The following is a 56,927-nucleotide window of genomic DNA, read 5'->3' as shown; positions in this document are numbered from 1 at the left end:
CGACGGCGTCTTCGAGACCATGAAGTCCGTCGACGGCCGGGCCTTCGCGGTCACCCGCCACCTCGACCGGCTCACCCGCTCGGCCCGTGGCCTCGGCCTGCCCGACCCCGACCACGCCGTGGTCCGCGAGGCCTGCGCACAGGTCCTCGCCGCCAACCCGGCCCCGCTCGGCCGCCTGCGCGTCACCTACACCGGCGGCGACGCCCCGCTCAGCTCGGAGCGCGGCACCACCGGCCCCACCCTGGTGGTCGCCTTCAACGCCATCGGCCCCCGCCCGGACGAGACCGCCGTCGCCGTCGTCCCCTGGCGCCGCAACGAGCACAGCGCCGTCGCCGGCCTCAAGACCACCTCGTACGCCGAGAACGTGGTCGCCCTGGCCGCCGCCCACCGCACCGGCGCCTCCGAGGCCCTGTTCGCCAACACCGCGGGCCGGCTCTGCGAGGGCACCGGCTCCAACGTCTTCGTGGTCCTCGGCGGCCGCCTGCTCACCCCGCCCCTCGCCTCCGGCTGCCTGGCCGGGATCACCCGGCAGCTGGTCATCGACTGGTGCGGCGCCGAGGAGGCCGACCTCCCGCTCGGTGCCCTCGAGGAGGCCGAGGAGATCTTCCTGACCTCCACCACCCGCGACGTCCAGGCCGTCACCCGCGTCGACGACCGCCGACTGCCCGGCACCGGCCCGGTCACCGCCAAGGCCATGGCCGTCTTCGCCGAGCGCAGCGGCGACGACCTCGACCCCTGATCCCGGGCCGGGGCGATGCCCCCGGGCAGCGCGGATAACCTCCCCGGCGAGGGGAAGGGACCACCACATGACCACCACGCTGCGCCCCGAGGGCCCGGAGACACCCACCACCGCCGGCGGCCGCACCAGACGCTGGCGGATCCTCGCGAACGGCCACCAGGTCGGCGCCCTGCGCACCACCTCCGCCCGCCACGACAGCGAACTCTGGGGCGAGATAGCGGAGTTGGAGATTACGGAGGGCCGCGGCCGGGGCCGCGGCACCTTCGGCGCGCTGGCCGCGGAGGAGGTGCTGCGCGCCTGGGGCTGCACCCGGGTCGACGTCGTCGTCCCCGAGTCGGCCCCGATCGCCCGGGGGCTCGTCGCCGCCCTCGGCTACACCGAGCGGATGCGGAACCTGGGCAAGAGCCTGACCACCGCCCCGCCCCTGCCCCCCGGTGTCACCGCCCGCCCGATCGACGCCGCCGAGTTCCCGGCCTGGATCGACCGGGCCGCGCGGGAGTACGTCCAATCCCTGCGGGACTCCGGCCTCACCGAGGCACAGGCCCGGGCCAAATCACGCCTGGACCACCGCAACGTCCTCCCGCAGGGGGCCGAGACCCCAGGCGTCGCGCTGCGCCGACTCCACGGCCCGGGCGGCGCCGGGCCGCTCGGCTCGCTCTGGGTGAACCTCCACCTGCGCGACCTGCCGGACGGCACCCCGCTCGCCTGGGTCATGGTGGTCGAGGTGGACCGGGCCCACCGCGGCCGGGGCCACGGCCGCACCCTGATGCTGCTCGCCGAGCGGGAGTGCCTGGCCGCCGGAGCGCGCGAACTCGGCCTGAACGTCTTCTCCGGCAACGCGGCCGCCCTCCGGCTCTACGCCTCGCTCGGCTACCGGGTCGTCAACCGCTGTTACGGCAAGCCACTGTGAGCAGTTGACGCAGCATCAGGTCGACTGGGCGTCAGGTCGACGGGGCGCCGGGTGCGTCAGGAGGCCTTCGCCGCCTCGATGGCGGCGACGATCCGCTCGCGCAGCCCGTCCTGGCTCTTCCCACCGTCCAGCCGCTCGCGGCCGATCACGTACGTCGGCGTCCCGGTGACCCCGATCGCCTTGCCCTCGGCCTGGTCGGAGTCCACGATCAGCATGTGCCGGCCGTCGACCAGCGCGGTGTCGACCTCCTCGGCGTCCACCCCGACCTCCCGGGCCACCTCCAGCAGCACCTGCTGCCCCCGGGCGTCCAGCTCCTCGACCCGGGCCAGCAGCGCCTCCACGAACGGCCACCCCAGCCCCTGGGCGAACGCCTCCTCGGCCGCCTCCGCCGCGGCGTAGGCGTGCTTGTGCTTCTCCAGCGGGAAGTGCCGCAGCTCGACGGGCAGGGCGTCGCCGTACTGCGCGCGCAGCGCCCGTACGTCGTCCAGGGCGGTGCGGCAGTCCGGGCACTGGAGGTCGCACCAGAACTCGAGGCGGGGGAGGGAACCATCGATCATTCCCCCAGTGTTCCACTAGTGGGTGCCCGCCCCCGCCCGGCGGTGCGCCCGAGGGCGGACCGAGAGGGAGGCACCGATGTCAAGGACCACCGGAAGCGAAGGGGCGCGCCCGTGCTGACCGCGACGATCAGCTTCCTCCTCACGGCCGGCGGCGTGGCCGTCGCGGGCCTGCGCGCCCGGCGGCGGCGCCTCCGCTCGGCGACCCGCTGGTTCGCGGTCGCCCTGCTGCCCGCCGGGCTCTACCTGACCGGGCTGTTCCCGCTGGCGAGCACGATCGGCCGGGAGTTCGCCGACTGGGCGGCCAAGCTGGTCTTTGACCCCCGGGTGTGGACGGGCCTGGTGCTGCTCGGCGTCTCCGCCGCGCTGCTGTTCGCCAGCCGCTGGCCGGGCCGGCGCGCTGAGGTGGAGTCCTCCGCGGAGCGTCCGGCCGCGGCCGGAGCGGCCCCGGAGCGCCCGGCGGTGGCCCAGGCTCCCCAGGCGTCGAAGGCTCCGAAGGCGTCCGGCAAGCAGCAGGCGGGCAAGCGGGACGACGGCCTCGGCGACTTCGCCGACATCGAGGAGATCCTCCGCAAGCGCGGCATCTGAACCGGGCGGGAGGTGCGGCGCCGGTCAGGCGGGGGCGACGGCCTCCGCCGACCGCTGCCGCGCCCGGTAGGCGGCGACGTGCAGCCGGTTCCCGCAGGTGCGGCTGTCGCAGTAGCGCCGGGAGCGGTTCCGGGAGAGGTCCACGAAGACCCGCGCGCAGTCCGGCGCCTCGCACCGGCGCAGCCGCTCCCGCTCGCCCGCCATCAGGATGAAGGCCAGCGCCATGCCCAGTTCCGCCGCGAGGTGGGGCCCGAGCGCGGCGTGCGGGGCGAAGTAGTGGATGTGCCAGTCGTGGTGGTCGTGGTTGACCAGCCGGGGCGTCGTCCCGGCGGCCGCGACGATCGCGTTGACCAGCTCGGCGGCCGCCTCGGTGGACTCCGTCCAGAACACCTCGCGCAGCCGGGTGCGCAGCTCCTGCACCTGGCGCAGGTCCTCCTCGGTCAGCGAGTCGATCTCGCTGATCTCCTGGCGGCCCACGAAGGCGTCCAGCGCGGCGACGTCCGGCAGTCGCTCGTCGCCGCACACCTCGGGTGCGGTGTTGAGCAGGTCCACGAGGATGCTCAGCGCGCACTCGGTGTCATGGGTGATCAGCACGTTGGGACTCCTCGCGCAGGGGGACTCCGATACCCCGCGTCCACGGTTACCCCAGACCATACCGGCCCTTGCGGCATAAGGGCGGCGCGTTCGTTCGAAGGCCTGTACGGATTCCGGTGGAGTGTCCCGGTCTGGGTACGGCCCGGAAACGACGGTGGCGCCCGGCAGCAGGAGCCGGCCACCCGTACGGATGGCCGGCTCCGGTGCCGGGCGCCTGCGGTGCTGTGGCCCCGCTCCGGTGGGAGCGGGCCGTTCACCGGCCCCGAGACCGCGTGGTGCGCGGCTGAGTCCGCAGCCGTGCCCCCGAGTAGGACGGCTGCGATGACGGCAGGAAGTACGGCCCCGCCGACAGCGGGGCTGGACCACCTCCGGTCGGGGTCAGCTTTCGGCGAGGATGTGGGACAGCTCCCGGTCGAGGTCGAAGTGACGGTGTTCGGTGCCGGGGGGCACCGCGGCGTCCGTCCGCTTGAGGAACGACTCAAGCGCCCGGGCCGGGGCCTCCAGCAGGGCTTCTCCTTCCGGAGAACTCAGGGCGATGCAGACCACCCCTTGCCCGTGGCTGCGCGACGGCCACACCCGGACGTCGCCGGTACCGGTGGGTCGGTGCAGCCCCTCCGCGAGGAGATCTCGGGCGAACACCCACTCCACGGTCTCGTCGGCGCCCGTGTGGAACGTGGCGTGCACGGCGTAGGGGTCGGCGGTGTCGTAGCGCAGGCCCGCGGGGACGGGCAGTGATGACTCGCTGGACACGATGAGGCGCAGGTGCAGCTCGCAGCTGACCGTGGTGTTCATAAGCGCCATGGCCTTTCGCTCAGTGTGCGCTCGGGGAATCGCACGTCGGCGAACGGACCATCCCACCCCCAAGACCGATGTAAACCCCTCTGTCCCGATTCGGGCGCGAGTCGTACCCCTTACGGCGCATTGCGGAATCGCCCCGGAGTACCCGCCCGGGGCATTACCGGTGGTTCTTCTCGGGGGGATTCCGGATCGGCGTGCACGCGGCCCGTCGGAGTGGTGGGCGGGCCGGGAACAGGGGAGCGGGTGGTGCGGCCGGGTCCGACGACTCGTGCGCGCGGGCGGGAGGGGACGGGACGGGACGGGGAGGGGCGGGACGGGCGGCGGGGAGGCCCCGGCCCCTGGGGCCGGGGCGAGGGCGCCCACGGGCAGGGTGTTCGGAGCACCCTCCGGGATGCGGTAATGTTTTCCCTGCACCCGGGCGATTAGCTCAGCGGGAGAGCACTTCGTTCACACCGAAGGGGTCACTGGTTCGATCCCAGTATCGCCCACCGGAATGCATTGTGATATGTGAGGCCCAGTCGATTATCGGCTGGGCCTCACATGTATTTCCGGAATCCATCCGAAGAACCGGTGCCGAATCCGGCTGAGGGCCAGTCATCTTCCGTGCGGAGCGCGAGTTCTGTGGATGCGTCGGCCGTACCCCGGAAGAGCGAGTTGTACGACCGCCCCCGAATGGTGCTACAGTTCTTCTCGTTGCCCGGGCGATTAGCTCAGCGGGAGAGCACTTCGTTCACACCGAAGGGGTCACTGGTTCGATCCCAGTATCGCCCACCGGACAGCACGCAGGCCCTGACCAGGAAACCGGTCGGGGCCTGCGGCGCGTTCCGGACCGGTCACGCCGCCGCCCGGCACCCGTGCTCCGGCTCCAGCCGACGACCGCAGCCGCACCGGGCCGGTCGCAGCGGCCAGGACAGGTCCACCCGCTCCGGCGTTCCCGAGCGGTCGAACCAGGCCTGCAGCCCCCGGGCCTGCGCCGCGTGCCAGACCGCCTGCCGCAGGTGCAGCTCCGCCGCCGTCAGTCCGCCGAGCGCCGCCGGATAGCGGGCGCCTATTCGCCGGATCAACGACAGGGCCGCCGTCGCGTCCGCCGCCGCGTCGTGCGCCCCGGCGAGGTCCACCCCGTAGTGGGCACACAGGTCGGTCAGCGTCCGCCGGCCCTTGCGGTAGCGGTCCACGTGCTTGTCCAGCACCCGCGGATCCAGCACCACCAGCCCCGCTCCGTCCAGCCCGGTGCTCAGCGGCAGGCCGTGGTGGCGCCGCAACTCCCGGTCCAGCAGGGTCAGGTCGTAGGGGGCGTTCATCACCACCACCGGGCGGCCGGCCCGCGCCTGGGCCGCCAGCGCGCGGGTGACCTCGGCCACCACCGTGCGGGCCGGGCGGCCGTACGTCCGGACCTGCTCGTCGGTGATGCCGTGCACCGCCCGGGCCCCGTCCGGGATCGGCACGCCCGGGTCGGCGAGCCAGGTGGTGGTCTGCGCCGGTGCGCCCGGGGTGAGTTGGACGACCAGGGCGGCGGAGACGATGCGGTCGGACTCCACGTCCACGCCGGTCGTCTCGGTGTCGAAGGAAGCGAGTGGGCCGGTGTACCAGTGCTGCTGCATGACTGCCCCTCAGGCGTGCGTTCCGCGCCCTGGTGATACCCGGTTCTGACGGTCGCTCAACCCGTTTGGCCCAGCTACGACCGGGGATCCTGCCACTGGGCCGCTCGGCCCGGACGGGCCCGGAGCCGGGGAGGCCACGGGGCGATGGCACTGACACAGCCGCAGCCCGACGGAGCGGCGACCACACTCAGGGGGAACCTCGCGGTCACCGCCTGCATGGAGACGCTGCAGGTCGGCTACCTGCACGCGGTCGCCGCGGCGGCCGGCTGCTCGCTCTCCCAGCCGTTCCCGGACAACGGCATCGACTGGCAGGTCAGCCACGGCTCCCGGGAGCACGACGTGGACGACGAGGTCACCATCAAGATCCAGCTCAAGGCGACCCAGCAGATCGCGCCCGGTCCGGCCGGGCCGTTCTTCAGCTTCACCCTCGACAACGACCACCTGCGCAAGCTCGCCCGGGCCCGGGTCGCCGTCCCGCGGATCCTGGTCGTGATGCTGCTGCCGCGCCGGGTCGACCACTGGCTCCGGGCCCGCCCGGACGCCCTCGAACTGCGGCACTGCTGTTACTGGGTCAACCTGGCCGGCCACCCCGTCACCGGGAAGCGGCGCACCAACGTCCGGGTGCCCACCGACAAGGTCTTCGACGACCGCGCGCTCTGCGACATCATGGCCCGGGTCGGCGCGGGCGGCAGCCCGTGACGGCCCGGCCCCGGCAGCGAGGAAGCACGCCCATGACCCTGCCGCACGGACCGGAGGACCGAGCCCGGGCCCTGCCCGACCCGGCCACCGTCGACCCCGCGGTGCTCGCCACCCTGCTCGCCCGGCACGGCTGGGTACGGCGCGGCGGCCCCGCCGCCCGGTACGGCCGCTGGACCCCGCCGGACGGCGAACCCGGCACCAGCCTCCTCGTCCCCACCGCCGACGGCTTCGACGACGCCGTCGAACTCCTCACCGACGCCGTCACCGCGCTCTCCCGCTCCCGCACCCCCTCCGCCCGCTCGATCCTCCTCGCCCTCGTCGTCCCCGGCGACGAACTCAACTGGCGCCGTGAACTGCCCGGCCCGGCCGACGCCACCCCCTGGGACGACGCCGAACGGCTCCAGCGGGCCGCGCGCTCGATGCTCGCCGCCGGGGCCAAGGCCGGCCGGACCACCGCCGGCTACTTCGGCGCCCGGCTGGACGGCCTTGCCGGGGAGTTCCTGGACCGCGTCCTCCTGGTCGAACAGGGCGCCGTCGACCAGGGCGCCGCCCTCACCGCGTACACCCCCGCCCCCGAGGGCCGCACCGCCGTGACCACCCTGGTCCGCGCCCTGGAGGCGCTGCGCGACGCGGTCGACTACCGCCGGGTCAGCGGCGGGCCCGAGGCCTTCGAGAACGCCGTCGGCTCCGGGGTCAGCCGGGAACTCGTCCGGTCCGTCGAGGACCTGGTCCGCGGCGCCACCGCCGCCCGGCTCACCGTCGCCTGGTCGCCCGCCGCCGGCACCCCGGGCGGCTTCGGCGACCGCCGGATCGAGCTCGACTTCTCCCCCGGGGACCTGCCCGCCCTCGCCGAGGCCGCCGAACTGCTGGAGCGGATCGAGCCCGCCGTCGACGTCACCGTGGTCGGCGTGGTCGTCCGGCTCAAGCGCGCCGACCCGGCCGGACCGGGCTCGGTCCGGCTCCGGGTGCTCGGCGGCGCCGAGGTCCGCGAACTCAAGGTCAGGCTGCCCGACCCCGACTACCGGCTCGCCGCCGAGGCCCACCTCACCGGCGTCCCGGTCCGGGTCTCCGGCCGCCTGGAGCGGCGCGACGGCTTCCGCCGACTGACCCGGCCGCACGGCCTGGAGCTGTGCGATTGGGGGGAGGGCGACCGCGACCGGCTGCTCAAGGGGCTCCAGGACGGGGGAGAGCGGTCCTGAGTGCGCGGTGCGGGTGACGCTCTCGGTACCATCGTCACGCGCAGCGCAGTGTTGCGTCCTCTGAATCCAGCACGTCAGGAGAGACCGGTGACGGACGTCCGGGTAATCATCAACCGCGAACCCGATCGGGAAGAGCGCGTGGTGACCACGGGCACTACGGCCGCCGAGCTCTTCGCCGACGACCGCTCGATCATCGCCGCCCGCGTCGGCGGCCAGCTCAAGGACCTCGCGTACGCCGTCCAGGACGGCGACGAGGTCGAGCCGGTCGCGATCGGCAGCAAGGACGGCCTCGACATCCTGCGGCACTCCACCGCGCACGTCATGGCCCAGGCCGTGCAGCAGCTCTACCCCGAGGCCAAGCTCGGCATCGGCCCGCCGGTCAAGGACGGCTTCTACTACGACTTCGACGTCGAGAAGCCCTTCCACCCCGATGACCTCAAGGCCATCGAGAAGAAGATGCAGGAGATCATCAAGCGCGGGCAGAAGTTCTCCCGCCGCGTGGTCACCGACGAGGCCGCCGCCGAGGAGCTGGCCGCCGAGCCGTACAAGCTGGAGCTGATCGGCCTCAAGGGCTCCGCCGCCACCGCCGGCGAGGGCGCCGACGTCGAGGTCGGCACCGGCGAGCTCACCATCTACGACAACCTGGACGCCAAGACCGGCGAGCAGTGCTGGGGCGACCTCTGCCGCGGCCCGCACCTGCCCAGCACCCGGCACATTCCGGCGTTCAAGCTGATGCGCAACGCGTCGGCCTACTGGCGCGGCAGCGAGAAGAACCCGCAGTTGCAGCGCATCTACGGGACCGCCTGGCCGACCAAGGACGAGCTCAAGGCCCACCTGGACTTCCTGGTCGAGGCCGAGAAGCGCGACCACCGCAAGCTGGGCAACGAGCTCGACCTCTTCTCCATCCCCGAGGAGATCGGCTCCGGCCTCGCCGTCTTCCACCCCAAGGGCGGCATCATCCGCCGCGCGATGGAGGACTACTCGCGCAAGCGGCACGAGGAAGAGGGCTACGAGTTCGTCTACACCCCGCACGCCACCAAGGGGAAGCTCTTCGAGAAGAGCGGCCACCTGGACTGGTACGCGGACGGTATGTACCCGCCCATGCAGCTCGACGAGGGCGTGGACTACTACCTCAAGCCGATGAACTGCCCGATGCACAACCTGATCTTCGACGCGCGCGGCCGCTCGTACCGTGAACTGCCGCTGCGCCTCTTCGAGTTCGGGACGGTGTACCGGTACGAGAAGTCCGGCGTGGTGCACGGCCTGACCCGGGCCCGCGGCTTCACCCAGGACGACGCCCACATCTACTGCACCCGCGAGCAGATGGCGGAGGAGCTCGACTCCACGCTGACCTTCGTGCTCAACCTCCTTCGTGACTACGGTCTGACCGACTTCTACCTGGAGCTGTCGACCAAGGACGAGGAGAAGTTCGTCGGCAGCGACGAGACCTGGGAGGAGGCCACCCGCGTCCTGGCGAGCGTGGCCGAGAAGCAGGGCCTGCCGCTGGTCCCGGACCCGGGCGGCGCGGCCTTCTACGGCCCGAAGATCTCGGTGCAGGCGAAGGACGCCATCGGCCGTACCTGGCAGATGTCGACCATCCAGCTCGACTTCAACCTGCCGGAGCGCTTCGACCTGGAGTACACCGCTGCGGACGGCTCGCGTCAGCGGCCGGTCATGATCCACCGCGCGCTGTTCGGTTCGATCGAGCGGTTCTTCGCGGTGCTGCTGGAGCACTACGCCGGCGCCATGCCGCCGTGGCTGGCCCCGGTCACCGTGACCGGCATCCCGATCACCGACGAGCACGTGCCGTACCTGCTGGAGGTCGCGGCCGAGCTCAAGAAGCACGGGATCCGGGTCGAGGTGGACACCTCGGACGACCGCATGCAGAAGAAGATCCGCAACGCCCAGCGCTCCAAGGTCCCGTTCATGCTGATCGCCGGCAACGACGACGTCGAGGCGGGCGCGGTGTCCTTCCGCTACCGCAACGGCGAGCAGAAGAACGGAGTGCCGGTCGCGGACGCCGTGGCCGAGATCGTGGACGCGGTGAAGAACCGCATCCAGGTGTGACGCCGTAGTCGGACCGTTGACGCGCGGGGCAGGCTCTTCAAGAGTCTGCCCCGCGCGGCTTTGCAAGCACCTTCGGGCGAATATGCTGATCAGCATGACGACTGAGCCGGAACTGCAGCGGGGTGTCGGTGAGCCGGACGGCTTCCGCCGCCTGTGGACCCCCCATCGGATGGCGTACATCCAGGGTGAGAACAAGCCCACCGGCCCGGCTCCGGACGACGGTTGTCCGTTCTGCTCGATCCCGTCGCTGAGCGACGAGGAGGGGCTGGTCATCGCCCGGGGGAGCGCCGTGTTCGCGGTGCTGAACCTCTACCCGTACAACGGCGGGCACCTGATGGTGGTCCCGTACCGGCACGTGGCCGACTACACCGACCTCGACGAGGCGGAGACGGCCGAGCTGGCGGACTTCACCAAGAAGGCGATGACCGCGCTGCGCGCCGCCTCGGGGGCGCACGGGTTCAACATCGGGATGAACCAGGGTGCGGCGGCCGGGGCCGGGATCGCGGCGCACCTGCACCAGCACGTGGTGCCGCGCTGGGGCGGGGACACCAACTTCATGCCGGTGGTCGGCCACACCAAGGTGCTGCCGCAGCTGCTGGCGGACACCCGCAAGATGCTGGCCGAGGCCTGGCCGCAGGGCTGAGCCGGCCGGACGTGCGAAGAGGGGCCCGTCACCGGGGAGTTCCGGTGGCGGGCCCCTCTTCGCACGTCGTTCTCGTTCCCGGTCAGTCGGCGCTGAACTCGTCGACCTTGTACGGGCGGGTGCCCTGCGCCTCGGACTTGATGATCGAGGTGCGGTTCTTGAAGAACCGGTCGGCGTCCAGGTCGTGCTCCTGGAGGAACTCCAGGGTGGCGGTGTGCACCGCGTTCAGCACCGGGACGGAGGCGTTGAGGGCGTTGTCGACCATCGAGCGGTTGTTCCAGGCGGTGCCGACCCAGGAGTGCCGGAGTCCGAACGGCTCGGGCAGGACGAGGCCGCCGCCGAGCCAGCCGAGCAGGCCGGGCATCTTGTGGAAGGGGGCGCGGACGGCCTGGCGGACCACCTCGTCGTTGTCGATCAGGGGGAGCTTGACGGTGCGCTCCTCCCAGAACTTCACCGTCTTGGCGACCGACTTCTCCTTGTCCTTGGGCTTGTCGAAGAAGACGCCCTTGACCGGGCCGAGCGCGTAGCCGGCCACCGAGATGGTGAGCACGTTGGCGAGCAGGGTCACCGTGACGGTGAAGGTGATGATCAGCTTGCCGTCGTGGGTGATGAACTGGGTGGCCAGGTAGTGCCGGGGGCCGCCGGGGAAGGTCTGCTTGTCGGCGAGGCTCTGGACGGCGAAGTCGCGCATCCGCTCGCCGTCCATGTCGGCGCCGCCGGGGCGGCTGATCTCGTCGGCACCCTCGCTGATGTCGAAGACCGCCCACTGCTTGACGGCGACGTTGGGGATGCCGCTGTTGGCGACGTGGCTGATCCCGAGACCCTTGAGGTGGGCGGAGATCCGGCGGATCAGGTCCCACGGGTGGAAGGCCCGGAAGTCGGCGTGGCCCTCGGCGGGGTGCAGGGTGTCGGCCAGGCGCCACTCGCCCCAGCGGCGGCCGGCACCGAGGATGCCCTTGGGGCCGGCGTAGTGGTGGACGTTGGTCTCCTGCTCGGTGTCCAGCCGGCCGAGCTTGTCGCGCAGCTCGTTCGCCTTCTTGTCCAGGTCGTCCCGGGGGACGGCCTTGGCGACGGTGGCGGCGACGGCGCTGCCCTCGACCAGGGCCTGCCAGCGGCCGCGGAGGTCGGTGGCGGAGCGTTCGACGATCCGGCGGGCGAGGTACCAGCCGAGCACCGGGGCGAGCATGGTGATCCGCAGGTAGATGCCGAGGAAGCCGGCCGCCGGGGGCCGGAGCAGCAGGAACCCGGCCAGGACGGCGGCCGCGATCAGGGCGAGGGCACCGTAGGTGTCGGCTCCCCGGGCGTTGTCCCGCTTGAGCCAGGCACGCAGCTGGAAGGCGCCGAGCCAGATCAGGGTGCCGGGGAGGAAGAGCAGGCCGGTGACGACGGTGACGGTGCTGAGCTGCCGGTCGCGGGCGTGCCGGAGTTCCTCGGCGGCCAGGCAGTGCTCGACGACCTGGCGGGTGTCGACGCCGAAGGAGGGGACGAGGGGCTTGCGGTCGCCGCCGAGGGCGCGGGAGATCAGGGCCTTGCTGTAGGCCTCGCCGAGGTTGGGGCGGAAGAGCGCGAAGCGGCCCTTCTTCTGCTTGGCCTCGGGGACGTCGGTGACGAACTTGTCGATCTCGCCGTCGCGGTAGGCGGCGGAGGAGAGCGCCTGGGTGACGGCCGTCTGCGGGCCGGTGTCGGTCCGGGGTATCTGCGCACCCGGGGTCATGTCGAGTGTGGCCACGGTGGCGTCTGCTCCTCCCCTTGTCAGCGGCAGGTTACCGTGCCGTGGCACCCCTGCGCGGATGATCGTCTGAACTACCGTCACGAAGCGGTGCGTTCCGGCCGCACCCGGGCTCGAGGGGCATGATGCCCAGCTTCGGCCGGGTCGATACCCGCCCGGGCCGTCGGCGTGGGGGTGGAGGAGGATGGGAGGTGAAGGCGATGAAGGGGGTTGTCGTGGTGAAGGATCCGGTGCTGGTCTTCGACGGGGACTGCGCGTTCTGTTCGTCCTGCGTGCGCTGGGGGGAGCGGTACCTGCGGCAGACGCTGGCCTCGGGTGGCTGGGATTCGGTGCCGTTCCAGTTCGCGGACCTGGCGGAGCTGGACGCGGTGGCGGGCGGTCGCGGCGAGGTGTCGGCCGAGCGGGCCGAGCGCGAGGTGCTGTGGGTGACGCCGGCCGGCCGGGTGTACGGGGGCGCGCAGGCGGTGGCGCGGCTGCTGCTGCGCACCGGGGGCGCGTGGGCGTACCTGGGTGCGCTGTTGACCTTGGCGCCGGTGCGGCCGGTGGCGGGTGTGGTGTACCGCTGGGTGTCGCGCAACCGGCACCGGATGCCGGGGGGCACGGCGGCGTGCGCGCTGCCGAACCGGAAGGCCGCTCAGTCGGTGTAGCGCTCGGCCAGGGCGGCGGGCATGGGTTCGTGGCGCAGGTAGGCGCGGGAGAACTCGGCGGTGCCGTGGGTGAGCGAGCGCAGGTCGACCGGGTAGCGGACGAGTTCGAGTTCGGGGACCTCCGCGCGCAGCAGGGTCAGCCCCTGGCCACCGGTCTCGGTGCCGAGGACGCGGCCGCGGCGCGCGGAGAGGTCGCCGAGGACGGCGCCGAGGTACTCGTCGGGCAGCAGGACGCTGACGGCGGCGACGGGTTCGAGCAGGCGGATGACGGCGTGCTCGGCGGCGTCGCGCAGGGCGAGGGCGGCGGCGTTCTGGAAGGAGGCGTCGGAGGAGTCGACGGAGTGCGCCTTGCCGTCGGTGAGGGTGACCCGGATGTCGACGAGCGGGAAGCCGGTGGCGACGCCCTTGGCGAGCTGGGCGCGGACGCCCTTCTCGACGGAGGGGATGAAGTGCTTGGGGACGGCGCCGCCGACGACGTGTTCCTGGAACTCGAAGCCGGAGCCGGCCGGGAGGGGTTCGACCTCCAGGTCGCAGATGGCGTACTGGCCGTGGCCGCCGGACTGTTTGACGAGCCGTCCGTGGCCGGCGGCGGCGGTGCCGAAGGTCTCGCGCAGGGCGACCTTGGGTTCGACGGTGTCGACGTGGACGCCGTGGCGGGTGCGCAGCCGGTCGAGGACGACCTCGGCGTGGGCCTCGCCGGTGCACCAGAGGACGAGCTGGTGCGTGTCGGGGTTCTGTTCCAGCCGTAGGGCCGGGTCCTCGGCGGTGAGCCGGGTGAGGGCCTGGGAGAGCTTGTCGTCGTCGGCCTTGCTGTGGGCTTCGACGGCGATCGGGAGCAGGGGTTCGGGGAGGGTCCAGCCGTCGAGTTCGACGGGGTGGCCGGGGTCGTGGACGGTGTCGCCGGCCCGGGCGCTGGTGAGCTTGGCGGCGCAGACGAGGTCCCCGGCGACGGCGTGCGGGACGGGGCGCTGGAGCTTGCCGAAGGGGCTGGTGAGTCCGGTGACGCGTTCGTCGCCGTTCTGGTCGGCGGTGTGGGCGGGGCCGGCGAGGTGGATCCGGCTGTCGGGGCGCAGGGTGCCGGCGTAGAGGCGCAGCAGGCTGATCCGGCCGACGTAGGCGTCGCCGGTGACGCGGACGACCTGGGCGGCGAGCGGGGCGTCGGGGTCGCAGGCGGGGGCGGGGCGGGTGCGTTCGGTGGGGTTCGGGAAGGTGTGGGCGATCAGGTCGAGGAGTTCGGCGGCGCCGAGGCCGTTGTCGCTGGTGGGGACGGCGGGGTGGAGGGTGCAGTCGAGGACTTCGCGGCGCATCCCGGCTTCGAGGGAGTCGGCGTCGAGGGGGTCGCCGGAGAGGTAGCGCTCCATGAGGGTGTCGTCCTGGCCGGAGATGGCTTCGACGAGGCTGTCGTGGGCGGGGCCGGTGTCGGGGAGGGGGTCGGCGTCGCCGTAGGTGTCGCCGGTGAGGAGGTCGACGCTGCCGTCGGGGTGCCCGTCGTGGAGGACGGGCAGGAAGAGCGGGCGCAGGGTGTCCGGGCCCAGTTCGAAGGCGTCGTGGCAGCTGGTGAGGATGTCGTCGAAGCCGGCGCGGGCGAGGTCGAGTTTGGCGACGGCGATGGCGCGGGGGATGCCCTCGGCGGCGCACTCGCGCCAGAGGGCGCGGGTGGGGGCGGTGACCGGGTCGGTGGCGGAGACCACGAAGACGGCGGCGTCGGCGGCGTGCAGGGCGGCGCGCAGGTCGGCGGCGAAGTCGGGGTGCCCGGGCGGGTCGATCAGGTTGATCTTGACGCCCTTCCACTCGAGGGGGAGCAGCGAGAGCTGGACGGAGCGTTGCTGCTGGTGCTCGATGTCCTCGTGGTCGGAGACGGTGGTGCCGTCGGCGACGCGGCCGGGGCGGCCGGTGGCGCCGGCGGCGAGGGCGAGGGATTCGGCGAGGGTGGTCTTGCCCACACCGCTGGAGCCGACGAGGACGACGTTGCGCAGGTCCGTGGGGCCGGTGACGGCGGGTGCCTGGCCGGCTCGTGCGGTGCTGCGGTCGGGCATCGGGGTCTCCTCCCGTGGCGCCGAAGCTGTCCTTGGCAGTTTAGGGTCGGGGCCTGTCGGGCGCGTGTCGTGCGGGGGGTCGTGGCCGGGGGGCGTCCGGCGGTGCGTGCGTCGGAGCGTGTCCCGGGCGTGGCTACGATGGGTGCGCCGGGCGGGCTCATTCGTCCGGCCGTCTGCCGCGTGTGTTGCGCCAGGCGGGTACCTGGGAGATCGGAGCGGCTGGGAAGGCCATGCTCAACAAATACGCGCGTGCCTTCTTCACACGTGTTCTGACCCCGTTCGCCGCGTTCCTGATCCGGCTGGGCGTGAGCCCGGACGCCGTGACGCTGATCGGTACGGCCGGTTCGGTGGCCGGTGCGCTGGTGTTCTTCCCGCGCGGGGAGTTCTTCTGGGGCACCATCACGATCACGCTGTTCATCTTCTCGGACCTGGTGGACGGGAACATGGCCCGCCAGCTGGGCCGGACCAGCAAGTGGGGCGCCTTCCTGGACTCCACGCTGGACCGGGTCGCGGACGCGGCGATCTTCGGCGGTCTGGCCATGTGGTACGCGGGCAAGGGCGACAACGACCTGCTCTGCGCGGTGGCGATCTTCTGCCTGGCCAGCGGCCTGGTGGTGTCGTACACGAAGGCGCGGGCGGAGAGCCAGGGCCTGCCGTGCGACGTGTCGGGGCTGGTGGAACGGGCCGAGCGGCTGGTGATCAGCCTGGTGGCGGCCGGGGTGGCCGGTCTGCACGTGTTCGGGGTGCCGTACGTGGAGTGGCTGCTGCCGGTGGCGCTGTGGCTGGTGGCGGCGGGCAGCCTGGTGACGGTGGTCCAGCGGATGGTGACCGTGCGCCGTGAGGCGTTCGAGGCCGACCGAGCGGCGGCCGGGAGCTGATGGGGGGCGTTCTGCGGTGACGGACCGACTGGTGTACTGGGCGTACGCGCTGGGCTGGGCGGTGTTGAAGCACCTGCCGGAGCCGGTGGCGCGGTGGCTGTTCGACCGGCTGGCGGACTACGCCTGGCGTCGTCGCGGGCCGCGGGTGCGGCAGCTGGAGGCGAACCTGCGCCGGGTGCGTCCGGGCCTGCACGAGGCGGCGCTGCGGCGGTTGTCGCGGGCCGGGATGCGCTCCTACCTGCGGTACTGGATGGAGTCCTTCCGGCTGCCGGTGTGGAGCCGGGAGCGGGTCCTGCGGGACGTCCAGGTGGACGGCTACGAGCACCTGCGGGAGGTGCTGGACTCCGGGCGGGGCGCGGTGGTGGCGCTGCCGCACATGGGCAACTGGGACTTGGCGGGCACCTGGATAGCGCAGCTGGGCCACCCCTTCACGACGGTCGCGGAGCGGTTGAAGCCGGAGCGGCTGTTCGACCGGTTCGTCGAGTTCCGGGAGGGGCAGGGCATGGAGGTCCTGGCGCTGTCCGGCGGCGGGGTGAACGTGATCGGCACGCTGGCGCGGCGGCTGCGCGCGGGCAAGCTGGTGTGCCTGGTGGGGGACCGGGACCTCTCGGAGGCCGGGATCGAGGTGTCCTTCTTCGGTGAGGCGACCCGGATGCCGGCCGGGCCGGCGGCGCTGGCCCAGCGCACCGGCGCGGCGCTGCTGCCGGTGACGCTCTGGTACGACGGTCCGGTGCTGCGGGGGGTCATCCACCCGGAGGTGCGGGTGCCGGAGGAGGGCGACCGCAAGGCGCGGACGCTGGCGATGACCCAGGCGATGGCCGACGTCTGGCAGAAGGGGATCGGCGAGCACCCGCAGGACTGGCACATGCTGCAGAAGTTCTGGCTGGCCGACCTGCCGGCCCGTGAGACGGTGCGGGGAGAGTCCGCGGCGGTGCGCGCCGCCGCCGTGAAGGAGCCCGCCACCGAGGCCTCCGGCGCCTGAGTCCGGCCCGTACGACTGCCCGAAGGAAGCTTGAGGAACCCGTGAAGATCGGCATCGTCTGCCCGTACGACTGGGACGTCCCCGGCGGGGTGCAGTTCCACATCCGGGACCTCGCCGAGCACCTGATCGGTCTGGGGCACCAGGTGTCGGTGCTGGCGCCGGCCGAGGACGACGAGGCGCTGCCGCCGTACGTGGTCTCGGCGGGGCGGGCGGTGGCGGTGCCGTACAACGGGTCGGTGGCCCGGCTGAGCTTCGGCATCCTGTCGGCGGCCCGGGTGCGGCGGTGGCTGCGCGAGGGGCGCTTCGACATCCTGCACGTGCACGAGCCGGCCTCGCCGAGCCTGTCGATGCTGGCGGCCTGGTCGGCGACCGGGCCGATGGTGGGCACCTTCCACACCTCGAACCCGCGCTCGCGGGCGATGATCGCGGCCTCGCCGATCCTCCAGCCGGGGCTGGAGAAGATGCGGGCCCGGATCGCGGTGTCGGAGTACGCCCGGCGGACCCTGGTGGAGCACCTGGGCGGGGACGCGGTGGTGATCCCCAACGGGGTGGACGTGGGGTTCTTCGCGGAGGCCGAGCCGGACGAGCGGTGGACGGGCGGTGCGGCGGCGGGGGAGCCGGGCACGATCGGCTTCATCGGCCGGATCAACGAGCCGCGCAAGGGCCTGCCGACGCTGCTGGCGGCGCTGCCGCGGATCCTGGCGGAGCGGCCGGGGGTGCGGCTGCTGGTCGCCGGCAAGGGCGACGAGGAGGAGGCGGTGGCCGGCCTGGCGCCCGAGGTGCGCGCGCAGGTGGAGTTCCTGGGCATGGTCTCGGACCGGGAGAAGGCCCGGCTGCTGCGCAGCGTGGACCTGTACGTGGCGCCGAACACCGGTGGCGAGAGCTTCGGGATCATCCTGGTCGAGGCGATGTCGGCGGGCGCCCCGGTGCTGGCCAGCGACCTGGACGCGTTCAAGCAGGTGCTGGACGGCGGGGACGCCGGGGAGCTGTTCCCGGTGGAGGACGCGGACGCGCTGGCCCGTACGGCGCTGCGGCTGCTGGGGGACCCGGGGCGGCTGGAGGAGCTGCGCAAGGCGGCCTCCCGGCACGTGCGGCGGTTCGACTGGTCGACGGTCGGCGCGGACATCCTGGCGGTGTACGAGACGGTGACGGCCGGGGCGGCGGCGGTGGTCGAGGAGGACGAGCGCAGCGCTCCGAGCCGAAGGACGCGCCGGTGACGAAAGCGAGGGGCGAGTCATGGGCGGCGCGGCCGGTTCGGCCTGGCCCGGGACTGACGGCCGGGGCGTGGGTGGCGCCCGGTGTCGGTGGGGTTAGGGTCGGGCCGACCGCACCACTGTGACCCCTGGGGGAAACGATGCCGCAGATCTCCGTCGACTACTCGTCCGGCCTGGCCGGGTCCTTCGAGCGCCGGGCGCTGGGCCTGGCGATCAACCGGCTGGCGGAGGAGACGATCGACGCCAAGCCGGGGTCCTGCAAGACGCTGTTCCGGCAGAGCGAGGACCTGGTGGTCGGCTCCGACGGGCCGGTGGGTGACGCCCAGGTGTACGTCGAGTTCCAGGTGTTCCCGGGCCGTACGCCGGAGGCGAAGGCGGCGCTGAGCGAGGGCGTGCTGGCGCTGCTGGCGCAGCACGTGCGGCCGGCGCCCGGGACGCGGCTGTTCACCGCGGTGAACATCGCGGACATCGACCGGGAGAGCTACCGCAGCGGAGTCGTCCAGGGCTGACACCGGGCGGGTCGGCCGGTGACACCCGGTAACGTAGCGGTCCGTGACTACCTGGATCTGGGCCGGCGTGGCCGTGGTGCTGTTCGGCATGTACCTGAGTTGGACGGCCGGCCGTCTGGACCGGCTGCACGCCCGGATCGACGCCGCGCGGGCGGCGCTGGACGCGCAGCTGGTCCGACGGGCCTCGGTGGCGATGGAGCTGGCGACGTCCTCGCTGCTGGACCCGGCGGCCTCGCTGCTGCTGCTGGACGCGGCGCACGCGGCCCGGCAGGCCGATGACGAGCAGCGCGAGGTTGCGGAGAGTCAGTTGAGCCTGGCGCTGCGGGCGGTGTTCGAGGAGTCGGAGCAGGTGGCGGCGCTGGTCGCGGAGCCTGGGGGCGACGAGGCGGTTCGTGATCTGACGGCCGCGGTGCGGCGGGTGCCGATGGCCCGCCGGTTCCACAACGACGCGGTGCGGGCGGCGCGGGCGGTGCGGGAGCACCGGCTGGTGCGGTACTTCCGGTTGGCGGGCAAGGCGCCGTTCCCGCTGGCCTTCGAGATGGACGACGCCCCGCCGCCCGCCCTTACGCCCGAGGGAGCGCCTGCTTAGGCTGTCCTCGGATACGGCCCGTTTGTCGCATCCCGTCGTCCGGGCTGGACTTGGTGGCGCATGGTTGGGCCATCCGATCTGCCTACCATAGGGCGATAGCACTGGTTAATCTTCGAGTGAGGTCTCACGTGTCCACCACCCCCACCACCGCAGACCAGCCGCAGATCGGTACCGCCCGGGTCAAGCGCGGCATGGCCGAGCAGCTCAAGGGCGGTGTGATCATGGATGTGGTCAACGCCGAGCAGGCGAAGATCGCCGAGGACGCCGGCGCGGTGGCCGTCATGGCGCTGGAGCGGGTTCCGGCCGACATCCGCAAGGACGGCGGCGTGGCCCGCATGTCCGACCCGAACATGATCGAGGAGATCATCGAGGCGGTCTCCATCCCGGTGATGGCCAAGTCCCGCATCGGGCACTTCGTGGAGGCCCAGGTCCTGCAGTCGCTGGGTGTCGACTACATCGACGAGTCCGAGGTGCTGACCCCGGCCGACGAGGTCAACCACTCCGACAAGTGGGCCTTCACCACCCCCTTCGTCTGCGGTGCCACCAACCTGGGCGAGGCCCTGCGCCGCATCGCCGAGGGTGCGGCCATGATCCGCTCGAAGGGCGAGGCCGGCACCGGCAACGTCGTCGAGGCCGTCCGCCACCTGCGCCAGATCAAGAACGAGATCGGCCAGCTGCGGGCGCTGGACCACAACGAGCTGTACGCCGCCGCCAAGGAGCTGCGCGCCCCGTACGAGCTGGTCAAGGAGGTCGCCGAGCTCGGCAAGCTGCCGGTCGTGCTGTTCTCCGCCGGTGGCGTGGCCACCCCGGCCGACGCCGCGCTGATGCGCCAGCTGGGCGCCGAGGGCGTCTTCGTCGGCTCCGGCATCTTCAAGTCGGGCGACCCGGCCAAGCGTGCCGCCGCCATCGTGAAGGCCACCACCTTCTTCGACGACCCGAAGATCATCGCGGACGCCTCCCGCAACCTGGGCGAGGCCATGGTCGGCATCAACTGCGACACCCTGCCGGAGACCGAGCGCTACGCCAACCGCGGCTGGTAACCACCCCCGCCCTTCGCCCGGCCCGCCGCAGCGCCTCGGTGTGCGGCGGGCCGCGCCGCGTCCTTCCGTAGTAACGATCGATAGAGGTTGAAGACCGTGAGCACTCCAGTCATCGGCGTCCTCGCCCTCCAGGGCGACGTCCGCGAGCACCTGGTGGCGCTGGCCGAGGCCGACGCGCTGGCCCGTCCGGTGCGCCGCGCCGAGGAGCTGGCCGAGGTCGACGCGCTGGTGATCCCCGGCGGGGAGTCCACCACCATGTCCAAGCTGGCCCTGCTGTTCGGCGTGATGGAGCCGCTGCGCGAGCGGGTCGCGGCCGGCATGCCGGTGTACGGCACCTGCGCGGGAATGATCATGCTGGCCGACAAGATCCTCGACGGCCGGGAGGACCAGGAGAGCGTCGGCGGCATCGACATGACGGTGCGCCGCAACGCCTTCGGCCGGCAGAACGAGTCCTTCGAGTCCGGCCTCGCCTTCAAGGGCCTGGAGGAGCAGCCGGTGCACGGCGTCTTCATCCGCGCCCCCTGGGTCGAGGCGGTCGGCGCGGGCGTCGAGGTGCTGGCGGAGCTGCCCGGCGCCGACGGCCCGGAGAGCCGGATCGTGGCCGTGCGCCAGGGCAACCTGCTGGCCACCTCGTTCCACCCGGAGCTCACCGGCGACCACCGCGTGCACGCCTACTTCGTGCGGATGGTCGAGGAGCACCTCGCCGCCCGCTAGGCGGTGGTGGCCGTGTGCGTCCCACCGGTGACGACACCGGTAAGATCTCAGCTGTTTCATTTCCATTTGGCGACGTAAAGGAGCTGGCGATGTCCGGCCACTCTAAGTGGGCTACCACCAAGCACAAGAAGGCCGTGATCGACGCCAAGCGCGGCAAGCTCTTCGCCAAGATGATCAAGAACATCGAGGTGGCGGCGCGTACCGGCGGTCCCGACCCGGCGGGCAACCCGACCCTCTACGACGCCATCCAGAAGGCGAAGAAGAGCTCGGTCCCGATCGACAACATCAACCGCGCCGTCAAGCGCGGTGGCGGTCTGGAGGCCGGCGGCGCCGACTACCAGACCATCATGTACGAGGGCTACGGCCCGAACGGTGTCGCCGTCCTGATCGAGTGCCTCACCGACAACCGCAACCGCGCGGCCTCCGACGTGCGCGTCGCGATGACCCGCAACGGCGGCTCGATGGCCGACCCGGGCTCGGTGTCGTACCTGTTCAACCGCAAGGGCGTCGTGATCGTCCCCAAGGCCGACGGCGTGGACGAGGACAAGCTGTTCGAGGTCGTCCTCGACCAGGAGCCGGAGGAGATCAACGACCTCGGCGACTCCTTCGAGATCGTCTCCGAGGCCTCCAAGATGGTCGCCGTGCGCACCGCGCTGGTGGACGCCGGTGTCGACTACGACTCGGCCGAGGCCAACTTCCTCCCGAGCATGCAGGTCGAGCTGGACGTCGAGGGCGCCCGCAAGATCCTCAAGCTGATCGACGCGCTGGAGGACAGCGACGACGTGCAGAACGTCTTCGCCAACTTCGACATCTCCGACGAGGTCGGCGCGCAGCTCGACTCCGAGTGACCCGGCGTCGCCCGTACGTCGGTGAGTGATCGTTCTCACTGCCCGGCCCGGTGGTCCCAGGACCGCCGGGCCGGTGTCGTCGGCGGGGTTGTCGGACCCGGGCGGTAGCCTTCGCGAAGGCCGCTCGCCGTGAGTGGCGGATCGGCGAGGGACGGGGCGTGGCGTGCGGGTGCTGGGTGTTGACCCGGGGCTGACCAGGTGCGGGGTCGGCGTGGTCGAGGGCACGCCGGGCCGGCCGCTGCGGATGGCCGGGGTGGGCGTGGTGCGCACACCGGCCGACGCCGAGATCGGGCAGCGGCTGCTGCTGGTGGAACAGGGGCTGGAGAGCTGGCTGGACGAGCACCGGCCCGACCTGGTCGCGGTCGAGCGGGTCTTCGCCCAGCACAACGTCCGCACCGTGATGGGCACGGCCCAGGCGAGCGCGGTCGCGATGCTCTGCGCCACCCGGCGCGGCATCCCGGTCACCCTGCACACCCCCAGCGAGGTCAAGGCCGCCGTCACCGGCTCGGGCCGGGCGGACAAGGCCCAGGTCACGGCCATGGTGCAGCGCCTGCTGCGGCTGGACGCCCCGCCCAAGCCGGCGGACGCGGCCGACGCGCTGGCACTGGCGATCTGCCACATCTGGCGCGGCGGGACGACCAACCGGCTGCAGGCCGCGGCCCAGGCCGCCGCCCAGGCCGCCCGCTCCGGGCCCGCGCAGGGCCGCCCCTTCTCCGTGAAAGGCAGTAGTCGGTGATCGCCTTCGTGCAAGGACCGGTGGCGGCCATCGCCTCCGGCATCGCGGTGGTCGAGGTAGGTGGGGTCGGCATGGCCGTCCAGTGCACCCCGAACACCCTGGCCGGCCTGCGGCTCGGTGAGCCCGCCCGGCTGGCCACCTCGCTGGTGGTCCGGGAGGACTCGCTGACCCTGTTCGGCTTCGCCGACGACGACGAGCGGGCCGTGTTCGAGATCCTCCAGGCCGCGCCCGGCGTGGGCCCCAAGCTGGCGCAGGCGATCCTGGGCGTGCACAGCCCCGACGCGCTGCGCGCCGCGGTGGCGGGCGGGGACGAGAAGGCGCTGGTCGCGGTGCCGGGCATCGGCAAGGCGAAGGCGGCCAAGCTGCTGCTGGAGTACAAGGACAAGCTGGGCGCCCCGCACGGCGCGGTGCCCGCGCAGAAGCCGATCGCCACCGGCCCCGCGCCGTGGAGCGAGCAGCTGCACGCCGCGCTGACCGGCCTCGGCTACGCCCCGCGCGAGGCGGACGACGCGGTCGCCGCCGTCGCCCCGGAGGCGGAGGCCCAGCAGACGCCGGACGTCGGCGCCCTGCTGCGGCTGGCCCTGCGCGGCCTCAACCGCGCCCGCTGAATCCACCTGACGACCTGTCCGCTTGTCGACACCGACACCGGAGACTCTGGAGCCCGCGAGGATGTACGACTCGGAACCCGCCGACCGGCTGGTGACCGCCGCCGCCGACGGCGAGGACCAGGCGGTCGAGGCCGCGCTGCGCCCCAAGGCGCTGGACGAGTTCATCGGCCAGGAGCGGGTGCGCGAGCAGCTCTCCCTGGTGCTCCAGGCGGCCCGCCAGCGCGGCAGCGCGCCCGACCACGTGCTGCTGAGCGGCCCGCCCGGACTGGGCAAGACCACCCTCTCCATGATCATCGCCGCCGAGCTGGGCGCCCCGATCCGGATCACCTCCGGCCCGGCCATCCAGCACGCGGGGGACCTCGCGGCGATCCTCTCCTCGCTCACCGAGGGCGAGGTGCTCTTCCTCGACGAGATCCACCGGATGTCCCGGCCGGCCGAGGAGATGCTCTACATGGCGATGGAGGACTTCCGGGTCGACGTGATCGTCGGCAAGGGCCCGGGCGCCACCGCCATCCCGCTGGAGCTGCCGCCCTTCACCCTGGTCGGCGCCACCACCCGGGCCGGGCTGCTGCCGCCGCCGCTGCGCGACCGCTTCGGCTTCACCGGGCACATGGAGTTCTACGCCCCGGCCGAGCTCCAGCGGGTGGTGCACCGCTCGGCCGCGCTGCTGGACGTCGAGATAGACCCGGCCGGTGCGGCCGAGATCGCCGGGCGCTCGCGGGGCACCCCGCGCATCGCCAACCGGCTGCTGCGCCGGGTCCGCGACTACGCCCAGGTCCGGCACGACGGCGTGGTCAGCGCCGGGATCGCCGCCCGGGCGCTGGACGTCTACGAGGTGGACGCCCGCGGCCTGGACCGGCTGGACCGCGCGGTGCTGGACGCACTGCTCCGGCTGTTCGGCGGTGGCCCGGTCGGCCTGTCGACCCTCGCCGTCGCGGTGGGGGAGGAGGCCGAGACGGTCGAGGAGGTGGCCGAGCCCTTCCTGGTCCGTGAGGGCCTGCTCGCCCGCACCCCGCGCGGCCGGATCGCCACCGCCGCCGCCTGGCAGCACCTGGGCCTGACCCCGCCGGTCCAGACCACTCGGGGCAGCGTGCCGCCCCAGCCGGAGCTGTTCCGGCCGGACGGAAGTTGACCGCTCTCGGCCGAACGGGTGAGACCTGGCCGTCGGTTCCCACCCCTCCCCGGTGCGGTGCCCCGGGGAGGGGGCAGGGGAGAAGTCCCGGGAATCGGTGCAGGCGGAGGGTCGCCACTTTCGGCGGCAGGATGCGATGCTTGGCGTTGTCCGATCAGTTCGGGGTCGCCTAGACTCCGCCGGACCGCCCCTCTCACCTGACGGGCCGACCCATACCACACAGGCCGCCGGCCGGCGGCCCGTAAAGGACCCTGGCTGCTGTGAACCTCATCATCCTCCTCCTCCCGATCATCGCGATCGTGCTCATGTTCCGGTCGCAGAAGAAGCGCCAGTCGCAGATGCAGCAGATGCAGACGTCGCTGGAGCCCGGGGCGGGGGTGCGCACCATCGGCGGCCTGTACGCCCAGGTGAAGGCGGTCAACGACGAGACCGTCGAGCTGGAGCTCGCGCCCGGCGTGGTCTCCCACTTCACGAAGAGCGCCATCGCGGCCGTCCTGGACCCCCAGGAGTACGACGCGATCATCAACGGTCGTCCCGCCGACGACGAGCTGTCCGAGCCGGAGGCCGAGGACGCCGACGCCGCGCCGGTCGAGGACAAGCCGCTGACGCTCACCAAGGACAGCGCCGAGAAGGGCGATGTCAAGGGGGATGTCGAGGGCGGGGCTCCCGCGAGCAAGTAGTACGGCCGGGCAACCCGCCCGGTCGCGCGGCGCAGTGCCGCGAGCCCACAGGACCTCAGGGCCGCAGACCCGCCATGCCCCCGTTCCGCCACGAGCCGGACGGGGGTCCGGTCGGCGAAGTGGCATGGACAGGGAGAAACGAGCAAGGTGGCAACACCCAAGTCGCGCCCGCGCGACGGCTACCCAGGGCGGGCGCTGGCCCTCATCCTGGTCGTCACCGTCGGACTGGTCGCCCTCATGTTCGGGACGGGCAACACCAAGCCCCGGCTCGGTATCGACCTCGCAGGCGGCACCAGCATCACGCTGACCGCGAAGTCGAAGGATCCCAAGGCGATCAACAAGGCGAACATGGACATCGCCGTCGGGATCATGGAGCGCCGCGTCAACGGGATGGGTGTCTCCGAGGCGGAGGTCCAGACCCAGGGCTCTGACACGATCATCGTGAACATCCCCAAGGGCGGCGACAAGCAGAACGCGGCGGACCAGGTCGGGACCACCGCGCAGCTGTTCTTCCGTCCGGTCCTGGCGGTCGCGCCGAGCGGCTTCACCCCGCCCGTGCCCACCGGCACCCCGTCCGCGGGCGCCTCGGGCACCCCGAGCGCCGCCCCGTCGGGCAGCGCGACCCCCACGGCCGGTGCGAGCGGCTCCGCGAGCCACGCACCCACCGCGTCCGCCAGTGCGAGCGCCACCAAGCAGGGCCGCTCCGTCGGTGAGGCCCTGGCCGCCGAGGGCTCCTCCCCGAGCGCCGCCGCCACGGGCGTCAGCGGCACCCCGTCCGCCCCCGCCACCGGGTCGGCCGCCCCGTCCGCCTCGGGCACCCCGAGCGCCCAGGCCACCCAGCCCAGCGCCGCCGACGTGTCCGCGGCGATGACCCAGGGCACCGTGCCGCCGGAGCTGGCCGCCGCGTTCGCCAAGCTCGACTGCACCAAGCCGGAGGAGCGCGCGGCGCAGACCGGCGCCGTGGACAAGGCCGTCGTCGTCTGCTCGCAGAAGCCCGTCAAGGGCGGCTACTACGAGAAGCTGGCGCTCGGCCCCGTCGCGGTCAAGGGCTCGGACGTCTCCAAGGCGCAGCCCAGCCTCGACACCCAGACGGGTGCCGGCTGGCAGGTCCAGCTGCAGTTCAACGGCACCGGCACCGACGCCTTCACCAAGGTCACCGGCCAGCTCGCCTCCCAGACCCCGCCGAACAACCAGTTCGCGATCGTGCTGGACAACCAGGTCGTCTCGCACCCGCAGGTCAACGGCCCGATCCCCGGCGGCAGCGCGGTGATCACCGGCCAGTTCAGCCAGGCCGAGGCGCAGGACCTCTCCAATGTGCTGAGCTACGGCGCCCTGCCGCTGGAGTTCAACAAGGGCGACGTCACCACCGTCTCCCCGGCGCTCGGCAGCGACCAGCTCAAGGCGGGTCTGGTCGCCGGCGCGATCGGCATGCTGCTGGTGGTCGCCTACTCGCTGATCTACTACCGCGGCCTCGGCCTGGTCTCGATCGCCGGTCTGGTCGTCTCGGCGGCCCTGACCTACTCGATCATGAGCCTGCTCGGCGGCGGGATCGGCTTCGCGCTGAACCTGCCCGCGGTCTGCGGTGCGATCGTCGCGATCGGCATCACCGCCGACTCCTTCATCGTGTACTTCGAGCGCATCCGCGACGAGGTCCGCGAGGGCGCCCCGCTGCGCCCGGCCGTCCAGCGGGCCTGGCCGCGGGCCCGACGCACCATCCTGGTCTCGGACTTCGTCTCCTTCCTCTGTGCCGCGGTGCTCTACGTGGTCTCGGTCGGCAAGGTCCAGGGCTTCGCGTTCACCCTGGGTCTGACCACCGCGCTGGACGTCGTGGTGATCTTCCTCTTCACCAAGCCGATGATCACGCTGCTGGCCCGGCGGAAGTTCTTCTCCGACGGCCACCCGTGGTCCGGCCTGGACCCGAAGCGGCTGGGCGCCCGCCCGCCGCTGCGCAGCACCCGTCGTCGTAACCCCTCCTCTGCCGCCGTGAAGGAGGCCTGACACCGTGTCGCGCTTCTCCAATCTGGGTCACCGGCTCTACCAGGGCGAGGTCAGCTTCGACTTCGTCGGCCGCCGCAAGCTCTGGTACTCGATCTCCGGCGTGATCGTGCTGGTCGCGGCGATCGGCCTGGCGATGGGCCTGCACCTGGGCATCGAGTTCAAGGGCGGCTCGGTCTACACCGTGACCAAGCCGGGCCTGACGGTCTCCCAGGCCCAGGACACCGCCGACGGGATCGTCTCCTCGCACCCGCTGGTGCAGTCGACGGACAACGACAAGATCCGCATCCAGGTCAGCACCGACGAGACGAAGAGCTCGGACGAGATCCGCTCGCAGCTCTCGCAGAAGCTCGGCGTGCCGCTGGACACCGTCGAGGCCCAGGTGATCGGCCCCAGCTGGGGCAAGCAGATCTCCAACAAGGCGCTCACCGGCCTGGTCGTCTTCATGGTCCTGGTGACGGTCTACCTGGCGATCGCCTTCGAGTGGCGGATGGCGGTGGCCGCCCTGGTCGCCCTCATCCACGACCTCCTGATCACCATCGGCGTCTACGCCCTGGTGGGCTTCGAGGTCACCCCCGGTACGGTGATCGGCTTCCTGACCATCCTCGGGTACTCGCTCTACGACACGGTCGTCGTCTTCGACACCGTGAAGGAGAACGCCAAGGGGATCACCAAGCAGAACAAGCTCACCTACAGCGAGGCGGCCAACGCGGGCCTCAACCAGACCCTGGTGCGCTCGCTCAACACCACCGTGGTGGCGCTGCTGCCGGTCGCCGCGCTGCTGTTCATCGGTGGCGGCCTGCTGGGCGCCGGCACCCTGAACGACATCTCGCTCGCGCTGTTCATCGGCCTCGCGGCCGGTGCCTACTCCTCGATCTGCGTCGCCACCCCGCTGCTGGCGCAGCTCAAGGAGGAGCAGCCGGAGATGAAGGCGCTGCGCAAGCGCGTCCTGCAGCACCGGGCCGCCGCGGCGGCCAAGGGCGAGGCCGCCGATGCGACGGCGTCGGACGAGGGTGCGGAGGACGACCAGCCTGCGGGTATGGTCGGTCAGCGCGGCCGGTCGGCCGGCACCACGCGTGCCAAGGGCCGTCCGTCCACCAAGCGCTGAACCGCACCCGACCCTGAGGACAGAACACCGTGACCACCGCCGACACCGCACTGGCCGAGCTGCTGAACAGCCGGATCCGGGACGTCCCGGACTACCCGAAGCCGGGTGTGCTGTTCAAGGACATCGCGCCGCTGCTCGCCGACGCCGAGGCCTTCGGCGCCCTCACCCGGGCGCTGGCGGACCGGGCGCTGGAGCTCGGGGCGACCAAGGTGGTGGGCCTGGAGGCGCGCGGCTTCGTGCTGGCGGCTCCGGCGGCCTTCGCGGCCGGGCTCGGCTTCGTGCCGGTCCGCAAGGCCGGCAAGCTGCCCGGCGAGGTGTTCCGGCGCTCGTACGAGCTGGAGTACGGCTCGGCGACGCTGGAGGTGCAGTGCGACGCCTTCGCGCCCGGTGAGCGGGTGCTGGTGGTGGACGACGTGCTGGCCACCGGTGGCACCATCGGTGCCTCGCTGGACCTGGTGAAGGAGGCCGGCGCCGAGCTGGCGGGCGTTGTGGTGCTGATGGAGCTGGGCTTCCTGGACGGCCGCGAGCGGCTGTCCGGGCACCTGGGCGACGCCCCGCTGGAGACGCTGGTCACGGTCTGAGAGGCAGGACGGAAGGACGGCGGTCGGATCATCCGACCGCCGTCCTTCCGCTTTCGGGCCCGGCCCGATGAACACCGGGCCGCCCGGCTCGGTACCATGAAGATTCATCCCCTCCCGGTTGTGCCCGGACCGCACGGGCCTCGGCGGGGGTCGGCCCCGGTGCCCCGAGGAGTGTCCTTGCCCGACGAGGTTGTGCCCACGGCCGCAGCGGCCGCCCCCGAGAACCGCCCCACGCCCTCGGGGGCCACCCCGGCACGCCCGACGCCGGCCTCCTCGCGCCAGCTCGCCCCGCTCGGCCGCGGCTCCGGCAGCGGGATGCGCGCCCGGCTGGCCCGCCTCGGCGGCCAGCGCTCCAGCGTGCTGAACCCCGTCCTGGAGCCGCTGTTCCGCTCGATCCGGGCGAACGACCCCAAGGCCGACCCGGCGCTGCTGCGCGACATCGAGCGCGCCTACGCCGTCGCCGAGAAGTGGCATCGCGGGCAGAAGCGCAAGAGCGGTGACCCCTACATCACCCACCCGTTGGCGGTCGCGACCATCCTGGCCGAGCTCGGCATGGACGCCCCGACCCTGATGGCCGGGCTGCTGCACGACACGGTCGAGGACACCGACTACGGCCTGGAGACCCTGCGCAAGGACTTCGGCGACTCGGTGGCCCTGCTGGTCGACGGCGTCACCAAGCTGGACCGGGTCAAGTTCGGCGAGGCCGCGCAGGCCGAGACCGTCCGCAAGATGGTCGTCGCGATGGCCAAGGACCCGCGGGTCCTGGTGATCAAGCTCGCCGACCGCCTGCACAACATGCGCACCATGCGCTACCTCAAGCGGGAGAAGCAGGAGAAGAAGGCCCGCGAGACGCTGGAGATCTACGCCCCGCTGGCGCACCGGCTGGGCATGAACACCATCAAGTGGGAGCTGGAGGACCTCGCCTTCGCGATCCTCTACCCCAAGATGTACGACGAGATCGTCCGGCTGGTCGCCGAGCGCGCCCCCAAGCGGGACGAGTACCTGGCGACCGTCATCGACCAGGTCCAGGCGGACCTGCGCGGCGCCCGGATCACCGCCTCCGTCACCGGCCGGCCGAAGCACTACTACTCGGTCTACCAGAAGATGATCGTCCGGGGCCGGGACTTCGCCGAGATCTACGACCTGGTGGGCATCCGGGTCCTGGTCGACACCGTCCGCGACTGCTACGCGGCGCTGGGCACCATCCACGCGCGGTGGAACCCGGTGCCGGGGCGGTTCAAGGACTACATCGCGATGCCCAAGTTCAACATGTACCAGTCGCTGCACACCACGGTGATCGGTCCCGGCGGCAAGCCCGTCGAACTGCAGATCCGTACCTTCGACATGCACCGGCGGGCCGAGTACGGCATCGCCGCGCACTGGAAGTACAAGCAGCGCGCCGTCGCCGGGGCCTCCAAGGTCCGCACCGACACCCCGACCCAGGTCCGCAAGGACGACAAGGCCGGCGCCGTCAACGAGATGGCCTGGCTGCGGCAGCTGCTGGACTGGCAGAAGGAGACCGCCGACCCGGGCGAGTTCCTGGAGTCGCTGCGCTTCGACCTGGCCAGCAACGAGGTCTTCGTCTTCACCCCCAAGGGTGACGTGATAGCCCTGCCCGCCGGCGCCACCCCGGTCGACTTCGCCTTCGCGGTGCACACCGAGGTCGGCTACCGGACCATAGGGGCCCGGGTCAACGGCCGGCTGGTGCCGCTGGAGTCGACGCTGGAGAACGGCGACACCGTCGAGGTGTTCACCTCCAAGGCGGAGAACGCCGGACCCTCCCGGGACTGGCTGGGCTTCGTCAAGTCCCCGCGCGCCCGCAACAAGATCCGCGCCTGGTTCTCCAAGGAGCGCCGCGAGGAGGCGATCGAGCACGGCAAGGAGGCGATCGTCCGGGCGATGCGCAAGCAGGGCCTGCCGATCCAGCGGATCCTGACCGGCGACTCGCTGGTCACCCTGGCCCACGAGATGCGCTACCCCGACATCTCCTCGCTCTACGCCGCCATCGGCGAGGGGCACGTCGCGGCGCAGAACATCGTCCAGAAGCTGGTCCAGGCGCTGGGCGGCGAGGAGGGGGCCACCGAGGACCTCGCCGAGACGGCCACCCCGACCCACGACAACCGGCGGGCCGTGCGCCGCCGGGCCAAGGGCGACCCGGGCGTGATCGTCAAGGGCGTCGAGGACGTCTGGGTCAAGCTGTCCCGCTGCTGCACCCCGGTGCCGGGCGACCCGATCGTCGGCTTCGTCACCCGCGGCAACGGCGTCTCGGTGCACCGCGCCGACTGCGTCAACGTCGAGTCGCTGAGCCAGCAGCCCGAGCGGATGATCGACGTCGAGTGGGCGGCCACCCAGTCCTCGGTCTTCCTGGTGGCCATCCAGGTCGAGGCGCTGGACCGCTCCCGGCTGCTCTCGGACGTCACCCGGGTGCTCTCCGACCAGCACGTCAACATCCTGTCGGCGGCGGTCCAGACCTCCCGGGACCGGGTGGCGATGAGCCGCTTCACCTTCGAGATGGGCGACCCGAAGCACCTGGGCCACGTGCTCAAGGCGGTTCGGGGCGTCGAGGGCGTGTACGACGTCTACCGGGTCACCTCCGCCCGCAAGTGAGGCACGGCGCATGAGGAAGGCCCCCGGGGAGCACCCCGGGGGCCTTCGCCGTTCAGCGGGCCGGACGATCAGCCGCTGAACTCCTCCTGGCTCTTGTGCGCCTGCTCCAGCAGGGTCTGCACGCCGGACAGCTCGGACTCCAGCTTGGCGATCCGGCTGCTGTTGCCGGCCGCGCGGGCCTTGTCCAGGTCGGCCTGGATCTTGTCGGCCTTGGCCTGGAACAGCCCGACCATGCCGGCCGCGCGGGCCTTGGCCTCCGGGTTGGAGCGCTTCCACTCGGCGTCCTCGGCCTCGCGGATGGCCCGCTCGACCGCGTTCAGTCGGCCGTCCAGCTTCGGACGGATGTCGCGCGGGACGTGGCCGATGGCCTCCCAGCGCTCGTTGACCTCGCGCAGCGCGGCCTTGGCGGCCTTGAGGTCGGTGATCGGCAGGATCGCCTCGGCCTCGGCGGCCAGCGCCTCCTTGAGCTTCTGGTTCTCCACCTGCTCGGCGTCGCGCTCGCTGAACACCGCGGAACGGGCCTGGAAGAACACGTCCTGGGCGCCGCGGAACCGCGCCCACAGCTCGTCCTCGACGTCCCGCTGCGCCCGGCCGGCGGACTTCCAGCGCGCCATCAGGTCGCGGTAGGCGGCCGCGGTGCTGCCCCAGTCGGTGGACGAGGAGAGCGCCTCGGCCTCGGCGACCAGCGCCTCCTTGGTCTGCCGGGCCTGCTCGCGCTCGGCGTCCAGGGTGGCGAAGTGCGCCTTGCGGTGCTTGGAGAAGACCGAGCGGGCGTGCGAGAAGCGGTGCCACAGCTCGTCGTCGCTCTTGCGGTCCAGCCGCGGCAGGCCCTTCCAGGTGTCCACCAGGGCGCGCAGCCGGTCCCCGGCCTCCCGCCACTGGGTGGACTCGGCGAGCTGCTCGGCCTCGGAGACCAGCGCCTCCTTGGCGGTGCGGGTCTCATCCTGCGCCTTGGCGCGGGCGGCCTTGCGCTCCTCCCGCCGGCTCTCGATCTCACCGCTGAGCGTGTCCAGGCGCTTGGCCAGTGCGTCCAGGTCGCCGACCGCGTGTCCCTCGGTCACCTGGGCACGGAGGTGCTCCAGCGCGGTCTGGGCGTCCTTGGCGGCCAGGTCGGTGGTGCGCACCCGCTTCTCCAGCAGGCCGATCTCCACCTCGATGCCCTGGTACTTGCGCTCGAAGTAGGCGAGGGCCTCCTCGGGCGAGCCGGCCTGCCAGGAACCCACGACGCGTTCGCCGTCGGCCGTCCTGACGTACACCGTGCCCTGCTCGTCCACACGGCCCCACGGGTCGCTGCTCATAGCGCGTCCTCCACATGACGTCGCGCCCGCGCCGGGGCGGCGCACGACCGTCGTCCACAGTTGATGTGCGGCGGACCGATGAGTCCGCCGTCCCCGTCCGCCGTGCCTTGCTGCCGAGGGTGACGGCTAGGCGGGTCCGGGCACCCTATACAACGCCAACATAGGCGACCAGGACCGGTGCTGTCCGCATCCGGGCCGGGCGATTTCGGTCCGGGACCGGGCGGGGGGCGCTCCGCGCGCCCGCCGCCGGTGGTCCCTGGGCCGGTCAACCCTTGGACACCGTAACCGAGTTGAGGGTGACGTCGGCCATCGGGTGGCCGTCGCCGGCGCCCTCCAGGGTGCCCGCGGCGGCGATCTTCTGGACCACGTCCAGGCCGCCGGTGATCTTGCCGAACGGGGTGTAGTTCGGCGGCAGCTGGGTGTCCTTGTACACCAGGAAGAACTGGCTGCCGTTGGTGCCCGGGCCGGCGTTGGCCATCGCCACGGTGCCCGCCGGGTAGGTCGCGCCGGTCAGGTTCTCGTCCGCGAACTGGTAGCCGGGGCCGCCCGAGCCCTTGGCCGTCGGGTCGCCGCACTGGAGCACGAAGATGCCGTCGGTGGTGAGCCGGTGGCACTTGGTGTGGTCAAAGTACTGCTCGCCCGCCAGGAAGTTGAACGAGTTCACGGTGTGCGGGGCCTTGGCCGCGTCCAGCGCGATGGTGACCTTGCCGCAGTTGCTGTCCAGCGACATGGTGTACGAGGCGCCCTGGTCGAGCGACATGGCCGGCTCGGCCTTGAACTGCTTGCCGTTGGGCGAGCCCGGCGCCGGGGCCGCGCAGCCCTCGACCGGCTTGCGGGTCGGGGTGGCGGCCGGGTCGGCCTTGGTCGGGTCGCCCTGGCTCGGCGCGGCCTGCGGGGTGGTGGCGGCCGAGGTGCTCTTGTCCTTGTCGGAGCTGAACGCGCCGCTGGCGAACAGCCCGCCGCCGCCGGCCAGGACCACCACCGCGAGCGAGGCGCCCAGGATCGTGTTGCGGCGCCTGCGGGCGGACGCCGCCTCGGCGCGGCGCTTCATCTGGCGCTCGTACTTCTCGCGGGCGAGCTGCCGCCGCCGCTGTTCGCTGCTGACCACCGGCCGTGTCTCCTGAGCATGTGCGGGAAAAGTGGATGGGTTCCGGAGCGGATCATCGCACCCATCGGCGGCCAAGTGTAGGGACCGGGCCCGTAAGGACGCGGTGAACCTGTCATGGCCCGGCCCGCCGCCGCCTATCTGGTTCGCAACCGGACCCGGACCGCCGGTAGGCTTCCCTTACGTCATCACTACTGGTAGCCACCGCAGCCCACCGCCGCACACACCCGAAGGAAGCGCGTGTTCATCGCCGGATTCCCCGCTGGAGCCTGGGGCACCAACTGCTACCTGGTCGCGCCGGCGGCGGGCGAGGAGTGCGTCATCGTCGACCCCGGGCACCAGGCCGCGCAGGGCGTGGAGGAGCTCATCCGTGAGCACCGGCTCAAGCCCGTCGCCGTCCTGCTCACCCACGGCCACATCGACCACGTCGCCTCGGTGGTCCCGGTCTGCGGCGCCCGCGGCGTCCCGGCCTGGATCCACCCCGAGGACCGGTACATGATGTCCGACCCGGAGAAGGCGCTCGGCCGCTCCCTGGGCACCCAGTTGATGGGCGAGCTCACCGTCGGCGAGCCCGACGACGTGCGCGAGCTCACCGACGGCAGCGTGCTGGAGCTGGCCGGCCTGCGGCTCACCGTGGACCACGCCCCGGGCCATACCGGGGGGTCGGTGACCTTCCGGACGCCCGGTGCCGAGGACCTCCCCCCGGTGCTGTTCTCGGGCGACCTGCTGTTCGCCGGCTCCATCGGGCGTACCGACCTCCCGGGCGGCGACGGCGAAGCGATCATGCGCTCGCTGGCCCGGGTGTGCCTGCCCCTCGACGACTCCACCGTGGTCCTCTCCGGCCACGGCGGTCAGACCACCATCGGCCGCGAGCGCGCCACCAACCCCTACCTCCGACAGGCAGCGGGGGCGGCCGGCGCCCCGGCTTTCCCGCGACGAGGAATGTGACGGAAGAGAAGTTGAGCACCTTCACCGCCCCCAAGGGCACCTACGACCTGCTGCCCCCCAGCTCCGCGACCTTCCTGGCGATCCGCGAGCGCATCGCCGCGCCCGCCCGCCGGGCCGGTTACGGCTACGTCGAGACCCCGGTCTTCGAGGACGTGAAGCTGTTCTCCCGCGGTGTCGGCGAGTCCACCGACATCGTCTCCAAGGAGATGTACACCCTCACCACCAAGGGCGGCGACGAGCTCGCGCTGCGCCCCGAGGGCACCGCCTCGGTGCTGCGCGCCGCGCTCCAGGCCAACCTGCACAAGCAGGGCAACCTGCCGGTCAAGCTCTGGTACTCGGGCTCGTACTACCGCTACGAGCGTGCCCAGAAGGGCCGTTACCGCCAGTTCTCCCAGGTCGGCGCGGAGGCGATCGGCGCCGAGGACCCGGCGCTGGACGCCGAGCTGATCATCCTGGCCGACGACGCCTTCCGCGCGCTGGGCCTGAGCGACTACTCGCTGCTGCTCAACAGCCTCGGCGACAAGCAGTGCCGCCCGGTCTACCGCGCCGCCCTGATCGAGTTCCTCTCCGGCCTGGACCTGGACGAGGAAACCCGCCGCCGCGCGGAGATCAACCCGCTGCGGGTGCTGGACGACAAGCGCGAGTCGGTGCAGGAGCAGCTGGTCGGCGCGCCGATGCTGCGCGACTTCCTGTGCGAGGAGTGCAAGGCGTACGACGAGAAGGTGCGCGAGCTGCTCACCGCCGCCGGCGTCGCCTTCGTCGACGACCCGAAGCTGGTCCGCGGCCTCGACTACTACACCCGCACCACCTTCGAGTTCGTGCACAACGGCCTCGGCGCCCAGTCCGCCATCGGCGGCGGCGGCCGCTACGACGGCCTGTCCGAGATGATCGGCGGCCCGGCGCTGCCGTCCGTCGGCTGGGCGCTCGGCGTGGACCGCACCTACCTGGCCCTGGAGGCCGAGGGCGTCGTCCTCGACCTGCCGGCCGCCACCTCCGTCTACGCCGTCGCGCTCGGCGAGGAGGCCAAGAACCTGCTGTTCGCCAAGGTGATCGAGCTGCGCCGGGCCGGCGTCGCCACCGACCTCGCCTTCGGCGTCAAGAGCATCAAGAACGCCATGAAGTCCGCCGACCGGTCCGGCGCCCGCTTCGCCCTGATCGCCGGTGACCGGGACCTCGCCGAGGGCGTCGTCCAGCTCAAGGACATGAGCACCGGAGAGCAGTCCCCCGTCGCCCTCGACGCACTCGTCACCACCTTGAAGGAGAAGCAGCTGTGATCCGCACGCACGACGCGGGCACGCTCCGCCCGGAGCACGCAGACACCACCGTCACCCTGGCCGGCTGGGTCGCCCGCCGCCGCGACCACGGCGGCGTCGCCTTCATCGACCTGCGCGACGCCTCCGGCACCGTGCAGATCGTGGTGCGCGACCTCGACTCGGTGCACGGCCTGCGCGCCGAGTACTGCGTCAAGGTCGTCGGCGACGTCCGGGTCCGCCCCGAGGGCAATGAGAACCCGGACATCCCGACCGGCGCGGTCGAGGTCGTCGTCAGCGACATCGAGGTGCTCTCCGAGGCCGCCCCGCTGCCGTTCCCGGTCGCCGAGTACGAGCCGGGCACGGTCAACGAGGAGGTCCGGCTGCGCTACCGCTACCTGGACCTGCGCCGTGAGGGCCCGGCCAAGGGCCTGCGGCTGCGCTCGAAGGTCAACAACATCATCCGCCGGGTGATGGAGGAGAACGACTTCCTCGACATCGAGACGCCGTACCTCACCCGCTCCACCCCCGAGGGCGCCCGCGACTTCCTCGTCCCGGTCCGCCTGCAGCCCGGTCACTGGTACGCGCTGCCGCAGTCGCCCCAGCTGTTCAAGCAGCTGCTGATGGTGGCCGGCATGGAGCGGTACTACCAGATCGCCCGCTGCTTCCGCGACGAGGACTTCCGCGCCGACCGCCAGCCGGAGTTCACCCAGCTGGACATCGAGGCCTCCTTCGTCGACCAGGAGGACATCCTGGCCCTCGGCGAGAAGATCGTCGGCTCGATCTGGCGCGAGGTGCACGGCTACGAGATCCCGAACCCGCTGCCGCGGATGACCTACGCGGACGCCATGGGCCGCTACGGCTCCGACAAGCCGGACGTCCGCTTCGGCCAGGAACTCACCGACCTCACCGAGTACTTCAAGGGCACCGAGTTCCGCGTCTTCCAGGCCCCGTACGTCGGTGCCGTGGTCATGCCCGGCGGCGCCTCGCAGCCGCGCAAGCAGCTGGACGCCTGGCAGGACTGGGCCAAGGCGCGCGGCGCCAAGGGCCTCGCCTACGTGCTGATCGACGCCGAGACCGGCGAGCTGCGCGGCCCGGTCGCCAAGAACCTCTCCGAGGAGCACCTGGCCGGCCTCGCCGCCGCGGCCGGCGCCAAGAACGGCGACGCGGTCTTCTTCGCGGCCGGCAAGGAGCGCCCCTCGCAGGAGCTGCTCGGCGCCGCCCGCCTGGAGATCGGCCGCCGCTGCGGCCTGATCGACGAGTCCCAGTGGGCCTTCCTCTGGGTCGTCGACTTCCCGATGTTCGAGCCGATCGAGGACGACAAGGGCCAGTTCCAGGGCTGGCACGCGGTGCACCACCCGTTCACCGCCCCGACCGCGGAGTCGCTGGACACCTTCGACACCGACCCGGGCTCGGCCCTGTCCAACGCCTACGACCTGGTCCTCAACGGCTCGGAGCTGGGCGGCGGTTCGATCCGTATCCACCAGCGCGACGTCCAGAAGCGGGCGTTCGACGCGATCGGCCTCTCCGAGGAGGAGGCGGCCTCGCAGTTCGGCTTCCTGCTGGACGCCTTCAACTACGGCCCGCCGCCGCACGGTGGGGTCGCCTTCGGCCTCGACCGGATCGTCACGCTGCTCGGCGGCTACGACACCATCCGCGACGTCATCGCCTTCCCGAAGACGTCCACCGGTGGTGACCCGCTGACCGGCGCGCCGACCCCGATCACCCCGGCGCAGCGCCGCGAGGCCGGCGTGGACGCCCAGCCCAAGGTCCGCGAGGACGCCAAGTCCGAGGCGCAGCCCAAGAGCTGACGCCTTGTCATACGCGCTAACCTGCAACGGCCCCGGACGGTCCACCCACCGTCCGGGGCCGGTCCACAACGTGGTGTGACACAGGGAGGGTTGACCCGATGCAGGTCACCACGAGAGTCGAATGTCCGCAGGACGCCCCGGCGACCAGGCGCGTGCACATGGCCGCGTTCCCCGGGCCGGACGAGGCGGACCTGGTGGACGCGCTGCGCCGCGACCCGGCCTGGCTGCCCGGGCTGTCACTGGTCGCGGTCGACGACACCGGGCTGGTGATCGGCCATGCCCTGCTGACCCGGCTGCGGGTCGGTGACGGCGGCGGGTCCGGTGACGCGCTGGCGCTCGCGCCGGTGGCGGTGGCGCCCGAGTGGCAGCGCCGGGGCGTCGGCGAACTCGTCGTCCGGGCGGCGCTGTCGGCCGCCGAGGAGGCGGGGGAGAAGCTGGTGGTGGTGCTCGGCGACCCGGAGTACTACGGACGGTTCGGCTTCATCCCGGCCGGGCGGCACGAGGTCTCCGGCCCGTTCGAGGTGCCGGAGGCGTACTTCCAGGTGCTGCCGCTGGCGGCGTACGACGGCGACCCGCGCGGGCTGTGCCGCTACCCGGAGCCCTTCGTCGACGCCTAGGGAGCGCCCGGCGAGCGGGTTCGCCCGTTCCTCCGGTCCGACCTGCGGGGTCACTGTTCTGCGCCTACGGTGAAGGGTCATCGGCAGGAGTCGGACGGAGGACCCGAGAGTGGCCAAGGGGCAGCAGCGGACCGCGGAGCCGGAACGACTGGCGAAGAAGCCGTACGAGCGGGAACTGCTGCGGCTGCAGCAGGAGTTGGTGCAACTCCAGGAGTGGGTGCGGGTCGAGGGCGCCCGCCTGGTGGTGATCTTCGAGGGGCGGGACGCGGCCGGCAAGGGCGGGGCGATCAAGCGGGTGACGGAGTACCTGAACCCACGCATCGCCCGGGTCGCGGCGCTGCCCACCCCGACCGAGCGGCAGAAGACCCAGTGGTACTTCCAGCGGTACGTCGAACACCTCCCGGCGGCCGGGGAGATCGTCCTGTTCGACCGCAGCTGGTACAACCGGGCCGGGGTCGAGCGGGTGATGGGCTTCTGCAGCGACGAGGAGTACTGGCAGTTCCTGCACCAGTGCCCGACCTTCGAGCAGATGCTGATCGAGGCGGGCATCCTGCTGCGCAAGTACTGGTTCTCGGTCAGTGACACCGAGCAGGAGCAGCGGTTCCGGGACCGGCTGGAGGACCCGATGAAGCGCTGGAAGCTCTCCCCGATGGACGTGGAGTCGATCACCCACTGGGAGGACTACTCACGGGCCAAGGACGAGATGTTCGTCTACACCGACATCCCGCAGTCGCCCTGGCACGTGGTGGAGAGCGACGACAAGCGGCGGGCCCGGATCAACATGATCGCCCACCTGCTCTCCACCGTCCCGTACCACGAGGTCGCCCCGCCGCGGATCGAGCTGCCGCCCCGCCCGGCCCCGCGCGGCTACCAGCGGCCCCCGCGCGACCTCCAGAAGTACGTCCCGGACCACGCTGCCAGACTGGAGTAGACGGGGCCCCGGCCGGGCGCTGCTACCGAACGGCCCCGCGTGGCGCCCGGGCGTGCACAGGAGGCGCGCTCATGTTCGTCCGTACCGTCTACGCGACCGGTGATCCGGACCGGATCGGCGAGACCCTCGACGGCCTCGCCACCGAGGCCGTCGAGCTGCTCTCCGGGCAGCCCGGGTACCGCGGCTACGGCCTGTTCGCGGACCGGACCGTCGGCAAGATCACGATGGGCTCGTGGTGGGAGTCCGCCCAGGCCGAACGCGACAGCGACGCGGCGCTCGGTGGGCGCCGACGCGAGCTGCTGGCGCCGCTGGCCGGCACCGTGACCACGGACGTCTGGGAGGCCGTGGCGACGGCGCCGCCCGGTGTGGCCGGACCCGGCGCGATGTTCCGGCTGAGCAGGTCCGACATCGACCCGGCCAAGGTGGACACGGCGGCCGAGATCTTCCGGGACCAGGTGCTGCCGGTGCTGGAGAAGAAGCCCGGCTTCGTGACCGGCGCGATGCTGGCCGACCGTGCGACCGGCCGGCTGTCCGTGGGCTCGATCTACGCGGACCGGGCGAGCTTCGACGCCGCGCGGGGGCCGACGGCCGACTCCCGGGCGCGGGCGTTGGCCGCGCTGGGCGGCACGCTGCGGTCGCTGGAGGAGTTCGAGGTGGTCCTGCTGGACCGGCGGACCCCGGCGCAATAGCTCTGTCGGCGGCCTAGGCTTCCGGTGTGGACGAACCGGACCTCTTCACCGCCGCCGCCGAGGAACTCCAGACCAGGGAGCCCGGCCGGGCGCCGCTGGCCGTACGGATGCGCCCGCGCACCCTGGACGAGGTGGCCGGGCAGCGGCAGCTGTTGAAGCCCGGCTCGCCGCTGCGCCGGCTGGTGGCCAACTCCCGCGGGCCGGCCGCCACCAGCTCGGTGATCCTCTGGGGGCCGCCCGGCACCGGCAAGACCACCCTGGCGCATGTGATCAGCCAGGCCGTGGAGGGCCGCTTCGTCGAGCTGTCCGCGATCACCGCCGGGGTCAAGGAGGTCCGGGCGGTGATCGACGGCGCCCGGCGGGCGGTCGGCATGTCCGGCCGGGAGACGGTGCTGTTCCTGGACGAGATCCACCGCTTCTCCAAGGCCCAGCAGGACTCCCTGCTGCCCGCGGTGGAGAACCGCTGGGTCACCCTGATCGCGGCGACCACCGAGAACCCGTACTTCTCGGTGATCTCCCCGCTGCTGTCCCGCTCGCTGCTGCTCACCCTGGAGTCGCTCACCGACGAGGACATCCGGGCGCTGCTGCGCCGGGCGGTGGAGGACGAGCGCGGCCTGGAGGGCGCGCTGGAGCTGACCGCGGAGGCCGAGGACCACCTGGTGCGGCTGGCCGGCGGGGACGCCCGACGGGCGCTGACCACGCTGGAGGCGGCGGCCGGGGCGGCGCTGGAGAAGGGTGAGGCGAGCATCTCGCTGGCCACCACCGAGACCGCCGTGAACCAGGCGGCGGTGCGCTACGACAAGGACGGCGACCAGCACTACGACGTGGCCAGCGCGCTGATCAAGTCGATCCGCGGCAGCGACGTGGACGCCACCCTGCACTACCTGGCCCGGATGATCGAGGCGGGGGAGGACCCGCGGTTCATCGCCCGGCGGCTGATGATCTCGGCCAGCGAGGACGTCGGCCTGGCCGATCCGACGGCGCTGCAGACGGCGGTGGCGGCGGCCCAGGCGGTGGCGCTGATCGGCTTCCCGGAGGCCCGGATCATCCTGTCCCAGGCGGCCATCGCGCTGGCCCTGGCGCCGAAGTCCAACTCGGCCTACCTGGCGATCGACGCGGCGCTGGCGGACGTGCGGCAGGGGCTGGCGGGGGCCGTCCCGCCGCACCTGCGGGACGCCCACTACGGCGGGGCGGGCAAGCTCGGCCACGGCAAGGGCTACCAGTACCCGCACGACCTGCCGGAGGGCATCGCCGCCCAGCAGTACGCGCCGGACTCGGTGCACGGCCGGGAGTACTACCGGCCGAACCGGCGCGGCGGCGAGGTGCGGTACGCGGACACCGTGGAGTGGACGCGCGGGCGGCTGCGGGGGGAGCGCCGGGTGGAGAAGGCGGAGCCGAAGGCCGCGAAGCCGGAGCGGAAGGCCGAGGAGACGGCGGGCAAGCCGGAGCGGAAGGCCGAGCAGGAGCCCGGGACGAAGGGCGAGTGATCGACGGGTATACTTCGTCGGAGTGCCATGTCCCGGGACGGCGGCGGGGGAGACCCCACCGACCGGCCGCACCAGCGGGACATCGGCCGTAGGCCTCCTCCGGGAGGCCCGCAGCAGGAGCGTCGCGCACCGTTTCGGTGTCGCGGACGGCCCGGTTCCCCGGGTCCTTCGTGTGACCAGCACTTCATGTGCCCGGCTCCGGAGAGCGGCTGATCCCTTCGCGCAGGCGTCGGGGTTTTCTCCGGGTCGCGACATGCGACCTCCGTCAACACCTGGTGAAAGCCGTATTCGTAAGCAAGGAAGGTTTGGTTCATGGCGAACCAGAAGCGTCCCAAGGTCAAGATCGCGCGTGCGCTCGGCGTGCCGCTGACCCCGAAGTCCGTCAAGTACTTCGAGGCCCGCCCGTACCCGCCCGGCCAGCACGGCCGCGGTCGCAAGCAGAACTCGGACTACAAGGTCCGTCTGCTCGAGAAGCAGCGTCTGCGCGCCCAGTACGACCTGAGCGAGAAGCAGATGGCGCGCGCGTTCGACCGCGCGAAGAAGGCCGAGGGCAAGACCGGTGAGGCGCTCGTCGCCGACCTGGAGACCCGTCTGGACTCCCTGGTCCTGCGTTCGGGCATCGCCCGCACCATCTACCAGGCCCGCCAGATGGTCGTCCACGGCCACATCGAGGTCAACGGCGGCAAGGTCAACAAGCCGTCGTTCCAGATGAAGCCGGGCTACGTGGTCACCGTCCGCGAGCGCTCCAAGGAGAAGGTCCCCTTCCAGGTCGCCCGTGAGGGTGGCTACGCGGGTGAGGGCCAGACCCCGAAGTACCTCGAGGTCAACCTGAAGGCCCTGGCCTTCCGCCTGGACCGTGCGCCGCAGCGCAAGGAGGTCCCGGTGATCTGTGACGAGCAGCTGGTCGTCGAGTACTACTCGCGCTGACCCGCGCTCGGTTCGCACTTCGCGGAACCGGCAGCGAGCCCCCGTCGCCTTTCGAGGCGGCGGGGGCTCGCCCCTTTTCCGGTGCCGGCCGGCCCTCCGGCCACAGCTCCGCCCGGCCACAGCTCAGGCCGGCTACAGCTCCGCGCCGGTCATCGCGGCGGCCAGCCGCAGGTGCGGACGGGCCTCCTGGTCGCGGCCCTGGCGCTCCAGGGTGCGGCCGAGCATCAGCCGGGCGTAGTCCTCGGCCGGGTCGAGGTCGAGGATCCGGCGCAGTTCGGCCTCGGCGCGGCCGAGCTGCGCGGAGTGGAAGTAGCTGCGGGCCAGCAGCAGCCGGACCGACAGGTTGGCCGGCTCCTCGGCCAGCACGCCTTCCAGCATGCGGGCGGCGTCGGTGTACGCCTTGGACTCGAAGTAGAAGTTCGCGAGGCGGTACTCGTCGTGGACGGCCATGGTGCTCCTTCCGGGTGGATCCTTGCCTCCTCAAGCAATCCGCAAGCTTCAGCTATTCCGCACCGGTGCCGGGGCCGGTGCGGGCGGCACGGAGCAGGGCGCGGGGCCGGGTTCCGGGCCGCCGGGCGAGCCCCCGTCGCCGAGCGCCCGGCCGACCGCGGCGTCCAGGTCCAGCCGCCCGCCCGCCAGGTAGCAGTCCTCGTACTCCTGCTCGGTGAGCCCGGCCCGGGCGCGCTCGGCGCACTCCTGGTGGGTGCCGAAGAAGGAGCGCGAACCCAGGAAGGGGTTGCCGACCGCCCGCCAGATCCGGTGCGCGGCGCCCTGCAGCACCCGGGCCTCGCGCAGGGCGGCCGGCTCGCCCGGCCCGGCCGGCTCGGTCTCCAGCAGCGCCAGCAGGTCGATCCCCAGCACGATGCCGAGCAGGTCGTGGAAGCGGTGGTTCAGCCGGACGCACTCGCGGGCCAGCGCGCGGGCCGGCTGGACGGCGCCGTCCAGGTAGTGCGAGTACGCCATCGCGTACAGCACGTAGCCGTACGCCCACTGCTCGCCGTGCTCCTCGCACACCTCGCGGGCCTGGCCGAACCAGAGCTCGGCGCTGTCCGGGTCGCCCTGGAACAGGTAGGCGAGGCCCAGTTCGACCATCGCCATCACCACGTTGCTGTTGAGCTCGCCGATGGTCCGGTAGTGCCAGAGCGCCTCCTCGAACAGCTCGGCGGCGCGCTCCGGGTCGTCACCGATCAGGGCGGCGCAGCCCTGGCGGTGGACGGCGTAGGCGAGGGCCCGGTCGTCGCCGGTGTCCAGGGCCTGGCGGCGGCACTCCTCCAGGGCGGGGCGGGCGGCGCCGAGGTCGCCCTGGAGGGTGGCCATGTAGCCGGTCACCCAGAGGGCCTTGGCCCGGACCTCGGTGGGCTCGCGGTCCAGGGCGAGCGCGCGGTCCAGCCAGTGCCGGCCCTCGCCGAGGTGGCCGCAGCCGACCCAGTAGAACCACAGGGTGCCGGCCAGCAGCAGGGCGATCTGCTCCTCGCCGGGCTCGGCGAGGCAGAACTCCAGCGCGGCACGCAGGTTGGCGTGGGCGAGCAGGGTGCGCTCGGCGGTCTCGGCCTGTCGGGGGCCGAACCACTCGACCTCGCCCCAGGTGGCCACGCCCAGGTACCAGTCCCGGTGGCGGCGCAGCAGCCGCTGCTCCTCGCCGGCGGCGCGCAGCCAGTGGCCGCCGTACTCGCGCAGGGTGTCCAGCAGGCGGAAGCGGACGCCGAAGGCGCTGTCCTCGCGCAGCACCACGGACTTGGCGACGAGTTCGTCGAGCAGGTCGAGCAGGTCCTCGGGCTCGATGCCCTCGCCCGCGCAGACGTACTCGGCGGCCTCCAGGTCGAAACCGCCGGCGAAGACCGACAGGCGGGCCCAGAGTAAACGTTCCTGCACTGTGCAGAGCTCATGACTCCAGCCGATCGTGGTGCGCAGCGTCTGGTGCCTCGGCAGGGCCGTCCGGGAGCCGCCGGTGAGCAGCCGGAAGCGGTCGTCCAGCCGGGCCGTGATCTGCTCCACCGACAGTGCGCGCAGCCGCCCGGCGGCCAGCTCCACGGCCAGCGGGATGCCGTCCAGCCGACGGCAGAGCAGGCCGACCGCCTCCGCGTTCGCCTCCGTCACCGCGAAGGACGGCAGTACGGCCCGCGCCCGGTCGGCGAACAGCCGCACGGCGTCCGGCAGCTGGTCCGGGTCCTCCGGCCGCTCGGGCAGCGGGTCGACCGCCAGTGGGGCCAGCGTCAGCAGGTGCTCGCCCGAGGCCCGCAGCGCGGCCCGGCTGGTGGCCAGCACCCGCAGCCCGGGCAGCGTGCGCAGCAGCGCGTCGGCCAGCTCGGCGCACGCCTCCACCAGGTGCTCGCAGCCGTCCAGCACCAGCAGCAGGCGGCGCCCCGCCAGGTGCTCGCCCAGCACGTCCACCGGCGGCCGGGCGGTGCCGTCGGTCAGCCGCAGCGCCTCCAGGACGGCGTGGCCGAGCAGTAGCGGGTCCTGCACCGGGGCCACGTCCACCAGCCAGGTCCCGTCCGGGAAGGCCTCGGCCGCCCGGGCCGCCGCCCGCAGCGCGAGCCTGCTCTTGCCCACCCCGCCGGGCCCGGTCACCGTCACCAGCCGTGCCCCGGCGAGCAGACCCGCCAGCTCGGCCAGTTCCCGCTCGCGCCCGACGAAGCCCGTCACCTCGGCCGGCAGTCGGCCCGGGTCCGGCTCGCGCGGCCACGCCGCGGGCTGTGCTGTCCAGTCGCCGGCCAAGCGGTGCTCCCCGTTGTTCCCGGCCCGGACCGCGGCGGTCCGGACGTGCGTCGGGCCGTACGGGCGACGGCCCGCCTGGCTGAACGAGGTGACCGGACGGTAGGTTACGCGCGCGGTTCGCACATCCGGGCGAGGCCACCGCCGTGACCCGGTCCGGAAAGCGGGCCCGGGCGCGATAGGGTTCGGTTGGGAACCGCAAGGCGAGGGAGCGCGCAGAAGTGTCCGTGGGAGAGCTGGCCGGCTTGCTCGTCGCCGTGTTCTGGGCGGTCCTGGTCACCCTGCTCGCGGTGGTGCTGGTGCGACTCTCCCGGGTGTTGAAGGAGGCCACCGTCCTGGTCTCCGCGGTCACCGAACAGGCCGTCCCGCTGCTGGCCGACGCCGGCGCGGCGGTGCGCAGCGCCAACGAGCAGCTGGACCGGGTGGACGAGATCACCGCCAACGTCCAGGACGCCGCCGCCAACGCCAAGGCGCTCTCCTCCACCGCGGCCGCCACGCTGGGCGGCCCGCTGATGAAGGTCGCCGCGTTCAGCTACGGCGTCCGCCAGGCCGTCGCCAAGCAGCAGGGCACCCTGCCGAGCGTGCCGGTGCAGCCCGCCGAGCGCGACGAGCTGGCCCGGCTGATCCGGGCCGAGGTGCGCGCCGCGACCGCGCCCAGGAGCGGCCTGCTCTCCCGGGTCCGGCGAGCGGTGAGGGGCTGACCGGATGGCACGGATCTTCTGGATGGCGGTCGGCGCCGGCGCCGCGGTGTGGGCCATGAACAAGGCCAACGGCGCCGTGCAGCGGCTCACCCCGGACAGCCTCTCCGGCACCGCCGCGCGCGGTGCCCTGCACCTGGGCGACCGGGCCAAGCAGTTCGCCCAGGACGTGCGCTCCGGCATGGCCGAGCGCGAGGAGCAGCTCAAGGACGACCTCGGACTGCACGGCACCGCCGTGGCGGAGCCGCGCAGCACCCGCCGGGTGCTGCGGGGCGAGCCGCAGTACCGAGCTATCTCGGCGGTGCCCGGTCGCCCGGCCGCCGCCCTGCCCCCCGCCCGCGCCCTGCCCGACGGCGGGGGCCGCACCGTCCCACAGACCATTGAAGAAACGCCCCGCCGAGCCCTGCCGCGGGGCGGAACGAACCGGAAGGACCACTAATGGAGTCGGCTGAGATCCGCCGCCGCTGGCTGCGCTTCTTCGAGGAGCGCGGCCACACCGTCGTTCCGTCGGCGTCCCTGGTCGCCGACGACCCCACCCTGCTGCTGGTCAACGCCGGCATGGTGCCGTTCAAGCCCTACTTCCTGGGCGAGGTCAAGCCGCAGTTCTCGCGCGCCACCAGCGTCCAGAAGTGCGTGCGCACCCTCGACATCGAGGAGGTCGGGAAGACCACCCGGCACGGCTCCTTCTTCCAGATGTGCGGCAACTTCTCCTTCGGTGACTACTTCAAGGAAGGAGCCATCAAGTTCGCCTGGGAGCTGCTCACCACTCCCGTCGCGGACGGTGGCTACGGCCTGGAGAAGGAGAAGCTCTGGATCACCGTCTACAAGGACGACGACGAGGCCGAGCAGATCTGGCGCGACGTCATCGGCGTGCCCTCCGAGCGCATCCAGCGCCTGGGCATGAAGGACAACTTCTGGTCGATGGGCGTGCCCGGCCCGTGCGGTCCGTGCTCGGAGATCAACTACGACCGCGGCCCCGCGTACGGCGAGGAGGGCGGCCCGGCGGTCAACGGCGAGCGCTACCTGGAGATCTGGAACCTGGTCTTCATGCAGTATGAGCGCGGCCACGGCGACGGCAAGGACGGCTTCGAGATCCTCGGCGACCTGCCGAGCAAGAACATCGACACCGGCCTGGGCCTGGAGCGCCTCGCCGCGATCCTCCAGGGCGTCGACAACCTCTTCGAGATCGACACCAGCCGGATGATCCTCGACCGCGCCGCCGAGCTCACCGGCCACAGCTACGGCGCCGACCACAAGTCGGACGTCTCGCTGCGCGTGGTCACCGACCACATCCGCACCGCGCTGATGCTGGTCGGCGACGGCGTCACCCCCGGCAACGAGGGCCGCGGCTACGTGCTGCGCCGCATCCTGCGCCGCGCCATCCGCAACATGCGCCTGCTGGGCGCCACCGAGCCGGTGGCCAAGGACCTCACCGACATCGCGATCAAGGCGATGGCCCCGCAGTACCCGGAGCTGGAGACCGACCGCAAGCGCATCGAGACCGTTGTGGTCGCCGAGGAGGCGGCCTTCCTGCAGACCCTCAAGGCCGGCACCAGCCTGCTGGACGCCGCGGTCACCGAGACCAAGCAGTCCGGCGGTGCGGTGCTCTCCGGCGACCAGGCCTTCAAGCTGCACGACACCTACGGCTTCCCGATCGACCTCACCCTGGAGATGGCCGAGGAGCAGGGCCTCCAGGTCGACGAGGCCGGCTTCCGCCGCCTGATGCAGGAGCAGCGGGACCGCGCCAAGGCGGACGCCAAGGCGAAGAAGATGGGCCACGCCGACGTCGCCGCGTACCGCGAGGTCGCCGACAAGTCCGGCGCGAGCCTCTTCACCGGCTACAACCTGACCGAGGGCGAGGCCACCGTCGTCGGCCTGCTGGTGGACGGCGTCCCGTCGCCGGCCGCCTCCGAGGGCGACGAGGTCGAGCTGATCCTCGACCGCACCCCGTTCTACGCCGAGGGCGGCGGCCAGCTCGCCGACCACGGCCGGATCCGGCTGGAGTCCGGCGCGGTCGTCGAGATCCGCGACGTGCAGCAGCCCGTCCCGGGCGTCATCGTGCACTCGGGCGGCGTGCTGTTCGGCGAGGTCGTGCTCGGCGCCTCGGCGTACGCCACGATCGACACCGAGCGCCGCCGGGCGATCGCCCGCGCCCACTCGGCCACCCACCTGACCCACCAGGCGCTGCGCGACGCGCTCGGCCCGACGGCCGCCCAGGCCGGCTCCGAGAACGCCCCCGGCCGCTTCCGCTTCGACTTCGGCTCGCCCGCCGCCGTTCCGGGCAGCGTGCTGGTGGACGTCGAGCAGAAGATCAACGACGTGCTGGGCCGCGAGCTGGAGGTCACCGCCGAGGTCATGACGATGGACCAGGCCCGCAAGGCCGGCGCCATCGCGATGTTCGGCGAGAAGTACGGCGACGAGGTGCGGGTCGTCTCGATCGGCGACTTCTCCAAGGAGCTGTGCGGCGGCACCCACGTCGGCAACACCGCCCAGCTGGGCCTGGTGAAGCTGCTCGGCGAGTCCTCGATCGGCTCCGGTGTGCGCCGTGTCGAGGCGCTGGTCGGCGTCGACGCGTACAAGTTCCTGGCCCGCGAGCACACCGTGGTGGCCCAGCTCACCGAGCTGGTCAAGGGCCGCCCGGAGGAGCTGCCGGAGAAGATCTCGGGCATGCTCACCAAGCTCAAGGACGCCGAGAAGGAGATCGAGCGCTTCCGCGCCGAGAAGGTGCTGGCCGCCGCGGCGGGCCTGGCCGACTCGGCCGAGGACGTGCACGGCATCGCGGTGGTCGCCGCGCAGGTCGCCGACGGCGTGGGCGCGGACGAGCTGCGCAAGCTGGTGCTGGACGTGCGCGGCCGGCTCGGCTCGCGCCCGGCCGTGGTCGCCGCCTTCACCGTGGCGAACGACCGGCCGCTGACCGTGATCGCCACCAACGAGGACGCCCGCGGCCGCGGCATCAAGGCCGGCGAGCTGGTCCGCACCGCCGCCAAGACCCTCGGTGGCGGCGGTGGCGGCAAGGACGACGTCGCCCAGGGCGGCGGCTCCAACCCGGCCGCGGTCGGCGAGGCGATCGCCGCGGTGCGCGGCCTGGTCGCGGAGCGCGCCAGCTGATGGAGCAGGAGGAGAGGCCCTTCCGGCGTGGGCGGCGGATCGCCGTCGACGTCGGTGACGCCCGGATCGGGGTCGCGTCCTGCGACCCCGACGGGGTGCTCGCCACGCCGGTTGAGACCGTTCCGGCGGGCGTGAAGTCGCAGGCCAGGATCGCCGCGATCGTCGAGGAGTACGACGCGATCGAGGTGGTCGTCGGGCTGCCGCGCTCGCTCAGCGGCAAGGAGGGCCCGGCCGCGGAGAAGGTCCGGGCCTACGCCTCGCGGCTGGCCAACCGGGTCTACCCGGTGACGGTGCGGCTGGTGGACGAACGGATGACGACCGTCACCGCGACCCACGGGCTGCGCGCCTCGGGGGTCAAGGCGAAGAAGGGCCGCTCGGTGGTCGACCAGGCCGCCGCGGTGGTGATCCTGCAGACCGCCCTTGAGTCCGAACGGGTGAGCGGACGCCCGCCCGGTGAGAGCGTCGAGGCGACCGGCTGACCGGCCTGATCTAACGTCCCGAAGAGGGGTCCGTGCGGACACGTCCGCATGGACCCCTCTTTCGTTCGTTTCCGTGTCCGTTTCGGATCGATCCGCATCGATTCGTGTCGGACCGGAGCGATTCTCAGCGATTCGGGACCGCCGAGGGGGCCGCGAGCCATGACCGACCAGGACTTCCACCCGGGGCTCACCCCGGGGCACCTGGGTGCGCCGGTGCTGGAGCCGGAGGGCCGTCCTCCGGGCGCGCCCCGGCCGCGCTCCGATGCGCCGGACCCGCACCGGCGGCGTAACGGACTGGCCTGCGGCCTCACCGCCTTCGCCCTGGTCGCGGTCTTCGGCGGGATCGGGCTCACCGGCTACACCTGGTTCCAGCACCAGCGCAAGCCCGCGGCGGCCGCCGACTACGCGGGGCAGGGCAGCGGCAGCGTCCAGGTCTCGGTGCCGGAGGGCGCGGGCCTGTCCCAGATCGCCTCCGCGCTGGTCCGCAACGGGGTGGTGGCCAGTTCGCTCGCCTTCACCCGGGCGGCGAAGGGCAGCGCGGCCGCCGCCGGGCGGATCCAGCCCGGCACGTACACCTTGAAGCAGAAGATGTCGGCCGCCGCCGCGCTGTCCGTCCTGATCGACCCGGCCAACGCCAACGGCCTGACCATTCCCGAGGGTTGGCGCGGCTACCAGATCTACGCGGCGATCGACAAGAAGCTCAACCTCCCCGCGGGCACCACCCAGAAGGCCGCCCAGGAGCAGAGCGCCGAGCTCGGCCTCCCGGACTTCGCCAAGGGCAGCCCCGAGGGCTACCTGTTCCCGGCGACCTACGCCGTCACCGACGGGACCACCGCGCTGGACCTGTTGAAGCAGATGGTCGAGCGGGCGGGCAAGGAGTTCAGCCGGGACGACGCCAACGTCGTCGCGCAGAACCTCGGGCAGAGCCTGTACGGGCTGGTCACCGTCGCCAGCATGGTCCAGGGCGAGGCCGACAACACCGAGGACATGGGCAAGGTGGCCCGGGTCATCTACAACCGGCTGGCCAAGGGGATGCCGCTCCAGCTGGACTCCACCATCAACTACGCCCTCGGCCGCTCGACCCTGAACACCACCGTCACCGACACCAAGCTGGACTCCCCGTACAACACCTACCTGCACCCGGGCCTGCCGCCGTCGCCGATCTCCAACCCGGGCCGGCAGGCGATCATGGCGGCGCTGGACCCGACGCCGGGGGACTGGGTCTACTTCGTGACCGTGAAGCCCGGGGACACCCGCTTCACCGACAGCTTCGAGGTGCAGCAGAAGAACGTCGCCGAGTTCAACGCCGCCCGGGCGGCCAAGCCGAGCGCGCCGGACTCCACCGCTGCGACCGCCGCCGCCAGCCCCTCGACACCGGGCGCCGCCACACCGTGACGGCCCCGTACGCCGAGCGTGAGGTCGCTCACTGACAGTGCGTCCGCCCGGGCGGGGGTACGGCTGCGGTACGGTAACGTCTCCTCCCAGGCGCTGCGCTAGCACGCCGGTTCGAGAATCAGCCGGGACCGCGTCGTCCCGGACGGCCGGTCCGATCCTCCGGTCGTCACCGTCGGTTAAGGGGATCAATGACCGATCTGGGTCGGGGCTACGGCCCCCAGGGCGAGCCGTGGCACCCCGGTGATCCCGGTTACGGCGGCCAGCAGCCGATCCCCGGCCAGCAGGACGGCCAGTGGCAGCAGTACCCGCAGCAGGACCAGCACGGCCAGCAGCCGTACGGGGACGCTCAGCAGGGGTACGCGCAGCAGCAACAGCAGCAGATGCAGCAGCAGATGCACGGCGGCCACCCCCAGCAGATGATGGCGCCGCAGGGGTACCAGCAGCAGGGCATGCCGCAGCAGGGGTACCCGCAGCAGCAGATGCCGCAGCAGGGCTACGACCAGGGGTTCCCGCAGCAGGGCATGGGCCAGCAGGGGCAGGCCTACCCGCAGCAGATGCAGCAGGGGATGCCCCAGCAGGGGTACGGGCAGCAGCAGATGCCGATGCAGCAGCAGGGCATGCCGCAGCAGATGCAGCAGATGCAGCAGGGGATCCCCCAGCAGCAGGCCGCTCCGCAGCAGCAGCAGGCCGCCCGCCCGGCCCCGGCGCCCGAGGCCGCCTCCGGTCCCGGCCCGGACGGCATCGACTGGGAGGCCGAGGCCGCCGCGCTGGAGTCCGGCGCCGATCCGGTCGGTGGCGCGCACGAACCCGCGGAGGGGGAGTGGGACGGCCGCGCCGAGGAGGAGCACCACGAGGGCGACCGCTACCTCGACGAGCACGCCGAGGCCGAGCAGAGCGGCTTCCTCGGTGAGCAGGACGACTCCCGCGAGGCGAAGAAGAAGCGCAAGGAGAGCGGCAAGAAGGCCGGCCGCCGCAACGGCGGCGCCTGCCTGGTGGTCGCCGTGGTGCTGCTCGGGCTGCTCGGCGGCGCCGGCTGGTGGGGCTACGGCTTCTACCAGGACCACTTCGGCCCGCCGCCGGACTTCACCGGCGAGGGCACCGGCTCCGTCCAGATCGAGGTCAAGCAGGGCGCGGTCGGCGGGCAGATCGGCGCCGCTCTCAAGGCCGCCGGTGTGGTCAAGAGCGTCGACGCCTTCACCAAGGCCTGCGACGCCGAGCCCAAGTGCCAGACGATCCAGTACGGCTTCTACACCTTGAAGAAGGAGATGCCGGCCGCGGCCGCGGTCAAGGAACTGCTGGACCAGGCGGGCGGCGCGGCGATCGTGTTCCCGGAGGGCAAGAACTCCTCCGAGATCTACACCATGATCGACAGCAAGTTGAAGCTCCAGAAGGGCACCACGGCGGGCGTGGCCAAGGCGCAGGTCAACGACCTCGGGCTGCCCGCGTACGCGAACGGCAACATCGAGGGCTTCCTCTGGCCGACCCGCTACAACATCGCCGACGGCATGAAGCCCGAGGACCTGCTCAAGCAGATGGTGAAGACCGCCACCGACAAGTACGCCAACCTCGACGGCCAGGCCTCCAAGGCGGGCCTCAAGAACGGCTACGAGGTGGTCATCGAGGCGAGCATCCTGCAGCGCGAGGGCAACAACCCGGGCGACTTCGCCAAGATGGCCAGGACCATCCAGAACCGGCTGGCCAGCGACACCGTGCGCCACACGCTCGGCATGGACACCACGCTGCAGTACTCGCTGGGCCGCAAGGAGCTCACGTCGAAGGACATCAACGACGGGTCCAACAAGTACAACACCTACATCAACCCGGGCCTGCCGCCGACGCCGATCTCCAACCCCGGTGACGAGGCGCTCAACGCGGTGCTCAACCCGGCGGACGGCAAGTGGCTGTACTTCATCGCGATGTCCCCGACCAACACCCTGTTCGCCGAGACGGACAAGGAGCACGCGGCCAACGTCGAGGCGTACTGCAAGGCGGCGGGCCAGGGCTTCGACAAGGTCGGCCTGCACTGCACCACCAAGTAGCCGCCACCACCAAGTAGCCGCCACGGCACCGTCGTTCACGGAGATCACGGAGAGGCAGTGTTGACCAGCAAGCACCGGGCGGCCGTCCTCGGCTCACCGATCGCCCACTCGCTCTCGCCCGACCTGCACCGGGCCGCCTTCGCGGCGCTCGGGCTGGACGGCTGGCGCTACGACCGCTTCGAGGTCGACGAGGCAGCCCTGCCCGGGTTCCTCGCCGGGCTGGACGAGGCCGAGTGGGCGGGGCTGTCGCTGACCATGCCGTTGAAGCGGGCGGTCATCCCGCTGCTGGACGAGGTCAGCGCCACGGCCCGCGCGGTGGACGCGGTGAACACCGTGGTGTTCACCGCCGACGGGCGGCGCACCGGCGACAACACCGACGTCCCTGGGCTGGTCAACGCGCTGCGCGAGCGCGGCATCGCCGAGGTGCCGGCCGCCGCCGTGCTGGGGGCGGGAGCCACCGCCTCCTCGGCGCTGGCCGCGCTCGCCCAGGTCTGCACCGGCGAGGTGACGGTCTACGTGCGCAGCGCCGAGCGGGCCCGGGAGATGGCCGAGCTGGGCGAGCGGCTCGGCGTGGCGGTGCGCACCGCCGACTGGGAGCGCGGCGCGGAGGCGCTGGAGCGGCCGCTGACCGTCTCCACCACCCCGGTCGGGGCGACCGACGGCTTCGCCGGCTCGCTGCCGGCGGCCCCGGGCGCGCTGTTCGACGTGCTGTACCACCCGTGGCCGACGGCGCTGGCCGCCGCCTGCGCGGGGCGCGGGGCGACCGTCCTCGGCGGGCTGGACCTGCTGGTCCACCAGGCGGTGCTGCAGAGCGAGGCCTTCACCGGGCGGGCGCCTGGGCCGCTGGCGGCGATGCGCGAGGCAGGGGAGCGGGCACTGGCCGGGCGCTGAGTCCGCCGCGCGCGGCCGAATCGTTTCGTGGAGTGACCGGTTGCCGTCCGTCACGCGGACTGTGCCCCCAGGGGCTGCCGGGGCATGAAAGGATTCGGACAGAAGGCACGCTCGGGCGGGCCCCGGCGGTGCCGTGGGCCGGCCCGCTGATGAAGGAGCTCCGTTGGGTACGTTGCGCTGGCTGACGGCGGGGGAGTCGCACGGCCCCGCACTCGTCGCGACGCTGGAAGGCCTGCCCGCCGGTGTACCGGTCACCACCGAGGTGGTGGCCGACGCGCTGGCGCGCCGCCGGCTCGGTTACGGCCGCGGGGCGCGGATGAAGTTCGAACAGGACGAGGTGACCTTCCTCGGCGGCGTCCGGCACGGTCTGACCATGGGCAGCCCGGTCGCGATCATGGTCGGCAACACCGAGTGGCCGAAGTGGGAGCAGGTCATGTCGGCCGACCCGGTCGACCCCGAGGTGCTGGCGGGCCTGGCCCGCAACGAGGCGCTGACCCGCCCCCGGCCCGGCCACGCCGACCTGGCCGGCATGCAGAAGTACTCGATCGAGGAGGCCCGGCCGATCCTGGAGCGCGCCAGCGCCCGGGAGACGGCCGCCCGGGTCGCGCTGGGCGCGGTCGCCCGCGCCTACCTGCGCGAGGTGGCCGGGATCGAGATCGTCAGCCACGTGGTCGAGCTGGCCGCCGCCAAGGCGCCGGCCGGCGTGGTGCCGCTGCCCTCGGACGAGGCCCGGCTGGACGCCGACCCGGTGCGCTGCCTGGACGCGGACGCGTCGAAGGCGATGGTCGCCGAGATCGACCAGGCCCACAAGGACGGCGACACCCTCGGCGGTGTGGTCGAGGTGCTCGCGTACGGCGTGCCGGTGGGCCTCGGCTCGCACGTGCACTGGGACCGCCGGCTGGACGCGCGGCTGGCCGCCGCGCTGATGGGCATCCAGGCGATCAAGGGCGTCGAGGTCGGCGACGGCTTCGAGCTGGCCCGGGTCCCCGGGTCGCAGGCGCACGACGAGATCGTCCCGACCCCCGAGGGCGTCAAGCGCACCTCCGGCCGCTCCGGCGGCACCGAGGGCGGGCTGTCCACCGGTGAGGTGCTGCGGGTGCGCGCCGCGATGAAGCCGATCGCCACCGTGCCGCGGGCGCTGCAGACCCTGGACGTGCGCACCGGTGAGCCGGCCAAGGCGCACCACCAGCGTTCGGACGTCTGCGCGGTGCCGGCCGCCGGGATCGTCGCCGAGGCGATGGTCGCGCTGGTGCTGGCGGACGCGGTGAACGAGAAGTTCGGCGGCGACAACGTCTCCGAGACCCGCCGCAACGTCCAGGGCTACCTCGACAACCTGATCATCCGATGACGAAGCCCGTCGTGGTGCTGGTCGGCCCGCCCGGCAGTGGCAAGTCCACCGTCGGGCAGGCCCTGGCCGAGCGCCTGGGCGTCGGCTTCCGGGACACCGACGCCGACATCGAGGCGCTCGCCGGCAAGCCCATCCCGGAGATCTTCATCGACGAGGGCGAGCCGCACTTCCGGGAGCTGGAGGTCCGTGCCGTGCGCGCGGCCGCCGAGGGACACGACGGGGTGCTGGCGCTCGGCGGCGGCGCGGTGATGGCCGAGGCCACCCGTGCGCTGCTGCGCGAGCTGCCGGTGGCCTTCCTGGAGGTCCCGCTGGGCGACGCGGTCAAGCGGGTCGGTCTGGACGCGCCGCGCCCGCTGCTGGCCGTCAACCCCCGGGCCCGCTGGCGCGAGCTGATGGAGGCCCGGCGCCCCCTCTACCTGGAGGTGGCCACCGCCGTCGTCGACACCGCCGACCGCACCCCCGAGCAGGTCGCGGACGCCGTACTGGAAGCACTGGAGCTGAACACCCCCCATGACTGACACCACCGTCAGGATTCACGTCGGCGGCAGCGCCGGCCACGACCCGTACGACGTGCTGATCGGGCACCAGCTGCTCGGCGAGCTGGCGCCGCTGATCGGCACTCGCGCCAGGCGGGTCGCGATCATCCACCCGGAGGCGCTGGCCGCCACCGCCGACGCCATCCGCGAGGACCTGGCCGGCGAGGGCTACGAGGCGATCGCGCTCCAGGTGCCGAACGCCGAGGAGGCGAAGAGCGCCGAGGTCGCCGCGTACTGCTGGTCGGTGCTCGGGCAGACCGGCTTCACCCGCAGCGACGTCGTGGTCGGCCTCGGCGGCGGGGCCACCACCGACCTGGCTGGCTTCGTCGCGGCCACCTGGCTGCGCGGGGTGCGCTGGATCTCCATGCCCACCACGCTGCTCGGCATGGTCGACGCGGCCGTCGGCGGCAAGACCGGCATCAACATCGCCGAGGGCAAGAACATGGTCGGCGCCTTCCACCCGCCGGTGGGCGTGCTGGCCGACCTCGGCACCCTGGAGACCGTGCCCACGCACGACTACGTCTCCGGCCTCGCCGAGGTCATCAAGTGCGGCTTCATCGCGGACCCGGCCATCCTCGAGCTGATCGAGGCCGACCCGGAGGGCGCCAGGACGCCGGCCGGCCCGCACACCGTCGAGCTGATCCGCCGGGCCATCCAGGTCAAGGCCGACGTCGTCTCCGGGGACCTCAAGGAGTCCGGCCGACGCGAGATCCTCAACTACGGCCACACCCTCGGCCACGCCATCGAGCGCAACGAGCGCTACAAGTGGCGGCACGGCGCGGCGATCTCCATCGGCATGGTCTTCGCCGCCGAACTCGGCCGCCTGGCGGGCCGGTTGGACGACGAGACGGCCGACCGCCACCGCACCGTGCTGGCCTCGGTCGGCCTGCCGCTGAGCTACCGGGCGGACGCCTGGCCGAAGCTGCTGGACGCGATGAAGATCGACAAGAAGTCGCGCGGCGACCTGATCCGCTTCATCGTCCTGGACGGCCTCGGCAAGACCTCCGTCCTGGAGGGCCCCGACCCGTCGCTGCTGGTCGCCGCGTACGCGGAGGTCTCGGCGTGACCAGGGTGATGGTGCTCAACGGCCCCAACCTGGGCCGGCTGGGCAGCCGGGAGCCGGACGTCTACGGCGCCACCTCATACGCCGGGCTGGTCGAGCGCTGCACCGCGCTGGGCAAGGAGTTCGGCTTCGAGGTCGAGGTGCACGAGACCAACTCCGAGCAGCAGATGGTGGAGTGGCTGCACGAGGCGGCCGACGGGCAGGTGCCCGTGGTGATCAACCCGGGCGCGTTCACCCACTACTCGTACGCGATGCGGGACGCCGCGGCGCAGCGCACCGCGCCGCTGATCGAGGTGCACATCTCCAACCCGTACGCGCGGGAGACCTTCCGGCACAACTCGGTGATCGCGGCGGTGGCCTCCGGCACCATCGCGGGCTTCGGGATCGGGTCGTACGAGCTGGCGCTGCGGGCGCTGGCGGAGCAGCTCGCCTCGCGCTGACTGCTGGTCAGTGGCCCGGGGGGGGGGGGGGGGCGGCGCCTCGGACCCCGGTTAAGGGCCCTCGCTGGGAAGTATGGGGGGGTAGCGAGGGGGGACAGCGCAGGGGAGAGGGGTCGAGTCCCGACAC

Annotated in this window: 53 protein-coding genes and 2 tRNA genes (1 of these 55 running past the window's edge); 45 read left to right on the top strand and 10 right to left on the bottom strand. The window is 72.3% G+C overall.

Going from position 1 to position 56,927, the window contains the following annotated elements; genetic code table 11:
- Both ACZ4W5_RS17315 and ACZ4W5_RS17310 read left to right on the top strand, forming a co-directional pair.
- Window positions 1–739, top strand: partial view of an aminotransferase class IV gene (locus ACZ4W5_RS17315; RefSeq protein WP_360230157.1) — the 3' portion only. The gene continues 92 nt to the left of window position 1, outside the view; the window shows 739 of its 831 coding nt (coding positions 93–831); the start codon falls outside the window, past its left edge; its stop codon occupies window positions 737–739.
- Between the two features lie 67 nt (window positions 740–806).
- Window positions 807–1,649 (top strand): GNAT family N-acetyltransferase, encoded by an 843-nt coding sequence (locus ACZ4W5_RS17310; RefSeq protein WP_465655295.1) that lies wholly within the window; start codon window positions 807–809, stop codon window positions 1,647–1,649.
- A gap of 56 nt (window positions 1,650–1,705) precedes the next feature.
- Here the strand turns inward: ACZ4W5_RS17310 and ACZ4W5_RS17305 are convergent, their stop codons facing one another.
- Window positions 1,706–2,206, bottom strand: coding sequence for a DsbA family protein (locus ACZ4W5_RS17305; RefSeq protein WP_360230153.1), 501 nt, complete (start codon window positions 2,204–2,206; stop codon window positions 1,706–1,708).
- Between the two features lie 111 nt (window positions 2,207–2,317).
- Between ACZ4W5_RS17305 and ACZ4W5_RS17300 the strand changes: the two genes are divergently transcribed.
- Complete coding sequence (locus ACZ4W5_RS17300) at window positions 2,318–2,791, top strand: hypothetical protein (protein ID WP_465655293.1); 474 nt, start codon at window positions 2,318–2,320, stop codon at window positions 2,789–2,791.
- Window positions 2,792–2,815: 24 nt separating this feature from the next.
- Here the strand turns inward: ACZ4W5_RS17300 and ACZ4W5_RS17295 are convergent, their stop codons facing one another.
- Both ACZ4W5_RS17295 and ACZ4W5_RS17290 read right to left on the bottom strand, forming a co-directional pair.
- On the bottom strand, window positions 2,816–3,385 hold the full coding sequence (locus ACZ4W5_RS17295; protein WP_402485425.1) for a CGNR zinc finger domain-containing protein: 570 nt from the start codon (window positions 3,383–3,385) through the stop codon (window positions 2,816–2,818).
- 378 nt (window positions 3,386–3,763) lie between these two features.
- Window positions 3,764–4,177, bottom strand: coding sequence for an SsgA family sporulation/cell division regulator (locus ACZ4W5_RS17290; protein WP_030056266.1), 414 nt, complete (start codon window positions 4,175–4,177; stop codon window positions 3,764–3,766).
- Between the two features lie 422 nt (window positions 4,178–4,599).
- On the opposite strand from ACZ4W5_RS17290, the gene ACZ4W5_RS17285 reads away from it, so the two are divergent.
- Together ACZ4W5_RS17285 and ACZ4W5_RS17280 are read left to right on the top strand one after the other, a co-directional pair.
- A tRNA-Val gene (locus tag ACZ4W5_RS17285) sits at window positions 4,600–4,671 on the top strand.
- A 211-nt stretch (window positions 4,672–4,882) separates the two neighbouring features.
- Window positions 4,883–4,954: transfer RNA gene (locus tag ACZ4W5_RS17280), tRNA-Val, on the top strand.
- 62 nt (window positions 4,955–5,016) lie between these two features.
- On the opposite strand, the gene ACZ4W5_RS17275 is transcribed toward ACZ4W5_RS17280, so the two are convergent.
- Entirely contained in the window at window positions 5,017–5,784 is a 768-nt protein-coding gene (locus ACZ4W5_RS17275) for an exonuclease domain-containing protein (protein ID WP_360230147.1), read from the bottom strand.
- A 144-nt stretch (window positions 5,785–5,928) separates the two neighbouring features.
- Here ACZ4W5_RS17275 and ACZ4W5_RS17270 point away from each other — a divergent pair, with 144 nt between their 5' ends.
- The 4 genes from ACZ4W5_RS17270 to ACZ4W5_RS17255 all read left to right on the top strand — a co-directional run bounded on the left by ACZ4W5_RS17270 (window position 5,929) and on the right by ACZ4W5_RS17255 (window position 10,392).
- Window positions 5,929–6,483, top strand: coding sequence for a DUF4365 domain-containing protein (locus tag ACZ4W5_RS17270; RefSeq protein WP_360230145.1), 555 nt, complete (start codon window positions 5,929–5,931; stop codon window positions 6,481–6,483).
- A 32-nt stretch (window positions 6,484–6,515) separates the two neighbouring features.
- Complete coding sequence (locus ACZ4W5_RS17265; protein ID WP_360230143.1) at window positions 6,516–7,682, top strand: hypothetical protein; 1,167 nt, start codon at window positions 6,516–6,518, stop codon at window positions 7,680–7,682.
- Window positions 7,683–7,769: 87 nt separating this feature from the next.
- Window positions 7,770–9,749 (top strand): threonine--tRNA ligase, encoded by a 1,980-nt coding sequence (thrS, locus tag ACZ4W5_RS17260; RefSeq protein WP_360230141.1) that lies wholly within the window; start codon window positions 7,770–7,772, stop codon window positions 9,747–9,749.
- Window positions 9,750–9,831: 82 nt separating this feature from the next.
- The gene (locus ACZ4W5_RS17255) at window positions 9,832–10,392 is read left to right on the top strand and encodes an HIT family protein (protein ID WP_350507180.1); all 561 of its coding nucleotides are present in this window, start codon (window positions 9,832–9,834) and stop codon (window positions 10,390–10,392) included.
- Between the two features lie 82 nt (window positions 10,393–10,474).
- Here ACZ4W5_RS17255 and ACZ4W5_RS17250 read toward each other — a convergent pair whose 3' ends face one another.
- A complete protein-coding gene (locus ACZ4W5_RS17250; RefSeq protein WP_360230139.1) occupies window positions 10,475–12,121 on the bottom strand; it encodes a hypothetical protein in 1,647 nt (548 codons plus the stop codon).
- A 200-nt stretch (window positions 12,122–12,321) separates the two neighbouring features.
- Here ACZ4W5_RS17250 and ACZ4W5_RS17245 point away from each other — a divergent pair, with 200 nt between their 5' ends.
- Window positions 12,322–12,768, top strand: coding sequence for a thiol-disulfide oxidoreductase DCC family protein (locus tag ACZ4W5_RS17245; RefSeq protein ID WP_360230137.1), 447 nt, complete (start codon window positions 12,322–12,324; stop codon window positions 12,766–12,768).
- Here the strand turns inward: ACZ4W5_RS17245 and ACZ4W5_RS17240 are convergent.
- Window positions 12,756–14,804, bottom strand: a complete 2,049-nt coding sequence (locus ACZ4W5_RS17240; RefSeq protein WP_465655289.1) for an elongation factor G-like protein EF-G2 — start codon at window positions 14,802–14,804, stop codon at window positions 12,756–12,758. The two genes, ACZ4W5_RS17245 and ACZ4W5_RS17240, sit on opposite strands and share 13 nt — an antisense overlap.
- Window positions 14,805–15,034: 230 nt before the next feature.
- Between ACZ4W5_RS17240 and pgsA the strand changes: the two genes are divergently transcribed.
- The 16 genes from pgsA to ACZ4W5_RS17160 all read left to right on the top strand — a co-directional run bounded on the left by pgsA (window position 15,035) and on the right by ACZ4W5_RS17160 (window position 31,025).
- Window positions 15,035–15,682 (top strand): phosphatidylinositol phosphate synthase, encoded by a 648-nt coding sequence (pgsA, locus tag ACZ4W5_RS17235; protein ID WP_360230134.1) that lies wholly within the window; start codon window positions 15,035–15,037, stop codon window positions 15,680–15,682.
- Between the two features lie 16 nt (window positions 15,683–15,698).
- Window positions 15,699–16,664 (top strand): phosphatidylinositol mannoside acyltransferase, encoded by a 966-nt coding sequence (locus ACZ4W5_RS17230; protein ID WP_465655287.1) that lies wholly within the window; start codon window positions 15,699–15,701, stop codon window positions 16,662–16,664.
- 41 nt (window positions 16,665–16,705) lie between these two features.
- Window positions 16,706–17,881, top strand: a complete 1,176-nt coding sequence (locus ACZ4W5_RS17225) for a glycosyltransferase family 4 protein (protein WP_360230130.1) — start codon at window positions 16,706–16,708, stop codon at window positions 17,879–17,881.
- 137 nt (window positions 17,882–18,018) lie between these two features.
- Complete coding sequence (locus ACZ4W5_RS17220) at window positions 18,019–18,387, top strand: 5-carboxymethyl-2-hydroxymuconate Delta-isomerase (RefSeq protein WP_402485399.1); 369 nt, start codon at window positions 18,019–18,021, stop codon at window positions 18,385–18,387.
- A 43-nt stretch (window positions 18,388–18,430) separates the two neighbouring features.
- A complete protein-coding gene (locus ACZ4W5_RS17215; RefSeq protein WP_402485396.1) occupies window positions 18,431–18,976 on the top strand; it encodes a LemA family protein in 546 nt (181 codons plus the stop codon).
- A gap of 128 nt (window positions 18,977–19,104) precedes the next feature.
- Window positions 19,105–20,016 carry a pyridoxal 5'-phosphate synthase lyase subunit PdxS gene (gene pdxS, locus ACZ4W5_RS17210; RefSeq protein ID WP_360230125.1) on the top strand — a complete coding sequence of 304 codons (912 nt, stop codon included), beginning with the start codon at window positions 19,105–19,107 and terminating at the stop codon, window positions 20,014–20,016.
- A gap of 96 nt (window positions 20,017–20,112) precedes the next feature.
- The gene (gene pdxT / locus ACZ4W5_RS17205; RefSeq protein ID WP_360230123.1) at window positions 20,113–20,730 is read left to right on the top strand and encodes a pyridoxal 5'-phosphate synthase glutaminase subunit PdxT; all 618 of its coding nucleotides are present in this window, start codon (window positions 20,113–20,115) and stop codon (window positions 20,728–20,730) included.
- An 89-nt stretch (window positions 20,731–20,819) separates the two neighbouring features.
- A complete protein-coding gene (locus ACZ4W5_RS17200; protein ID WP_360230121.1) occupies window positions 20,820–21,578 on the top strand; it encodes a YebC/PmpR family DNA-binding transcriptional regulator in 759 nt (252 codons plus the stop codon).
- Between the two features lie 163 nt (window positions 21,579–21,741).
- Window positions 21,742–22,314, top strand: a complete 573-nt coding sequence (ruvC, locus tag ACZ4W5_RS17195; protein WP_360230119.1) for a crossover junction endodeoxyribonuclease RuvC — start codon at window positions 21,742–21,744, stop codon at window positions 22,312–22,314.
- Window positions 22,311–22,922, top strand: a complete 612-nt coding sequence (gene ruvA / locus ACZ4W5_RS17190) for a Holliday junction branch migration protein RuvA (RefSeq protein ID WP_402485388.1) — start codon at window positions 22,311–22,313, stop codon at window positions 22,920–22,922. The genes ruvC and ruvA overlap by 4 nt, the downstream gene beginning before the upstream one ends.
- Before the next feature lie 61 nt (window positions 22,923–22,983).
- Window positions 22,984–24,054, top strand: a complete 1,071-nt coding sequence (ruvB, locus tag ACZ4W5_RS17185; RefSeq protein WP_360230115.1) for a Holliday junction branch migration DNA helicase RuvB — start codon at window positions 22,984–22,986, stop codon at window positions 24,052–24,054.
- 260 nt (window positions 24,055–24,314) lie between these two features.
- Window positions 24,315–24,734, top strand: a complete 420-nt coding sequence (yajC, locus tag ACZ4W5_RS17180; protein ID WP_360230113.1) for a preprotein translocase subunit YajC — start codon at window positions 24,315–24,317, stop codon at window positions 24,732–24,734.
- Between the two features lie 147 nt (window positions 24,735–24,881).
- Complete coding sequence (gene secD / locus ACZ4W5_RS17175) at window positions 24,882–26,732, top strand: protein translocase subunit SecD (RefSeq protein ID WP_465655283.1); 1,851 nt, start codon at window positions 24,882–24,884, stop codon at window positions 26,730–26,732.
- A gap of 4 nt (window positions 26,733–26,736) precedes the next feature.
- Entirely contained in the window at window positions 26,737–27,837 is a 1,101-nt protein-coding gene (gene secF, locus ACZ4W5_RS17170; protein ID WP_360230111.1) for a protein translocase subunit SecF, read from the top strand.
- A 29-nt stretch (window positions 27,838–27,866) separates the two neighbouring features.
- Window positions 27,867–28,418, top strand: coding sequence for an adenine phosphoribosyltransferase (locus ACZ4W5_RS17165; protein ID WP_360230109.1), 552 nt, complete (start codon window positions 27,867–27,869; stop codon window positions 28,416–28,418).
- Between the two features lie 96 nt (window positions 28,419–28,514).
- Window positions 28,515–31,025: a RelA/SpoT family protein gene (locus ACZ4W5_RS17160; RefSeq protein ID WP_402485380.1), complete on the top strand. Its 2,511-nt coding sequence runs from the start codon at window positions 28,515–28,517 to the stop codon at window positions 31,023–31,025.
- 68 nt (window positions 31,026–31,093) lie between these two features.
- Here ACZ4W5_RS17160 and ACZ4W5_RS17155 read toward each other — a convergent pair whose 3' ends face one another.
- Window positions 31,094–32,323: a DUF349 domain-containing protein gene (locus ACZ4W5_RS17155; protein ID WP_360230107.1), complete on the bottom strand. Its 1,230-nt coding sequence runs from the start codon at window positions 32,321–32,323 to the stop codon at window positions 31,094–31,096.
- A gap of 265 nt (window positions 32,324–32,588) precedes the next feature.
- Window positions 32,589–33,431, bottom strand: coding sequence for a peptidylprolyl isomerase (locus ACZ4W5_RS17150; protein ID WP_465655280.1), 843 nt, complete (start codon window positions 33,429–33,431; stop codon window positions 32,589–32,591).
- Between the two features lie 237 nt (window positions 33,432–33,668).
- Between ACZ4W5_RS17150 and ACZ4W5_RS17145 the strand changes: the two genes are divergently transcribed.
- From ACZ4W5_RS17145 to rpsD, 8 genes are all read left to right on the top strand, one after another.
- Window positions 33,669–34,376: an MBL fold metallo-hydrolase gene (locus ACZ4W5_RS17145; protein WP_360230103.1), complete on the top strand. Its 708-nt coding sequence runs from the start codon at window positions 33,669–33,671 to the stop codon at window positions 34,374–34,376.
- Between the two features lie 11 nt (window positions 34,377–34,387).
- Window positions 34,388–35,650, top strand: a complete 1,263-nt coding sequence (gene hisS, locus ACZ4W5_RS17140) for a histidine--tRNA ligase (RefSeq protein WP_465655278.1) — start codon at window positions 34,388–34,390, stop codon at window positions 35,648–35,650.
- Window positions 35,647–37,437, top strand: a complete 1,791-nt coding sequence (gene aspS / locus ACZ4W5_RS17135; protein ID WP_360230099.1) for an aspartate--tRNA ligase — start codon at window positions 35,647–35,649, stop codon at window positions 37,435–37,437. Before hisS ends, aspS begins: the two co-directional genes overlap by 4 nt.
- A 98-nt stretch (window positions 37,438–37,535) precedes the next feature.
- Window positions 37,536–38,054, top strand: coding sequence for a GNAT family N-acetyltransferase (locus ACZ4W5_RS17130; protein WP_465655276.1), 519 nt, complete (start codon window positions 37,536–37,538; stop codon window positions 38,052–38,054).
- Window positions 38,055–38,163: 109 nt separating this feature from the next.
- On the top strand, window positions 38,164–38,985 hold the full coding sequence (gene ppk2 / locus ACZ4W5_RS17125; protein ID WP_465655274.1) for a polyphosphate kinase 2: 822 nt from the start codon (window positions 38,164–38,166) through the stop codon (window positions 38,983–38,985).
- 71 nt (window positions 38,986–39,056) lie between these two features.
- Entirely contained in the window at window positions 39,057–39,674 is a 618-nt protein-coding gene (locus ACZ4W5_RS17120; RefSeq protein WP_465655272.1) for an antibiotic biosynthesis monooxygenase family protein, read from the top strand.
- Between the two features lie 26 nt (window positions 39,675–39,700).
- Window positions 39,701–41,161, top strand: coding sequence for a replication-associated recombination protein A (locus ACZ4W5_RS17115; RefSeq protein WP_465655271.1), 1,461 nt, complete (start codon window positions 39,701–39,703; stop codon window positions 41,159–41,161).
- A gap of 312 nt (window positions 41,162–41,473) precedes the next feature.
- Window positions 41,474–42,088: a 30S ribosomal protein S4 gene (gene rpsD / locus ACZ4W5_RS17110; protein WP_030056230.1), complete on the top strand. Its 615-nt coding sequence runs from the start codon at window positions 41,474–41,476 to the stop codon at window positions 42,086–42,088.
- 132 nt (window positions 42,089–42,220) lie between these two features.
- Here rpsD and ACZ4W5_RS17105 read toward each other — a convergent pair whose 3' ends face one another.
- Both ACZ4W5_RS17105 and ACZ4W5_RS17100 read right to left on the bottom strand, forming a co-directional pair.
- Entirely contained in the window at window positions 42,221–42,538 is a 318-nt protein-coding gene (locus tag ACZ4W5_RS17105; RefSeq protein ID WP_360230089.1) for a tetratricopeptide repeat protein, read from the bottom strand.
- Window positions 42,539–42,586: 48 nt separating this feature from the next.
- Entirely contained in the window at window positions 42,587–44,806 is a 2,220-nt protein-coding gene (locus tag ACZ4W5_RS17100) for an ATP-binding protein (protein ID WP_465655269.1), read from the bottom strand.
- Between the two features lie 218 nt (window positions 44,807–45,024).
- On the opposite strand from ACZ4W5_RS17100, the gene ACZ4W5_RS17095 reads away from it, so the two are divergent.
- The 11 genes from ACZ4W5_RS17095 (at window position 45,025) to aroQ (ending at window position 56,800) form a co-directional block, all read left to right on the top strand.
- Window positions 45,025–45,504, top strand: a complete 480-nt coding sequence (locus ACZ4W5_RS17095) for a DUF948 domain-containing protein (protein ID WP_402485362.1) — start codon at window positions 45,025–45,027, stop codon at window positions 45,502–45,504.
- Between the two features lie 4 nt (window positions 45,505–45,508).
- Window positions 45,509–45,940 (top strand): DUF6167 family protein, encoded by a 432-nt coding sequence (locus tag ACZ4W5_RS17090; RefSeq protein WP_360230085.1) that lies wholly within the window; start codon window positions 45,509–45,511, stop codon window positions 45,938–45,940.
- The gene (gene alaS / locus ACZ4W5_RS17085) at window positions 45,940–48,609 is read left to right on the top strand and encodes an alanine--tRNA ligase (protein WP_360230083.1); all 2,670 of its coding nucleotides are present in this window, start codon (window positions 45,940–45,942) and stop codon (window positions 48,607–48,609) included. Before ACZ4W5_RS17090 ends, alaS begins: the two co-directional genes overlap by 1 nt.
- Window positions 48,609–49,088: a Holliday junction resolvase RuvX gene (ruvX, locus tag ACZ4W5_RS17080; RefSeq protein WP_360230081.1), complete on the top strand. Its 480-nt coding sequence runs from the start codon at window positions 48,609–48,611 to the stop codon at window positions 49,086–49,088. The genes alaS and ruvX overlap by 1 nt, the downstream gene beginning before the upstream one ends.
- Before the next feature lie 159 nt (window positions 49,089–49,247).
- A complete protein-coding gene (gene mltG / locus ACZ4W5_RS17075; RefSeq protein ID WP_465655267.1) occupies window positions 49,248–50,483 on the top strand; it encodes an endolytic transglycosylase MltG in 1,236 nt (411 codons plus the stop codon).
- A gap of 188 nt (window positions 50,484–50,671) precedes the next feature.
- Complete coding sequence (gene mltG, locus ACZ4W5_RS17070) at window positions 50,672–52,522, top strand: endolytic transglycosylase MltG (protein WP_465655266.1); 1,851 nt, start codon at window positions 50,672–50,674, stop codon at window positions 52,520–52,522.
- Between the two features lie 60 nt (window positions 52,523–52,582).
- Window positions 52,583–53,413, top strand: a complete 831-nt coding sequence (locus ACZ4W5_RS17065) for a shikimate dehydrogenase (RefSeq protein ID WP_465655265.1) — start codon at window positions 52,583–52,585, stop codon at window positions 53,411–53,413.
- A 163-nt stretch (window positions 53,414–53,576) separates the two neighbouring features.
- The gene (aroC, locus tag ACZ4W5_RS17060) at window positions 53,577–54,761 is read left to right on the top strand and encodes a chorismate synthase (protein WP_360230073.1); all 1,185 of its coding nucleotides are present in this window, start codon (window positions 53,577–53,579) and stop codon (window positions 54,759–54,761) included.
- Window positions 54,758–55,279: a shikimate kinase gene (locus ACZ4W5_RS17055; RefSeq protein WP_465655264.1), complete on the top strand. Its 522-nt coding sequence runs from the start codon at window positions 54,758–54,760 to the stop codon at window positions 55,277–55,279. The genes aroC and ACZ4W5_RS17055 overlap by 4 nt, the downstream gene beginning before the upstream one ends.
- Window positions 55,272–56,363 (top strand): 3-dehydroquinate synthase, encoded by a 1,092-nt coding sequence (aroB, locus tag ACZ4W5_RS17050; protein ID WP_465655263.1) that lies wholly within the window; start codon window positions 55,272–55,274, stop codon window positions 56,361–56,363. The genes ACZ4W5_RS17055 and aroB overlap by 8 nt, the downstream gene beginning before the upstream one ends.
- 8 nt (window positions 56,364–56,371) lie before the next feature.
- Complete coding sequence (aroQ, locus tag ACZ4W5_RS17045) at window positions 56,372–56,800, top strand: type II 3-dehydroquinate dehydratase (RefSeq protein WP_360230367.1); 429 nt, start codon at window positions 56,372–56,374, stop codon at window positions 56,798–56,800.
- Window positions 56,801–56,927: the final 127 nt, after the last annotated feature.

The sequence above is a fragment of the Kitasatospora sp. NPDC029367 genome, assembly GCF_055569135.1.
The sequence above is the reverse complement of the archived record's forward strand: the minus strand, read 5'-3'. Positions and strand labels throughout refer to the sequence as shown.

Excerpts from the sequence above, each read along its gene's own strand:
- ACZ4W5_RS17245 (WP_360230137.1), top strand. The coding sequence starts at position 12,322 with ATGAAGGGGGTTGTCGTGGTGAAGGATCCGGTGCTGGTCTTCGACGGG.
- ACZ4W5_RS17160 (WP_402485380.1), top strand. The coding sequence starts at position 28,515 with ATGAAGATTCATCCCCTCCCGGTTGTGCCCGGACCGCACGGGCCTCGG.
- aroQ (WP_360230367.1), top strand. The coding sequence starts at position 56,372 with ATGGTGCTCAACGGCCCCAACCTGGGCCGGCTGGGCAGCCGGGAGCCG.
- ACZ4W5_RS17275 (WP_360230147.1), bottom strand. The coding sequence starts at position 5,784 with ATGCAGCAGCACTGGTACACCGGCCCACTCGCTTCCTTCGACACCGAG.
- ACZ4W5_RS17200 (WP_360230121.1), top strand. The coding sequence starts at position 20,820 with ATGTCCGGCCACTCTAAGTGGGCTACCACCAAGCACAAGAAGGCCGTG.
- ACZ4W5_RS17220 (WP_402485399.1), top strand. The coding sequence starts at position 18,019 with ATGCCGCAGATCTCCGTCGACTACTCGTCCGGCCTGGCCGGGTCCTTC.
- pgsA (WP_360230134.1), top strand. The coding sequence starts at position 15,035 with ATGCTCAACAAATACGCGCGTGCCTTCTTCACACGTGTTCTGACCCCG.
- ACZ4W5_RS17155 (WP_360230107.1), bottom strand. The coding sequence starts at position 32,323 with ATGAGCAGCGACCCGTGGGGCCGTGTGGACGAGCAGGGCACGGTGTAC.
- ACZ4W5_RS17240 (WP_465655289.1), bottom strand. The coding sequence starts at position 14,804 with ATGCCCGACCGCAGCACCGCACGAGCCGGCCAGGCACCCGCCGTCACC.
- ACZ4W5_RS17310 (WP_465655295.1), top strand. The coding sequence starts at position 807 with ATGACCACCACGCTGCGCCCCGAGGGCCCGGAGACACCCACCACCGCC.
- alaS (WP_360230083.1), top strand. The coding sequence starts at position 45,940 with ATGGAGTCGGCTGAGATCCGCCGCCGCTGGCTGCGCTTCTTCGAGGAG.
- aroB (WP_465655263.1), top strand. The coding sequence starts at position 55,272 with ATGACTGACACCACCGTCAGGATTCACGTCGGCGGCAGCGCCGGCCAC.
- ruvB (WP_360230115.1), top strand. The coding sequence starts at position 22,984 with ATGTACGACTCGGAACCCGCCGACCGGCTGGTGACCGCCGCCGCCGAC.
- ACZ4W5_RS17255 (WP_350507180.1), top strand. The coding sequence starts at position 9,832 with ATGCTGATCAGCATGACGACTGAGCCGGAACTGCAGCGGGGTGTCGGT.
- ACZ4W5_RS17265 (WP_360230143.1), top strand. The coding sequence starts at position 6,516 with ATGACCCTGCCGCACGGACCGGAGGACCGAGCCCGGGCCCTGCCCGAC.
- ACZ4W5_RS17055 (WP_465655264.1), top strand. The coding sequence starts at position 54,758 with ATGACGAAGCCCGTCGTGGTGCTGGTCGGCCCGCCCGGCAGTGGCAAG.
- ACZ4W5_RS17090 (WP_360230085.1), top strand. The coding sequence starts at position 45,509 with ATGGCACGGATCTTCTGGATGGCGGTCGGCGCCGGCGCCGCGGTGTGG.
- ACZ4W5_RS17305 (WP_360230153.1), bottom strand. The coding sequence starts at position 2,206 with ATGATCGATGGTTCCCTCCCCCGCCTCGAGTTCTGGTGCGACCTCCAG.
- ACZ4W5_RS17290 (WP_030056266.1), bottom strand. The coding sequence starts at position 4,177 with ATGAACACCACGGTCAGCTGCGAGCTGCACCTGCGCCTCATCGTGTCC.
- ACZ4W5_RS17130 (WP_465655276.1), top strand. The coding sequence starts at position 37,536 with ATGCAGGTCACCACGAGAGTCGAATGTCCGCAGGACGCCCCGGCGACC.
- mltG (WP_465655267.1), top strand. The coding sequence starts at position 49,248 with ATGACCGACCAGGACTTCCACCCGGGGCTCACCCCGGGGCACCTGGGT.
- ACZ4W5_RS17270 (WP_360230145.1), top strand. The coding sequence starts at position 5,929 with ATGGCACTGACACAGCCGCAGCCCGACGGAGCGGCGACCACACTCAGG.
- ruvX (WP_360230081.1), top strand. The coding sequence starts at position 48,609 with ATGGAGCAGGAGGAGAGGCCCTTCCGGCGTGGGCGGCGGATCGCCGTC.
- rpsD (WP_030056230.1), top strand. The coding sequence starts at position 41,474 with ATGGCGAACCAGAAGCGTCCCAAGGTCAAGATCGCGCGTGCGCTCGGC.
- ACZ4W5_RS17120 (WP_465655272.1), top strand. The coding sequence starts at position 39,057 with ATGTTCGTCCGTACCGTCTACGCGACCGGTGATCCGGACCGGATCGGC.
- ACZ4W5_RS17105 (WP_360230089.1), bottom strand. The coding sequence starts at position 42,538 with ATGGCCGTCCACGACGAGTACCGCCTCGCGAACTTCTACTTCGAGTCC.
- mltG (WP_465655266.1), top strand. The coding sequence starts at position 50,672 with ATGACCGATCTGGGTCGGGGCTACGGCCCCCAGGGCGAGCCGTGGCAC.